Genomic DNA, 52,218 nt, shown 5'->3' on the forward strand with positions numbered 1-52,218 from the left:
TTTCCGTTTTCTTTCGACGCCTCTGATTGGCGACTTTTTTATATTAACACCCATATCAATCAGTGTCAACATATTTTTTAACTTCTTTAAATCATGGTGTTTTTCGCGTCGTTTCTCGACGACAGATAATAATATACCATTAGTAGCTGATCATTACAACCCTTTTCTTTTAAAAAAATATTTCTTTTTAAGGCTCTTTCCTCACTCTATATTGCTCTTCTAGGTGTATCCGTACAGGACGATTAAAACAGCTGGTCGTTCAGGGTGTCGATCATGTCGCTTACAATCCGGCAACCTGATCTTCCGGAAATAAACCCGGAAAATCCATAGGAAGATACAACTGCTTCATGGTGTACTCTTGGAAAGTGACCGTTTGGTTACTCATAGAAAACCGACTTCTTTCATTAATGGGTTGTGGTGACCTCGTTATACCGAAAGAGGCGATTTTTTTGTTGATTGGCATAAAATGTTGGATCGTTTTTCGCTCCGCTACTTTGAATGCGATCAGGTGAGGCGCCTGCGGGACGTCGGCTAAACACGGCCGCGTCCTGTGCATCGAAGCAAGAGCTGAAGCCTCGCCCGCGGCAAGTGAACCTGAAGAGCCATCTATATGAATGAGTATAAATTAATCGTAACGACAAATCTTATAGAATTGAAAAAAGGGCTATCAAAAGGGTCATTTTTTATGACCTTTTGATACAGCCCCTTCCAAAATCTTAATCAGCTGATTGCTTGCGCATTTGTGGGAACAGCAGCACATCTCGAATTGACGCCGCATTCGTTAAAAGCATAACAAGCCGGTCAATCCCAATTCCGAGACCTCCAGTTGGTGGCAATCCATACTCCATAGCCTCCAAATAGTCGGTGTCCATCATGTGCGCTTCATCATCTCCTTGTTCCCGCTCTAGGACCTGAGCCTCAAAGCGTTGGCGCTGATCAACTGGATCGTTTAATTCTGTAAAGGCGTTAGCATGCTCGCGTCCTACGATAAACAATTCAAAGCGATCTGTAAAACGGGAGTCATCGGCATTTTTCTTAGCTAAAGGTGAGATTGCCGTTGGGTGTCCATAAACAAAAGTAGGCTGTATTAATTTATCTTCTACAAAATGCTCAAAAAATTCGTTCATGACATGGCCCGCACTCATCGTTTCGGTGATAGGCACTTTATGTTCTTTTGCAAGTGACCGTGCTTTTTCATCACTCATTTCTTCCCAGAAATCCACGCCTGTCTCTTCCTTGATCACATCTGCCATGTGTACGCGACGCCATGGTGGGGTTAAATCTACCTCATATTCACCATAAGTGATTTTTGTCGTCCCAAGCACTTCTTCTGCAATGTGTGCAATTAAACTTTCCGTAAGATCCATGATGTCTTCATAATCCGCGTAAGCTTCATAAAGCTCAATCATTGTAAATTCAGGATTGTGCCGAGTAGATATTCCTTCATTCCGAAAGACACGTCCAATTTCGTACACCTTCTCCAACCCGCCTACAATTAACCTTTTTAAATGAAGTTCGATGGCAATACGAATGTAAAGCTCCATATCAAGCGCATTATGATGCGTGATAAAAGGCCGTGCTGCTGCCCCGCCGGGAATCGAGTGGAGCATCGGGGTCTCTACCTCCAGAAATCCTTTATCATCTAAGTATCGACGCATGGACTGCATAATTTTACTGCGAGTTACAAAGGTAGAGCGGACTTCCGGGTTGACGATTAAGTCTAAGTAGCGTTGCCGGTAACGTTGTTCGACGTCTTTTAGTCCATGAAATTTATCCGGAAGAGGGCGAAGTGCTTTAGATAATAATTCATAATGATTTACTTTAACAGACAGCTCTCCAACCTTCGTTTTAAATGCTGTCCCGGTAACACCGATAAAATCACCGATATCCGTGTTTTGAAAAAGCTCGTATGCTTCCTCTCCAACTTGGTCTTTTCGAACATACACTTGCACCTGTCCGCTTAAGTCCTGAATATGTGCAAAACCAGCTTTACCTTTTCCGCGCTTCGTCATCACACGACCTGCTATAGAGATCTGCTTTCCTTCTTGCTCTTCCAGTTCTTCTTTGCTGTACGAATCAAACTCGTCTGTCATAGACGAAGCCGTATGGGTTCTCTCAAACTTTTGACCGAACGGATCTACACCTTGCTCGAGAAGCGCCTGCATTTTTTCTCTTCGTACCTGCATTTGATCGTTATACTCTTGTTCCTGACTCAACACCTTCAACTCCCTTTCATCATTTAAAGGGACTGACTCTTCCTTTCTGAAAGATGCCAGTCCCAGGCTTCACAAGAAATTACCACCCTTTTAAACAGCTGATGCTCGTACACTCTTCTCCTGTTCAAGACTATCAATAAAATCGTACAAGGCGCAAGCAACATCATCTCGTTTATGAAGCTGGTTAATTTGACTGCGAACTTTACCATTACCGCGCATTCCTTTTAGATACCAAGCTGCGTGCTTACGCATTTCGCGTACGGCTACGTCCTCTCCCTTTAAATGAATCAGCCTATCCATGTGAATCATGCACACATCAATTTTTTCGCGATTAGATGGCTCACCAGCCAGTTCGCCCGTTTTCAGATAGTGAATGGTCCGGTACAACATCCACGGATTACCTAAGGCAGCACGTCCTATCATCACACCGTCCACACCCGTTTGCTCGAGCATTGCTTTGGCGTCTTGAGGTGTTTTGACATCTCCATTTCCTATTACCGGAATGTTCACCGCTTCTTTTACTTCTTTCAGAATATCCCAATTTGCTGTACCTTCATACATCTGTACACGAGTTCTTCCGTGTACGGAGACCGCTTTTCCTCCAGCTGCTTCAACTGCTTTGGCATTTTCAACCGCTAAAATGTGTTCATCATCCCAGCCCATTCTCATCTTTACCGTAACCGGTTTATTCACCGCTTTTACGGCAACCTCTACCATTTCATATATTTTATCGGGATCAAGGAGCCACTTCGCCCCTGCGTCACATTTCGTAATTTTCGGCACCGGGCATCCCATGTTTATATCAATGATATCGGCGTTTGTTTGCGTGTCGACGACCTTCGCCGCCTCCGCCATCGTTTCCTTATCTCCTCCAAAAATCTGCAGGCTTAAAGGTTTTTCGCGCTCGTCCACATAAAGCATCTTCAGCGATTTTTCGTTTTTATTGAGTATCGCTTTATCGCTTACCATTTCCGCACAGACGAGACCTGTCCCAAACTCCTTCGCGATCAAGCGAAACGCAGGGTTGCAAACACCGGCCATCGGCGCGAGCACCACTTGGTTTTTCATTTCAATATCACCGATCTTCAACACACTATTCACCCTCCTGTCTTGAGAATTCCTTAATCTTTATGTGGAGCCTTTCTGCTGTTTCTCAGATAGGCGTGTTCTTCCTTTTATTCTCTAAGATGATTTCTTCCACAGTACAACTCCTGCTTTTTCCTCCTCTGGTAAGCGCACGAACATCTCTGCAGCAGTCCAGCCGTTTTGAGGACAACGAGCAGCAGGAGCGATTTCACGGAGCGGCACGATAACAAAGGCGCGCTCACACATCCGTGGGTGTGGGACGATTAATTCATCCATTCTAATATTTTCATCATTGAAAAGTAAAATGTCAAGGTCTATTGTCCGCGGACCCCACCGTACCTCTCGTGTCCGCTTCAATTCCCGTTCAACCTGCTGTGTCATTTGCAGTAATTCAAGCGGATTCAAGGAGGTATAAAGCTCCATAACCATGTTTAGAAATTTTGCTTGATCCTGCATTCCGACAGGTTCTGTTTCATAAATAGAAGACAGGCGAGTTACCTTAATTCTTTCTTGTTCGTTCAGTTTTTCTATTGCTTGTCGCAAATAAAGTGCCCGATCCTCTATATTAGAGCCGAGGGCTACAAAGACACGATGTTTCATTCTGCGCGTCTCCTTGTCATCTCAATCGCAACGGATTGATAGTGGCCGGGAATCGGCGGATTTGGCTTCACTACTTTCACCTTCACTTGATCCACAATCGCAAAATGGTTTAATACCTGTAAGCTGATATTCTCGGCGATCGTTTCCACTAGATCATACGTGTTCCCCTCAACGACATCTTTTACAATTGCATAGGCGTCCGCATAGTTCACACTTTTCTCCAGATTATCTTCGAGCGCCGCTTCTTTTAAATCAGCTTCTAAAACTAGATCTACGGTAAAGTGTTGACCTAATTTGTTTTCCTCCTCATAGACACCATGGTAGGCATAAAACTCCATACCATTAAGATAGATCTTATCCAACGGTCTTCACCTCGCCTTTACCGAGCATGGCATCCATCATTTTTACCGTTCTACTCATTTCAAGAACATCATGAACCCTGACAATATGACAGCCTCGTTCGATTCCAAGGCTAATCGTTGCGCCCGTCCCCTCGACACGTTCTTGCGGAGGAAGGCCTAACGTTTTCGCTATCAACGACTTGCGCGACGTTCCAAGCAAAACAGGATAGCCGATTGCCGTAAACTCCTCCAGTCTTCTCATTACTTCTAAGTTTTGGTCATATGTTTTGGCAAAGCCGATGCCTGGATCTAAGATTATACGTTCGTCTTTCACGCCATGCCTGTGACAAATAGCAATGCTTTCTTCCATATCCTCTCGAATATCCGTCATGATATCTTGATAGTTCATGTCAGTTCGGTTATGCATGAGGACAATCGGCACATCATAATAAGCAGCTGTATAAGCCATATCTGGATCTGCCGTAGCTCTCCAGACATCATTGATAATAGATGCCCCTGCTTCAATGGCTTTGCTTGCTGTTTCTGCTTTGTACGTATCAATGGAGATCGGGATATTTACTGCCGACGATACCGCCTTGATCACTGGGATAACTCGTTCCAGTTCTTCTTTAACATCAACTTTTTCAGCGCCCGGCCTTGTGGATTCGCCCCCTATATCGATAATATCGGCACCTTGATTGATCATCTCACGAGCACGCATCTCCGCCCGCTTTTCCGTATCAAATTGCCCACCATCTGAAAATGAATCCGGCGTCACGTTCAATATCCCCATCACCTGTGTTTTAGCCGAAAAGTCTAGTTGCCACGCCCCGGCTTTCATTACGGTTTCCATCAGTTTCTCCCTTCCTTTCTCACAAAAAAAGATCTTGTGCCTTCCAGAGCTTTTCGCGTCCTTTCGCATATTCTTTTTGCAGCAGAGCTGTGATTGAATGACAGTTGTTGCGAAAAGTATGCTCATCTACCGCAGAAAACGGCACAATCTCTTGAATGGAATTCGTTACAAACACTTCATCTGCATGATATAAATGAGCAGCATCGAAATGGCCTTCTCGAATATAAACAGAATGCTTTTCTGCGGCCTGTAACACAAAAGCACGAGTAACTCCTGCTAAAATCCCCGTGTCAAGTGCCGGTGTGTAAAGGGTATCATCCTTCACCCAGAATAGATTAGAAACGACTCCTTCTGCCAACTTCCCGGCCTCATTCAAAAATAGTCCTTCTACTTCAGGATTGTCACCGGCTTCCCGTTTGCCTGCTATATTGTTTAAAAAGTGGTGTGACTTCAAGCGTTTAGATGTCTCCGGGGTGTTTCGCGGGATGGTTAACAGCCGGCCGGTCTTGACGACGGTACGCTCTTCCTCCGCTGGGGGTAGTGGTTTCATATAAATAACGATCGTCGGTGCCGTATATTCATTTGCAGTAAGTCCTAGCATTCCTGTACCGGCTGCGACGTTGTACCGGACGTACGCGTTATCCCATGCATTCGCCTTTCTTAAACTTTCAACCTGTTCAAGCACTTGCTGGCGGTCGTATACCCACGACACGTTCATTTCGCGCAGCCCTTCTTCTAACCGTCTGAAATGGTCATCCAGAAGAAAGGGATGGCCATTATATATCCGAAACGTTTCAAATAAACCGAGTCCATACATAAAACCATGCTCAAAAACAGAAAGACGAGCAGCGCCCGCCTCTTCTATGTCACCATCTATATATACATACATCGCTTTTATACTCCTTGGCCAACCCGGTGGGACTCAATAAAGTTTTGAAGCAACTTTTTTCCGTCCGCTGTCATAATGGATTCAGGGTGAAACTGAACACCCTCCACTGGAAGCTCCTTATGACGTATGCCCATCAGCTCTCCGTCATTCGTCCAAGCCGTTATTTCAAGACAATCCGGGAGACTTTCTCTCTCTACAATTAATGAATGATAGCGTGTTGCCGTAAACGGCTGGGCAAGACCCTTATAAACCAGTTTGCCATCGTGGTGGATCGCTGATGTTTTTCCGTGCATCAGCTGCTCCGCCTGGATAACCTTTCCGCCAAATACTTGGGCAATCGCCTGATGGCCGAGACAAACGCCAAAAATCGGTATTTCCCCCGCAAAACGGCGGATGACCTCCATGCTGATACCTGCTTCATTCGGGGTGCAGGGTCCTGGCGAGATCATTAAGAAATCAGGTGCCATTTCTTCCATTTCTTCTATAGTGATCTTGTTATTCCGTTTCACCACTAACTCTTCGCCCATTTCACCTAGAAACTGAACGAGATTATACGTAAAGGAATCATAGTTGTCGATCATTAAAATCATGTTTGAATCTCCTCCTCTTCTCCACTCATTACACCAAACTCTGCTTCACTCATCTCTTTTGCCCTCCATAGTGCTTGGGCTTTCCTCAATGATTCATTAAACTCCGCTCGAGGATCCGAATCAATAACGACCCCTGCACCGGCTTGAACATAGGCTGCGCCGTCTTTCGCAATCAATGTTCGAATAACAATATTTAACTCAGCGTCTTGGTTAAATCCAATCCAGCCGATGGAACCCGTGTAAATCCCTCGTCTCACCGGCTCAAGTTCTTCAATTATTTCCATCGTGCGAATTTTCGGCGCTCCTGTAATGGTTCCGCCTGGAAAGGCTGCTCTTATCATACCATACACGTCCATATCTTCGGCAAGTGTTCCTTTTACATTGGAAACAATATGCATCACGTGCGAGTACCGTTCTACGACCATCAATTCATCGACCTCAACGGATCCGTACCGGCAAACCTTCCCTATATCATTACGCTCTAAATCAACAAGCATGATATGTTCTGCCTGCTCCTTCGCGCAATTCATCATTTGCGCCTCATAAAAAAGATCTTCCTTCTCTGATTTACCCCGCGGCCTTGTTCCTGCTATCGGGCGGGTAGACACTTCATTCCCGCGTTTTTTTATAAGCAGTTCCGGCGATGCACTAACAAGTTGAAGATCCGGAGTATGAAAATAACCCATATAAGGAGATGGATTTAACTCTCGTAATTTTTTGTATATATGTAGGGGTGGGGTATGTAATGGCTGTTTCTGCCGGACAGATAGATTGACTTGAAAACTGTCGCCAGTGCGAATATACGAGCGAATTTTCTCAGCTGCTGCAGCAAAAGACTCCTCTGTAAAAGAAGTAACAGGTTCATCAACCGCTGGCACAGCCTCACGCCCTTTTTCTGAATAATGCGGAGAAGCATCCCTGCAATCTTCCCACATTTCTCTAAGCTGTAACAACTCTTTTTCAGCCGCTGCCTCGTCAACATCAACGACGATAACCCAAAGCTTTTCCTCCGTATGATCATAGACAAATGCTTGATGAAAAGCTAGAAAACAGAGGTCATTTGTACCGAGATCATCTTCAGCCTGGTTTGGCATGTCTTCCATATAGCGGCTGTAATCATAACTAATATAACCGATCACTCCGCCTTGAAAGTCAGGAAGGAACCGGTTCGTTTCAGTTTTGTATGGGGTGAGCCAATTTTTCATCGCTTCCAGCGGGTCACCATACATGGTGTGGACACCGTCATTCGTTTGTACGCTTGTTACTCCGTTTTTACCGGTTATGACCGCAAAAGGCGTGAATGCAGCCATGCTGAAACGCCCTTTCTGCCCGCTTTCGAGCAACACATGGTACGGGTTGTTTTCACTTAACACCTGATAGCAAGTGAAAAATTTCTCCTCCGGATAACAAAAAGACAGCCCAAACGCTTTATATGTTTTCGTACGGTCTGGCAGCGGAGCTAAATGTTCATTCACCGTTATACCTTCTTCCTCGTTAAAATACTCATCCTTTTCAGAGTATCACATTAGATGTCTGATCAGAAAAAAAGTTAGGGAAAAGTCCCAGGAGATGCAAAAGGAAAATGGTCCCGGTCATCTAAAAACGATGATCGGAACCATTTCCCGTCTTGGCTAGTTATTCTCTTCTTCGAATTGGTACAGAGGAGTACTGAGATAACGTTCGCCATTACTTGGAATAACGGCTACAACTTTTTTCCCTTTTCCGAGTTTCTTGGCCTCTTCCACTGCTGCGTAAATCGCTGCACCGGATGAGATTCCGCCGAGTATTCCTTCCTCCCGGGCTGCACGGCGCGCATATTCAAACGACTGTTCTGTCGTTGCGGTCACGATTTCATCGTAACTGTCTGTATCGAGAGTTTCTGGAATAAAGCCGGCACCAAGTCCTTGTATTTTATGAGGCCCTTTACTGCCGCCACTTAAAATAGGGGAATCGGCTGGTTCGAGGGCGATGACTTTCAGGTTCGGAAAGTGTTCTTTCAAGAGCTTACCTGCGCCAGTAATGGTTCCGCCTGTACCTATACCAGAGATAAAAGCATCCAGTTGGCCATCAACCTGCTCCAACAGTTCCCGACCGGTTGTTTCTCGATGAATAGCCGGGTTAGCCGGGTTTTCAAACTGCTGTGGGACGAAGTAACCTTTTGCTTCTGCAAGTTCATTCGCCTTTTTAATAGCGCCCCCCATGCCGTCCGGTCCTGGTGTTAAAACAAGTTCCGCACCATATGCCTGCAGAAGATTACGACGTTCCATACTCATCGTTTCAGGCATAACGAGTATTGCCCGGTATCCTTTTGCCGCGGCCACCATCGCAAGCCCGATACCGGTATTGCCACTCGTCGGCTCAATAATAGTATCGCCAGGTTTCAGCTTACCATCTCTTTCTCCCGCCTCTATCATCGCGAGTGCGATCCGATCTTTTACACTGCTGCCCGGGTTCATATATTCAAGTTTTAAATAAACATCTGCATCATTTTCACCAGTTAGACGATTCAGCTTCACAAGAGGTGTATTCCCGATTAACTCCGTAATGTTATTCCCGACCTTCATACGGTTTCCTCCTTAAGACCAAGTAAGTTTATTGGTTTTATTACTTTTATAGTAGCAAGTATTATATACAGTGTCAATAAAAAAATAGCTGTTCAACTACCTAATCCGAATGTCTTTCTAGGTTTATTGGCGGTTGTTTTCGATGTTAAGCGCTTTTTGGCGGAGAGTTTCCAGGTCATCTGCTGAAAAATGGTACTTTTCATTACAGAAGTGACACTGTGTTTCCGCACCGTGGTCTTTTTCTATCATATCCAGTAATTCCTCAGCTCCTAAAGAAATAAGCGCATTCGCCACTCGTTCTGAAGAACAATGACACGAAAATGCAACGGGATGCTGCTCGAGTATTTTCACTTCATCTCCGAGTATGACGTGAAGCATCTCTTCCGGTGTCTTTCCTTTTTCAATTAATTTTGAAACAGGGGGCATTGCCGCTATCTGCTGCTCCAATTGGTCCACTACCTCATCTTCGGCACCTGGCAAGAGCTGTAATATAAAACCCCCGGCGGCACGGATCGTATGATCAGGGTTTACAAGTACTCCAAGGCCAACGGATGATGGGATTTGTTCAGAAGTGACAAAGTAATACGTAAAATCTTCTCCGAGCTCCCCCGAAACAAGCGGCACGCTGCCGGTGAAATGTTCTCTCATACCTAAGTCTTTCACAACGGATAACGAACCGTTCGTTCCTACAGCCCGGGCCACATCCAATTTACCATGCTTATTCAAGTCAAAGTGCACCTGCATATTATGAGCATATCCTCGTGTATCGCCTTGAGAATTACTATCGACGATGATCGGTCCCATCGGACCCCGGCCTTCAATTTTTATCGTCAGTTTATCTTCTCCCTTCAGCATTGCTCCCATCATGGAACCTGCTGTCATGGCCCTGCCAAGCGCTGCTGCTGCAGTCGGCCATGCTTGATGCCGGGTTGCTGCCTCATTTACCATTTCCGTCGTGCGAACAGCGTATGCTCGTACTTTCCCTTCATAAGCTACCGATTTCACTATATAGTCACCCATACTATTCTTCCTTTCCAATAACCACTTTGTTTTTCTCATAAATAAACCGAAGTCCTTTTAATGCTAAACACGGATCAACCTTATCAATGTTCACCGCTGACGGACCGATCAATTCCGCATAAGCTCCTGTAGCTATTACAAAGGGCTTACCCTTTATTTCTCTTTTCATCCGATAAATAATGCTGTCTACCTGACCGACGTATCCATAATAAATTCCGGAGCGCATCGCGTCGACCGTGTTCCTGCCGATAATATGGTCTGGTTTTGTAATTTCAATACGCGGCAGCTTAGAGGCTTCCGAAAACAAGGCATGAGTAGATACACCAAGCCCTGGTGCAATCGCTCCACCGCTATATTCCCCATGCTGATCAATATAGCAAAAGGTTGCAGCCGTACCAAGGTTCACGACAATTAGTGGACCGCTATGCTCCCGGAGAGCTGCCACCGCGTTCACGATCCGGTCTGCTCCTACTTCACGCGGATTGTCCGATCGGATATTCAAACCTGTTTTAATACCTGGACCTACAATCATCGGGGCAATACTGAAATACTTTACACACATTTTCTCTAACGTAGTTAAAAGAGGCGGTACCACAGAGGCAATAATAATGCCTGTAATGTTGTCTTTTTCTGCGTGAATACTATCCAGCAGTTCCATTACCTGCAGACCGTATTCATCTTCTGTTTTTCTCTCACTCGTAGATAACCGCCATTGAGCTGACAGCTCTCTTTCCCTGTATAATCCAATTACCGTGTTCGTATTCCCTACAGCCATTGCAAGTATCATGACAAGACCCTCTTTATAAATTGATGTGAAAAAAGAGGTGCCTCCCAATGGCACCCCTTTATAACCAGCTATTTACGTTCATCCTCATCCTCACCGGAAGGAGGTTTGTTCGTTCCCATGTTTTCCAAATCAGTATTCTTTTGATGGGCTTTGTCTTCATTCCCGTTTTCTTTTTGGTCATCCTCGTTGTCCGATTTTGACTGAATCGTCACTTTCATGTTGTCATGATCAACATGTTGACCAGAAGCGCCGACTTCCTCATTACTCTTAGTTGAATGATGATCATCCGGCAGTTTTCCTTCTTGTACGAGGGATTCGATCTGCTTTGCATCCAATGTTTCAAGCTCTAAGAGGTGTTGTGCGACAAGCTCCAGTTTATCCTTGTGTTCTGTCAATATCTGCTTACAACGGGCGTGACAGTCTTTGATAATCTTTTGTATTTCCTGATCGATTTCATAAGCGATTTTATCACTGTAGTTCGGTTCGTTTTGGATGTCACGGCCTAAAAACACCTGCCCGCCAGAACTCGATCCGAACTGGAGAGGCCCCAGTTTCTCACTCATACCGTATTCTGTTACCATTTTACGGGCTATCTCCGTAGCGCGCTGAAAGTCGTTATGCGCACCGGTACTGACTTCTCCAAACATAACCTCTTCCGCGACACGCCCACCAAGCAGTCCGACTATTTTATCCATCAGTTCCGGCTTCGTCATAAAATAGCGGTCTTCTTTTGGAAGCATTACTGCGTAACCACCAGCCTGGCCGCGTGGTACAATGGTCACTTTGTGGACGAGATCGGCATTTTCCAATTTCACACCAACAACGGTATGCCCAGCCTCGTGATGGGCAACAATCCCTCTCTCTTTTTTCGAAATGACCCGGCTTTTCTTCGCGGGGCCGGCTATCACACGGTCAATCGCTTCTTCCACGTGCGACATGCGGATCTTTTGCAAGCCTTCCCTTGCAGCCACAAGAGCAGCTTCATTCAAGAGATTTTCTAAGTCAGCACCTGAAAATCCAGGGGTCCGTTGGGCAATCGCCTTCAAGTCTACGTCTTCTGCTAATGGCTTATTGCGCGAGTGAACATGTAAAATTTCCTCACGCCCATTAACATCAGGACGTCCAACTAAGATTTGACGGTCAAAACGTCCCGGGCGCAGCAAAGCAGGATCGAGAACGTCTGCACGGTTCGTCGCAGCAATGATGATAATCCCTTCATTCGCATCGAAACCATCCATCTCTACTAAGAGCTGATTCAATGTCTGCTCTCTTTCATCGTGTCCGCCGCCAAGGCCTGCACCACGTTGTCTTCCCACTGCGTCAATTTCATCAATGAAGATAATACACGGGGCATTTTTCTTCGCATTTTCGAATAGATCACGGACTCGGGAAGCACCGACCCCGACAAACATCTCTACGAAATCTGAACCACTTATCGAGAAGAACGGGACACCGGCTTCACCGGCTACCGCGCGTCCGATCAACGTTTTACCCGTCCCCGGTGGTCCCACAAGCAAGACCCCTTTTGGAATACGGGCACCGATGCTTGCATATTTACGCGGATCCTTTAGAAAGTCTACTACTTCAACAAGCTCTTGCTTCTCTTCTTCTGCACCTGCAACATCTTTAAATCGTGCTTTCTTCTTATCTTCCTGATAGAGCTTCGCTTTGCTTTTGCCAAAATTCATGACACGGCCGCCACCGCCTTGTGCTTGGCTTAACAAGAAGAAAAACAAAATAAAGATGATCACAAAAGGTATAATAGATGTAAAAAACGTCACCCAGGCGCTTGGTTCTTGAGCGGGTTTCGTTTCTAAAGCCAGCTGATCTCCTCCCGGCCCCTCTGCTGTCATAAGTAGCTGCGTGTTCTGTTCAGAAACAGGCAGGTATGTTTGAAAACTTTCGTCACCTTTTCCTGCTTCTTTTCCGGTGACAAGATAGACCTCGCCTTCTGGCTGGAGCGTGGCAGAGACAATCTCCTGATTTTCTAATTTAGTTAAAAATTCACCTGTCGTCATTACATTTGTCTCCGTCTGGTCCTTGCTGAGGAAACTAATAATCCCTATAATGACGAGGAATAACAATAGATAAAAAACGGTATTTCGAAAAATCCGATTCATTCTTGACCTCCTCCCAAGGCATCGACAACTTAGATAATAGTATCACATTTGTTTTCTTCCCTACAATCAAGATCCCTTGTAAATCTCAGGCTTTAAAATGCCAATGTATGAGAGGTTCCGGTACTTCTCTGCATAGTCCAGTCCAAATCCGACAACGAACTCATCCGGAACGGTGAATCCAACGGCATCCGGAACAAGATCTACCTTTCGCCCATCCGGTTTGTCAAGTAAGGTAACAATGCGTACAGACTTGGCACCTCTGTGTTTGATTAAGTTAACTAAATAATTAAGCGTCAATCCACTGTCAATGATGTCCTCTAGAATAATGACATCACGGCCTTCTACCGTCGTGTCTAAATCTTTAATAATTTTCACTTCACCGGATGATACCATACCCTTGCCGTAACTGGAAACATCCATAAAGTCAATTTCCAAGTGGGTATCGATCCGTCTTGTTACGTCCGCCATAAAAGGAAGCGCACCTTTTAACACACCAATAACGAGTGGAAAATGGCCTTGATATTGTTCCGTAAGTTCCTTTCCTAATTCTTTTATCTTTTGCTGTAGTTCCTCTTCGCTTATTAAAACTTTTTGAATATCCTCATGCATCTTGTATTCTAATACCCTCCTAGGAAAACTAGTTGATTCATAATTCGTTATTAATCTTACCATGACTGCCGGCAAACATTCATCTTGCAGCGATTATTAATTATAATCGTTGCAAGGTCCATTCTCGAGCCTAATCAGGACATAGCTTTCACCTGCTTTAGGGCGCTGTATGTGCCGGGCTGATTTCTTCAGGCGAGGCAGCCACAATATCGTGCCCTCGGCATCGGTAATGACCGGCCATCTTTCACGGTGGTGCCGAGGTACTTTTTCGTCGATAAAAATGCGGTTGACCTTCTTTCTTCCTGTCATGCCTAAGATGGTCATTCTATCACCTTGTTCACTAAAGCGAATAGTGAAAGGAGGCGTAACATCTTCCTTCTTACAAAGCAACACAGTTTCATCATCTGACCAAGTGCTTTCAGGAACAATCATTTGCGCCTGGAAAGAAAAAGAGTAAATACAAACCTGCCCAGGAAGTGGAAGAACAACTGGTGATATATCACCTTGCTTCTCTTCTGTCACTCCTTCGAAAAAAAACAGGAGGGTATCATAGGAACGGGTAACCTTGAGTCCTGCCGGCCAATCCAACGAAAAAGAAGAATTAGGTTGTTGCATTAACGTTAGCAGCTGCTCAATATGTATAAGAGACAATTGTGGTGTTTTTTTTTCACAAAGATAACTTAATATTAGATGAATCCCCCTTCTTTGTAAAGGGAAAGGCAGTTCCTTTAAGCGGCTCACCGGTATTGTCACAAAATCTTCATGGCGCTCCGTGATCCGCTTGTTAATCTCTACTGCCGCTGCCTGCTTTATATATTCTTCTTCAGCTGTTGTCCACTCTATATATTGCTGAACGTGACGGTGAACAAGTGGGTTTTCTGCTTGTAAAAAAGGAAGCACATGGTGGCGAAATCGATTACGCGTATATTTATCAGAGGTATTACTTTCATCAACGCGGTAAGGCACCGCATTTTCTTCACAATAGGAGAGAATAGCCGCTTTTGTTACCGACAGTAAGGGACGGATTAGTCTCCCTTCCACAAATGGACGCGTTGCTGCCATGCCTAATTCTCCCAGTATCCCTCGTCCTGTTACTAGTTTCATCAGCATCGTCTCCACTTGATCATCCGCATGGTGGCCGGTGGCAAGAATAGGGATATTTTCATCTTTCATTATCTTTCTAAGTGCATCATACCGCAGCTGACGCGCCTTATTCTGCACATTGCCCCCATCATCCAAAACCGCCTTTTTTACATCGACAGAACGATGAAACAACGGCACGTGATGTTCGCGGCACCAATCCTTTACAAATTGCTCATCTGCTTCTGCCGTGTCTTCTCGGAGTCGGTGGTTGATGTGAGCCGCGTAAATCGTAATATTCCATGTTGTTGCCGCTTCTAACAAAAAATGCAGCAAAGCCATTGAATCCGGCCCTCCGGATACAGCAATGAGGATCTTTTGGCCTTTTGACAATAAGCCGTGCTCGTTTATCCACCGTTCTACGTCCGTTTTCATCGTCCGCTGCTGCCCCCTTGCAAAAATCTTTTCCAGTTAGTTACATCCATTGTCCTACCAAGTATAAAATAGATGACAAAAAGAGGAAAGAGGCCGTAAGCACAATCTCTACGCGGTAAGATTTACTTTTCTCCCGTATTTTTCTCGGAGGAGGTGCTGTGCGGTTACGGCGTGATTTTTTTATATTGGGAGCAGGAGAGCTAACCGGCTGCCTTTCAAACCCAGAACGATTCTCGATGGCAGCCATCACATCTTTTTTCATTAGCTGGGCGTCCTTATACTTTCCCTTCAACGCCGCCGTCAACACTTTCTTAAACGGTCGTAGGGAAGGCTCGCTATTCATTTGTTTGATAAGAAACTCAAGCGGGTTTTTATTATCACGCGGCTTCTCAAACCGAGATTGATGGATACAATGAATTAGAATCATAGCAGCCGCAAATAAATCGTAGGAAGGCTCCGCTTTTCGGTCACCAAGCCCCCAATACCCTCTGTCATAAAATTCTGTGTATTCCTTTACAGCTCTCCCTATTTTTGTCGTACCCCCAACGTCAAACCAGCGAATTCGGAAAGGCGGTCCTGTAACAATGATATTATCCGGCTTTAAGTCACCAAACACCCAGCCTTCGCGGTGGAGCCGATCCAAATCGCCTAGTAATTGGACAAGTAACACGGGAGCCCACTCTGTTCCCTTTTTTTGAATAAACGACAGCAAAGAATCACCATTTAAATATTCCATACAAAAAAACGGATAACTCTCGCCGGAGATTTCGATATCATCGACATCAAGCAAAGAAGGCCCAAGGACGTTACCCTGGACCTTGGAGAAATGCCTAAGTACATTTATTTCTGACGTTAATGACAATTTGTTTTCACCAATTTTAACCGCTGCTTGTCCAGCACGCGTTGCTACCAAATAAACGGATCCTGTTGCACCTTCGCCTATTTTTTTTATCACCCGGTACGGATTTCTATTCCATTTTCCAAGCCATTTAGTACCCGGACTCAAGTTACATCCCTGATTCTTCAATTGGAAGGTCCCTCGCTTCATAGGCTTTCAGGCTTCTTTTACCAAGGCGTTTTTCAAAATATCGTAAGGCTGTCTTTAATGCCGGGCCGGTAGGGGTCACTCCTCCCGTCGTTAAGCGCTGAAAAGTCCCTGTCAATTCATTAATATTGGCTGTCCAATCAGCCGCTTTATCCGCATCTTTTCTTTTCCCGGGAAATAGAAACAAAGCAAAGTGGTTTTTTCCCGTCCTTGAATGTAAACTAATCGATAAATCAGCTAATGCTTCTTGTACCATCGGAAGTTTCGGCTTCATACTTGCACTCGTGTCCACCAATATTAGGACTTCAAGATTGACTGTCTCGCCGAGATCATCGACTATTTCCATCACTTCTCCACGTTTTTCAGGCGGTAAATCCTCCATTTCCCGTTCTTCCCCAAGGATGTGGCGCAGTTCATTGTGTACGACACCTTGCAGCGTTTGTGTCATCGCCTGTCTTGTCACCATTTGGACCGTCTGCGACAACTGGCTGGCGTAAACGACCTGACTCACACCGCCGCCCGATTTGGAAATTTCATCCACTTCCTTCATACCATGATCTTTCCCTGCTCCTTCGTCTATAATTCCAATCACATTCACCGTAATGCCTTTCTCGTAGGCATACGCAGCAACTGCTGCTGGATCTTCTCCTTGATTGGAACAGCCATCTGTCAGTAAAAGTATTTGCCTAATTTTTCCTCCGCTCATTTGCTTTGTCCCCTCCGTCAACCATAATATTCATAGTTTTGACGAAGAAAACAAAATATATACTAAACCTAAGCCTGCTTCTTTTTTAAGGGGATGGAGTGCCCAACTGGAATGGCTGCCCACTTTGGAGTATTTCGCTTGATTTTTGCTGCCATTACCGTCATATCATCGTGAATTTGTCCGTGCGTTACCTTCATTACTCGTTCTAACAGCAAGTCAGCTGCTTCCTGCGGATCGTCAGTTTCCAGTTGGGCGATCATCCGCTTAATCCACATTTCCATATTCTCAATAGGGCCGGGAACTTCCAGCAATCCATCGCTCATCATAATAATCATATCCCCATCTTGCAGTTTTTCGGTTACTACTTCTAATTCAGCATGCTCCATCATGCCAATGGGCAGATTACCAGCTTCGATTTGTTTTATCTTTTCCCCGCGTTTAATAAAGCTTGGCACAGAGCCTATTTTGATAAATTTCCCACTTGCATTCTGAAGATCAATCATAGCCAGATCCAGCGTCGAAAATGTTTCCTCGGCAGAACGAAGACTCATTATTGAGTTGATAGACCGGATCGCGGTCGCTTCGTCCATACCAGAGGCGAGAATCGTTTGTAAAATTTGCAGGGCAGAGCTGCTTTCCTGATGAGCTTTCTCCCCACTTCCCATTCCATCGCTAATAGCGATCGCAAATTTCCCCGTGCCAACGTCAAGCGCCGCATGGCTGTCGCCTGAAACTAATCTTCCCTCTTTTGCGACAGAGGTGAAGCCGGTCTCGACAGTAAAAGGCCTGGCCGAGATAAATGAAAAGTTTAAGTAATCAGAAATATTGTCGTACGCTTCTTCTTCTTTCACGATTATATGCTCCTCCAAAATGTCTGAAAGCATCGGTGCGATAATTTTGTCTGCCTGCTCGGTACCACCCTCTTTTCCTACACTCATTTCAATTTCTACATTCCCTTCATCCAAGCAATAGATGTCAACGTGGCCGATATCGAGGCCGGCTCCTTGCAATGCTTCATAAATTTGTTCCTCTTGGCCATGATGGGCTTCCTGTTCTTTTTGTATTTCCTTCGCGAAATCGTTCATGACTTCCGAAACGCCGCGTAGCTGATCGGCTACGAGCTGGCGGCTTTCCTTCATTTGTTTTTTTAAGGTTCTACGTGCCTGATCTTGCCTAACCTCCTCCCCCATTACTTCTTCCATACGCTTATGATAGTGGCAATGTTTCTTCCATTGGCCTTTTGTCCGCATCGGAATACTGCCATGGTTCTCTAACTCCGTCAACATATTGGACATCCCGTCATATGTTTTATGAAATTGTTTTACCCAGCAACTCTCTTTCCGGAAGCAGGTTTGGCATGTTTTCTCCGTGACCTTGCTTAATAATTCGTCTTTGTCTTTTTGTTCCCGTTCCTCCGCCTCCTCTCCGACTGTCTGTGTAAGAAAGCTCGTAGACAAGGTTTGAAAGAGGTGAGAAAACTGTTCTACCTTAACTGCCGTCAGATCTCTTAATTTATTTGCGTGCCGCTGCTGTTCCCGTGCATATTCCGGAGTTCCGGGAATATACTTCTCTATAAAAGCAGTGACAACACGTGGGGTTAGATAGAAAAGGACGATGGCTGCTCCCGATTCAAGAAGTGTAAGGTTAACGCCTTTCATGCCATCTCCATACAGAGCAATTAAAGCGGTCCCAAGCAGCAATCCAATGCTAACGCCGACTTTTTTTCCCTCTTTTAAGAGTCCGCCGAGCAAACCTGCGAAAGCAAGCAAGCTCATCTGATATAAATTAGCAACAGATGCCAGGCTGAGAACGAGACCGACAATGACCCCGACAGATGCTCCTAGTGCGGCGCCGCCGGTATATGCAAATAATAAGACAAGATACCTGGCAAGCGTATGCTCAGCGGCTACTCCATAGAAAACCCAGCCGATCGCCCCAGTCATGACAGAAGAGAGCAAGATGATAAAGCAGATAATCTCTTCATGTTTTAGAGCCTTCCGACGCTTTTTCGTCACAAGCAGTGGCATACTTTGCAAGAAAATCATCGTTAATATAAAACTTAATCCTGCTTCCACTCCCGTCATCACCAGCGAATACGAAGAAATGGATCCACTTTCCAGCCATGTAGTACCTGCCCTTGCTCCTGCTGTGGAAAGAAATACAGCGATTGGCAGAACCCAAGTCATGCCTCGAACCCAGCTTGTCAACCACTTGTAAAGTGCCAGAAACAATGCAATCGCTGCCAAAATAAAAGCTCCATGAAATATCGCACCTGAGAAAGTACCAACGACAATACCAGCAGCTGCAATACTGCTCTTATCTTTTCTCCACGCGTATACGGCAGCAAAAAACGGGAGCGCAAAAGGAAAAAGTTCTGCTAACAAGACGGCGCGTCCTAACAGAATTCCTAAGATAAATAAGAGACCGCCCCACTGAATCAGAACCGTATCCGCCGTTTTTAAAGTTCTTTCTTTTGTTCTTCGGGAAAAGTTTTTTATTTTTCCCCATGCTTGCTCCATTACCGGTTCTGTTTGTTCTGCCTGTTTTACAAGATCTCTTTGCATGACAATCCACCACCTGCTACATAGTTTTGTTGATTAGTATATCTGTTATTCTTTTAAATGTTTGTCAAAATAACAGGCCTATCCAACAAAACTCTTCGACGTTTTCTTTAAACGTCGAAGTGCTTGTCATACGGAGGATTGTGGGTATTTTCCGCCAAACAACGGACAAATCTATACAATTTTTAACGTCAAATGAAGCAGAAAGAAAGCACATAGAGAGGAAACACGCACAAAAACCTTTATTTGAAACACAAAAAAAACGGATCTGACCCTTTTGGGTGAAATCCGTTTCGTTCTTTATTAGTTTTGGTAGCGGCGGAGGGAATCGAACCCCCGACCTCACGGGTATGAACCGTACGCTCTAGCCAGCTGAGCTACACCGCCGTTTGTATGCAACATGATTGATTATATAATGTTCTCAAGCGATCGTCAACCATTTTCAGTAAAAAGTATGCGTCAAGTTTTTCCCTAAATGGTTATGAGAACAATACTTTCAACACTTTGTTTTTACACATCTACAACCAACTTCCAATCGCTCTGGGCGTACGCTTTCCGCGGGCAACGCTTCAGCTTCCTCGGGCCTGCAGGATGCAGGTCATGCAACCGTTGCGACAGGACGTCGCGAACTTAGGTTGCTTCCCTTTCAGCGCTCACTGCGGGATCTTCAGCTGTTGCTTTTCCCGCTGGAGTCGCCGCCCGACGCTCTTTTCAGTCCACAAATATCAGTTTTCTTTTGAAGTTATCGAGTAATATTTTACACATACAGTAAAAAGCTGTCTGGGGCATCTTATGTGCTCAGACAGCTTTTAAAAGCATTTATTTTAAAAAATTGGCAGCAACATTATCTTCGTGAGCCGCCTCCGCCTCGTTTAGAATCTGTTTGCTTCCGTAATGATGATAACCGTTCCTCGCTATCTTTCATGAAACGATTCATCTTTTCTTCAAAAGAGAGCGGGCGTTGACTTCTACCTGCGTTACCGCGGCGGTCTCCTCGCGGACGATCACCTTTAGAGCGGTCACTACGTGGACGTTCTTCCTTAGGACGTTCCTGTGCTTTCCGGATGGACAGCCCGATCTTGCCGTCATCTTCTACTTTCATTACCTTTACGGTTACCTCGTCACCTACACTAAGAAACTGATTTATATCTTCTACATACTTATCAGCTACTTCACTTATGTGAACGAGTCCCGTCTTTCCATCCGGCAGCTCTACAAACGCACCAAAATGAGTAATGCCCGTGACTTTCCCTTGTAATTTGCTGCCTACCTCAATTGACATTTAAAACAAGCTCCTCCTTGTTAATCTTTCATTAAAAGGCTGACTTTTTAGAGTCAATCCATTAGTACCATTATACTCGAATGACAAAAATGGTGTCAATCAGAGGTTTCCGGAAGTTTGAATAATGTTTCGCCGGGTTTTGTTAAGTAATAGTCTCGCCGGGCGATCTCTGCTATGTAGTCTAAATCGTTGTAGTTTTTAACTTCCTGCTTGAGCCGCTTTTCTTCAACCTGTAATTCCTCTAATTTGTTCTCGAGTTCCTCTTTTTCTGCCTGCTTTGCCTCTATGGTGGACCACTGCGATACGAGAATAACCGTGAAAACAACGGCAATCATCACCCCTACTGCAGCAAGCGCGGTGAGGCGCCGGACAAGTCCGCGCCGTCGTTTGTCGCGAATCGCTTGCAGCTTTTCTTGCTCTTTGGACTGCTTCATGACGTAGGGCTGATTAATTTCAGTAATCTTCTTTTTTTCAGATATCAACTTACAACCACCCCGCCTTTTATTAGTTTCGTCGTCCTGCCCATTTGCTTACAGCCGTCATAACTCTCCTTACTATACGAAGCAGCGAGGGCGGCAAAATGCGTCTGCATAGTGGAGTCACGAGCCGCACTCCCAATTTCAATGGAAACAGAATGATTCGCCACAACAGGAATAAAATGTTAGTAACTAAAGTTAATCCAATCATACCTAAGGACATCAGGAGTTTCAATATAATTTTGGCTGGAGAGACAATCGTGACACGTGTAATTGCGCTTACTGCCCGTCTTAACCAGCGGAATACCGCAAAGCCATTCTCCATTCCTTTTAGAAAAGTTGCCCGCCCACACGTACGATAAGCAAAAAAGCCGATAAAGAGCGCCAAGAAAATATAGACCCTTAATTCTCCTTCGTTTACATGCAGCAGTACATAAAAGACAAGAAGAGCCTGTACCAGCCAAAACAAAAGATCCCATATTGCCCTTGTCCACAAAGCACGTACCGTTTTTACGGTCAAACGATGGTAAAAGTCAATATTCATCCCTAAGACCATCCCCATCCCGAGCATCGCAAACATGGTCTGAAACTGAACGGTAAGACTCACTTAAATAACTTCCCTATGAACCCTTTTGATTTGCTGCTCGTCTGATCCACGTAAACAAGGTCATCTACTTTCCCTTCAATTGAAACAATCCCATCTTCTACGTCAAGATTTTTCATGTGCAAATTGTGGCCGCGAACAGATAAAAAACCCATTGACGTTTCCAACAAAAATTCTTCATTATCAAAGCTTTCAACTTCCTTTACACCCGTAATTTCCAGTTGCTTCCTGCCTTTTAGGATTACTTCATGGGATACAGAGGATCGTTGGGACAGCGTTTCGTCTCCGAAGGACATGTGGACACTCTCCTTTTCCATCATTGTAGTATCCCATTTATATGCGTGTCCTCATCCCCTTATTAGTAAAAAAGCAAATTAATCATCAGCTGCCGAGGAGACAGATTCTTCTTTCACGATCGTATACATAGAACTCGAGGCCTCTTTTTTCGTCGTGTCTTTAATCTCGTCTACACGGACGACAAGAAGCTTAGAAGCAAAGCGAATGGAAATCTCGTCTCCTGCCCGAACCTCCGTACCTGCCTTTGCTTTATTCCCATTTACCGTGATCCTTCCTTGCGCGGCAACTTCCTTTGCTAACGTTCTTCGCTTAATCAGCCTTGATACCTTTAAAAATTTATCAATTCTCACCGGCATCCTCTCCTTTCTCTACCCGCTTTGCTGCTTCCCAAAGTACGTCCATTTCCGCGAGACTTGCTTGATCAAGGGTCTGTTCTGCCTTTTGTAAACCCTTTTCAATATACTGAAAGCGGCGGCGGAACTTCCGGTTTGTCATAAGAAGTGACTCTTCTGGGTGTAGCTTGTAGTACCTTCCTAGATTGACTAGCACAAATAATAGATCACCGTACTCTTTTTTCATTGATTCGGTCGTGCCATGTTTTATTTCGTACAGCCACTCTGCCATCTCTTCCTGCCACTTCTTCCACATCGGTGCGTCATCATTCCAGTCAAACCCGGCCTTTGCCGCTTTCTTCTGTAGTTCAAATGCTTCCATTAACGCAGGCAGCGACACTGGCACATCTTCTAAAAAGGCGGCAGGGGCGTCAGTCTTCTCTTCCTTTTTAATCGCTTCCCAGTTTTTAGATACTTCGTCTGCGGATTCCACCGCTACATCTTCAAACACGTGCGGATGTCGGCGAATCATCTTTTCTGTCAACGTCCGGATAACGTCATTGATGGTAAAGTAGCCGCTATCTTCACCTATTTGGGCGTGGAGCAGCACCTGAAGCAGAACATCCCCAAGCTCCTCCGCTATGTGCTCGTCATCTTCTTCATCAATCGCATCCAGTAATTCATGGGTTTCTTCTAGTAAATATTTTTTCAAAGACTGATGAGTCTGCTTTTTGTCCCACGGACAGCCATTTGGACCCCGCAGTATCGCAATTACCTCCCGCAGTGTCGAGAAATCCTCGTAAAGCAGCGTATCATCTTCAACTGGAGGTACGTATAGGGCTGTTAAATTGTTAACAGCTGTTACCCGGTCCAATTCGTAAAGTGGCAGTTTCTGCAACTTCTCCTCTTCTGTGCCTGCTGCTGTTAGGAGCGTGACCTCGTAATGATCGGGATACTTCTCCATTAGCGTTAACTTCACTTCCGATGCAATAAATGCATCGTATACTTGGCTGATGATAATATGCTGGGTCATCATTAATTCTTTTCCTCGCAGGCTGGTAGCATCGACAAGTTGGAAGCCATCGTTCGGATCAATTTGCAGGGCCGTAAAAACGGGATCTAAAAAACTTTGTCCGCCTTTAAATTCCAGTTCAACTATACCCTCTTCCTTTTTCTTTTTAAGCATCTGAACGGTTGTTTCTGCTACAAACGGATGGCCTGGTACCGCGTAATGAACATGGCCGTGAGAATCCGCCGCGTTACAAAGCTTTTCAATTATGTTTGCGTATACTTCTTCAAATTGCTCCTCTTTCTCATAGAGATCATCAAAGCTGATAAAGGAAAGCTGTTCTCGTTCTAATTCTGCGACCACCGGATGCGAAGACGTCCGAAGATATAAATGTTCCGCATTCTGCAATACCCGATATACTCCTAATGGTAACTGCTCCCAGTCACCAGACCCGAGCCCGATTACGGTTATAAGCGGTCGTTCTTTTTTATTCGTCACTAGTTCATCACTTCTCCTTTCGCTTCCATAATCCTTCTATTTTTTGTAAGACAGGAAGCATCCTTCTCTCTTCTCGTGTAAATAGACGCAGCAGGACAACCATTCCCAAAAATAGGATGGAACTGACAAAGACCGTCAAGAGCGAGGAAATTGCTGCAGCCGTACGTGTTTCGGAGAGTATTGTTTCGAACATTTCCAGCAAAGCACACGCCGCGAACGCCATCCCGGCAAGAGCTAACACTGCTTTTCCCATCCAAAGCAGTGAAAAGGACTCCAACCACTGTCGTTTATAAAGAAAGATACCATTACATAGCGCAGTTATCAGCATCCCCGCTACCGTTGCGGTTGCCGCAGCCTTGGCTCCAAAAACGGGAATCAGGCTGATGTTTCCTGCCAGTTTTACGCACCATCCAATAAACAAATGAACAACTGGTCTCGCATAACAATCATGACCTTGCATAACAGCCGAAGTAACCATCACAGGACCACTCACCGCCAAGGTTATGGCAAGTATTTGCAGTAATTCGGTTCCATTCGCATCCTCATACAAAAAAACATTCACCGGCTGAGCGATGAGATTCAGTCCCAAGGCGGAGGCAAAGCCAACCAGTACACTGACTCGGACAGCTAAAGCAGCATAAGACTGGGACATTTGAACGTTACCGGCTTGCTTTTCCCTGCTTATAAGCGGTACAACCGTCATCGCAAGAGATGAGGCAACAACCGTACCAAATTGCAGCAACGGCTGACCTCTGTCAAACAGTCCCTTAAGTTCCTTTGCTTGCTGAGCCGTTACTCCGCTTTCTTCGAGCAATTTTGCAAGAGTAAATGCATCGATCAATTGGTAAAGGATAAACACCATCGTTCCTGCACAAATCAAAAAACCAGGGACCAAGAGTGCCGTCTTTTCCGTCTTGATACTGTGGAGGACACGCTGCCAATCCACTGATGACGGTTGTTTTTTTCTATGTTGGGTTATGTACCAGATAAGATAGCTGACACCAGCTACACTCCCAGCAATAGAACCGACAGCTGCCGCTAACCCAGCAGCATAGACATCCTTTCCTGTATAAATGACGAGCCAAGCTAATGTTAAAATGACAGTCACCCGAACCAATTGCTCCAATAAATGAGACAAGGCTGTCGGGTTCATATTTCCCATTCCTTGAAAGTAACCACGGGTCGCTGAATAAACAGGAACAAATAAGAAAACGAGTGAAATAACCCGCAGTGAGGTGGTCAATTGCCTGTCTCCCATTATTTCTGCTGCTATAGGCGCCCCTAGAAATAAAAGGAGAAAGAGCGGTATGTGAATGAGCAAGAGTAGAAAGAAAGCAGACCATGCTTTGTCTTTGGCCGCCTTTTCCCCCGCTACCCTTTCCGTTTCCAACACCATCTTAGAGATGATAACAGGGAAACCATACATGGCTGTTACCATCGCTGCTCCGTAAAACGGATAAATCTGCTGGTACACATAATACCCTATATCACCGGTCATGTTCTGATAGGGTACCCGGTACAACGCACTTAATATTTTACCAAGGAAGGCGGCGGCAGAAACAAAAAGAGCTCCTTTCCACAAACTTTTACTTCGCAATGCAGCATTGGACATAACTATCTCCCTTTCGCTTGCCCCAGTATATCATAAGGAAAAGCGAAAACGCCCTGGTCAGCTGCTGTGGATGTTCATCCAGGGCGGCTGACCAGGGCGCTTGGCACCATCATGGTTATTGCTCCATTTGTCTTGCAAGAAAGCCTGCGGCGGTTTCGAGAAGCTTGGCAGATATCGCCTCGTCGACTTTGTCTTCTTTTGCTATCATCACAACAGCCCCGATCGGGTCACCATTCGCAATAATAGGAGCAACCGCGTATCCTCTCATCGTTTCTTCATGATCACTTACAACGTTGTAGTCGCCTTTCGTTGAAGTAACTTTGGTTTGTCGCTCATTGATCGCCTCTTCTACGACCCGGCCAATGCTTTTATTAGCGTAATCTTTTTTGACACTGCCAGAAACAGCAATGTACGTGTCACGATCCGCTACTAAAACAGGATGATGAAGAGTATCGTACAAAGCCTCTGCATACTCTTTAGCAAAGTCGCCGAGCTCAGAAATAGGAGAATATTTCTTTAAGATGACTTCTCCGTCTCTGTCTACAAAAATTTCCAGGGGATCCCCTTCTCTGATTCGTAATGTGCGGCGAATTTCTTTTGGGATGACCACTCTCCCTAAATCGTCAATACGGCGAACAATGCCGGTTGCTTTCATCATGTAACTGCCTCCCTTTCTGTCGGTGAATTCCTCAGATGATTAAGAGACAGATCGTCTCTTTCATGTATTGCTTTTATTATCCACCACATCAAGAGAACTATTCATCTTATTTAGAAAAAGCTGGTTTCCCTCCCACAAGCAATCATTTGCGGCCGAATTTTAAAATTCGCTTGTGAAATGAATTCCTTTCAACATTCATGACATCCCACGGAGAAATCATTGAAATAAGTTAACCTGTTTTTTCTGCCTCTTTTTTGACTGCCGGGAATTTCGTAACGAGCGTATCCAGGATCTTTAAAAATTGTCTTTCCGATACTTTATCTTGGTGGATCGCAATTTTTATTTTTGAACCGCTCGTCCCAATTCCCACCTCTCTTCCGAACTCATTTACGAGTTCAAGCAGTTTCGTGCCTTCGACATGGGTGCTCGCTTCTTCTGTAAAAAGCAAGGTTGTTTTTTTATTTTCTTGAATGATGGATTCCACACCGTTCTCCGCAGCCATAATTTTAATTTTAGCTATCGTAAATAAATCTGCCGTTTCTTTTGGAAATTCTCCAAAACGGTCAATCATTTCATCTTGAAGATCACGAAGGTCCGTCATCGTCTCCAGGCCTTTAAAACGTTTATACATTTCAATTTTTTGTTTGGAATCTTCAATGTACTCGGTTGGAATATAAGCATCTACTTTCACATCGATTTCGAATTCCATTCGTTTTTCTGTTGGCTGTTCCCCTTTGCGCTGGTCAATCGCTTCCTTCAGCATCTGAGAATAGAGATCAAAACCAACCGATTCAATAAAGCCGTGTTGCTGAGATCCTAAAATGTTTCCGGTTCCACGAATCGATAAATCACGCATTGCAATTTTGAATCCAGAGCCGAGTTCCGTGAACTCCTTAATCGACTGCAGACGCTTCTCCGCTACCTCCGTTAAAACTTTATCACGTTGATAAGTGAAATAAGAGTAAGCTACCCGGTTTGAACGGCCCACTCTCCCGCGAAGCTGATAAAGCTGAGAAAGTCCCATTTTGTCGGCATCATAGATGATAAGTGTGTTGACATTTGGGATATCCACCCCGGTTTCGATTATTGTCGTCGTAACGAGCACATCTTTGCTTCCTTCAAGAAAATCAATCATGACCGCTTCTAGTTCCTGCTCATTCATTTGGCCGTGCGCATAAGTCACTTCCGCTTCCGGCACAAGAGCAGCAATTTGTTCAGCCATTCTGCTAATATCATCCACACGATTGTACAAAAAGTACACTTGACCGCCCCTGGCAATTTCTCTTTCCACCGCTTCTTTCATAAGCGCAGCATTGTACTCGAGTACATAAGTCTGAACCGGAAAGCGGTTTTCCGGCGGTGTTTCGATGATAGAAAGGTCACGGACTCCGAGCATCGACATGTGCAGGGTTCTCGGAATTGGAGTCGCTGTTAATGTCAATACATCGACGTCTGCCTTCATTTGTTTGATTTTTTCCTTATGAGTAACACCGAAACGCTGCTCTTCATCCACAACGAGCAGGCCTAGATCTTTATACTTAATATCTTTCGACAACAGGCGGTGGGTTCCGATTACAATATCGATGCCCCCTGTTTTGAGGCTCCTGATTGTTTCAGTCTGCTGTTTCCTACTCCGGAAGCGGCTCAACAAGCCGATGTTAATTGGATGATCCGCAAAGCGCTCTGAAATTGTATCGTAGTGCTGTTGGGCGAGTATCGTAGTCGGGACTAGCATTGCCACTTGTTTGCCATCCAAAATAGCTTTAAAAATGGCGCGTATCGCCACTTCTGTTTTCCCATAGCCGACGTCCCCGCACAACAGGCGATCCATTGGCCTTTCCCTTTCCATGTCTTCTTTGATCTCCTGAATCGCTTTTAACTGATCCTCTGTTTCTTGATAAGGAAAGGAGGAGGCAAAAGCCTGTTCCTCGGTATCATGACTTCTGAACGCATGACCTTTAGAAGCCTCACGTTCTGCATACAATTTGATTAAGTCATCAGCAATATCTTGTACAGACGATTCAACCCGGCGTTTGACTCTTTTCCACTCGCTGCCGCCTAATTTTGAAATTTTCGGGTCTTTCTCTTCGGACCCCACATATTTCTGGACTTGATCGATCTGTTCCACCGGCACGTACAATTTGTCGTTCCCTGCGTAGGAAATGTTCAAATAGTCCTTGTGTATCCCGTTGACTTCCAGCGTTTCTATGCCTAAGTACTTGCCAATCCCGTGGTTGACGTGTACGACTAAATCTCCAACCTGGAGTTCAGAATAACTTTTAATGCGTTCGGCATTCGATAGCTTTTGCCGTCGCCGCGGTCGGTGTACTTTTTTTGTAAAAACCTCTTCGTCCGTAACGACTGCAATTTTTTCCATTGGCATTTCGAAACCACTGTTTAGTTGTCCAATCACAATGGAGGCACGGTCGTTTCGATAGTTCGCATTTCTTTCTAAAATGTCTGCTTCCACATCGTAATCATTTAATACATTCTGCAGTCGATGGGCCCTGTCTTCACTCGCTGCTGTGAACACTACTGTATATTCGCCTTTCAGCCACCGCTCTATTTCCTTTTGCAATACCGGCATCTGGCCGTGAAACTGCTGCATCGATCTGCACTGAATATTCGCTACATTTTGAGGATGCAAGGAAGGTATATTCCGTAAAAATAACGAGAAATATATCCGGGGATTGTCTCTTACAGCCAACGTTTTATCCAGCGATATTCCCATGGAGAGTCCCTTTGGAATTTCTCCTTGTTCCAACATAGCCAAAGCCCATTCTGCTTCCTCTTTATCAAGCTGTTCCGCCATTTCCTGCACCCTGCTGATCTCATCAAAATAAAGAACAGTATCTTCTGGGAAATAAGATAATAGCGTAGCAGGTGCTTCATAGTAGAACTCCATATATTTGTACAATCCTTGGAAGCGTGTCTGCTGCTCGAGCTGTTCTTTCTCGTAAGAAAGGTGCTCCTGCAACTTTTCTTTCACCGCTTGGTCAGTCACCTTTTTCAAAGTGGTGGCCAACGATTCCTCCAATTTTGCTGCAGCTCTATTGAATTGTTCTTCATAAAGTATCGTTTCCTGGGCCGGCCCTACGATAACTTCTTCAATTTCACCTAGAGAACGTTGATCTTCTGCCTGAAAATAGCGTAACGAATCAATCTCCGTATCAAACAATTCGATCCGCAGCGGATTTTCTTCTGTTAACGCATAAATATCAATGATTCCGCCTCTAATACTGAACTCCCCGGGAGCAGAGACCATTTCAGTACGTTGATAACCTAACGCATTCAGATTGGCGGTAAACGCGGCGAGTTCAATATCTTTCCCCCGGCTTAACGATAGTTGGCTTGATTCCCAAAGTTCAGCCGGCGGAAGGAGACGTCTCATACCGGCAGCAGGTACGATAATGGTCCCTTTGAAATCACTATTTGTCAGCTTATTGAGAACATCAATCCGCTGCGCCCTCATCTCAGGGCTTGCTGTTGCGATTTCCGACGAAATCATTTCATTTACGGGATACAATAACACTTCGTCGTCAAGCAAATCAGACAAATCTTCATAGAGCTTTTGCGCCTGAAATAATGTGTTGGTAATAACAAGCTGAGAGCGGTTCACTTTCGATTTTGCCAAAGATACAAAAAAAGCACGGGCTGATCCGCTTAAACCAGCAACGAGTTGTTCCCTCCATTTATGTTCAATACCTTCTAATACAGCCTGCACGTGCTCGTTGCGGGCTAAGATGCGTTCTAATTCTTTCATGTTTTCCCTTTCCCCCTTGTAACTTCCTTCCTTACTCTCTGTATGAATATTGCATGTTCTACGTAACATCATCCAGCCAGTCGAAGCACTCTTCTAAACGTATGTTCGGTTGTTACCAGCAGAAAACAGGCTGCCTCTATCTATTCTGAGCCAGTCCTGTTTTTCTATCTATTCTACTTTCCTGCCATTTTTCGCAGCCTTGTCTCTTTCATTGTATCCAGCGATCCAACATATAGAAATCAGGATTATTCTCCAACGCTTCCTCACAATGTTCACACGTTACTCGGACATGGACATTTCCATCCGATCCATAATGAATAATTTGTTGTTGTTCTTCATCGGAAAGCTCATTTAAACCGAGTTGTGGAGAAACGAGCAGCTGTTCATCCTCAAAAGTACCTAAGGACGTGCCGCAATGACGGCAGTAATAACGGATAGCCATATTCCCGCTCCTTTTCACTAATGTATCCTTTTGTGCTCTTAGTATGAGCGGGAAAGTGGGAGGCTATACGACGGATTGGTTAATCTTTCCGATTGTACTTGTTCATCACATCAGCAAACGGAGTTCTCATCCATTCTCTCGCCGCTTCGTGGGCTCTATGAATCGTATTTTGAACAGCTTCTCTTTCTGCAGGCGGAAAAGTACCTAAAACGTGAGTGGTTACGGAATCCCCCACGTCCGGCCGGCCAATCCCGATGCGAATCCGCTTAAATTCTTTTGTACCAAGCTGGTCAATAATGGACCGTATTCCATTATGACCGCCATGTCCTCCTTTTAGACGGAGGCGTAAACTCCCCGGGGCTAAATCAAGATCATCATAGATAACAAGCAAGTTTTCCGGTTTAATAGTATAATACGCCAACAAAGGTTGAATCGCATGTCCAGACAAATTCATAAACGTCTGGGGCTTTACTAAAAAAATCTTTTCACCATTCTCAACAGTTTCGATCAATAAACTTTTCTGTGATTTTTTCCAAGACAATCCAAGTTCTTCTGCCAATATATCAAGAGCATCGAAACCGACATTGTGTCTCGTACGTTCGTATTTTGTTCCAGGGTTGCCAAGACCTGCAATGACTTTCACAACAAATCCCTGTCCTTCCTCTGTGCACGTGCAGCATTAAAAAGGCATAACCGTTAATACGGCTATACCTTTTCGGTGACGTTTATTCTTCTTTATTCGGTTCGTCGTCGGTATTCTCGACAAGCTCTGGTTCTGTCACTTCATCCTCTTCTTCTACAGGCTCTTCATCTGGAGGAAGTACAGTAACGACCGTCTCGTCTGGATCATTCACGAATTCAAAGCCTTTACCCGCAGTTAAATCGGCAATTTGGATGGCATCTCCAATATTCAGCCCTGAAATATCAACCTCAATCTCTTCTGGGATCTCAGCAGGGAGTGCACGGACGCTAACATTATAAAGAAGTAATGACACAACGCCTCCGTCCTTCTCGCCAGGTGCTTCCCCAACAAGGTTGACCGCAACTTCGGCTTCCATTTCTGATTTCAGATCTACTTCGAAGAAATCAATATGGACAAGATGATTTTTAATAGGGTCCACTTGCATATCATGGACAATTACTTTGTGTGTTTTGTTTCCTGCAACATCCAAGTCTATAATCCCATTTCGGCCTACTTCTCGAAGCGTCTTCACAAAGGCAATACTAGGAACAGAAACCGCTGTGCTCTCTGTCTCTTTCCCGTAAAGAACTGCCGGTACATACCCATCAAGACGCAATTGTCTCGTTGCAGACCTTTTCAAACTTTCACGTGTATTCGCTTCTAATAGTGCAGACATGTCGACTCACCTCATTAAGATTATGTCAGTATATTACAACTTCGATTCTCATACTTTACCACTTGTCCTGTTAATAATCAAGGAAAGACCCTGCACGGGTGTGCTTGGTCTAGCTTATTCAAATAGTGTGCTGACGGAAGTTTGTTCATGAACGCGGATAATTGCCTCGGCAATCAGTGGCGCAAGGGAGAGCTGTTTAATTTTGTCGATCTTCTTCTCCTCAGGCAGAACAATAGTGTTCGTGACGGCTAATTCTTTGATACTTGAGTTTTGGATACGATCGATAGCTGGTCCCGATAACACAGGGTGGGTACAGCATGCGTATACCTCTTTTGCCCCTTTTTCAAGCAGTGCATCCGCAGCTAATGTCATCGTCCCTGCTGTATCGATAATATCGTCTACAATAATGGCTGTTTTTCCCGTTACATCGCCGATAATATTCATTACTTCTGAAACATTTGGTTTAGGGCGTCGTTTGTCAATGATAGCAATCGGCGTTTTCAGACGATCCGCCATTTTTCGAGCTCGTATGACACCACCATGGTCAGGAGAGACGACCACAATATCTTCAAGCCCTTTATCTTGGAAATGCTTCGACAAGATTGGTTCACCTAAAAGCTGATCTACCGGTATATCAAAAAAACCTTGGATCTGAGACGCATGCAGATCAATGGTGATAACACGAGTAGCACCTGCTGTTTCAAGCAAGTTTGCCACCAATTTGGATGTAATCGGTTCCCGGGAGCGGGCTTTTCGATCTTGTCGTGCATATCCATAATACGGCATCACTACATTGATATTTTTGGCTGACGCTCGTTTAACCGCATCAATCGTGATCAAAAGTTCCATTAAGTGCTCATTTGCCGGTTCAGATGTAGATTGGACTAAGAATACATCACATCCGCGGATGCTTTCCTCAATATTTACTTGAATCTCGCCGTCACTAAACCGTTTTACTGAACTTTTACCGATTTCTACACCAATTTGGTTCGTAACTTCGTGAGCAAGCTCAGGATTTGAATTAAGTGTAAAAACCTTCAAGTATGGATCGTCATAAGTGGGCATGAATGTTACCTCCGTCAATTCAGATTAAAAAAACAGGCGAATCATTTTTACGAGTCATTAATTAGGTGAAAAAACAAACATTTACATAAAATCTTGTTTTTACATTCGTCTAAAATCGCGGATACTACCTGTTGATTGTAACGGAAAGCGTCCGCCTGCAGTGAAAATCAACATTTCAACGCTATTTCTAAACAGTTCGGATTTTAATCACTGAATCCGAATTACTAAATTGATTCAAGAAATTATTTATTACTCATATAGTCTTCTTTGTTAGTCTGCCGTGCTCGTGCAATGGATAAAGATTGGCTCGGTATGTCATCGGTGATTGTCGACCCTGCTGCTACATACGCTCCTTTCCCTACCGTCACGGGTGCGATTAAGTTTGCATTGCAGCCAACAAACGCCCCGTCTTCAATCCTAGTAAGGAATTTATCTTTGCCATCATAATTCACAGTGATTGAGCCACAGCCCATGTTAACCTCTTGCCCGACTTCCGCATCTCCAATATAGCTTAAGTGTGATGCTTTGCTTCCTTTGTCAAATGAGGACTTCTTCACTTCAACAAAATTACCAATTTTTACGTCATCCGCGAGGACAGACTCGGGCCGGATATGGGCAAACGGACCGATTTTTACTTGTTTTCCGACCGTACTAGAGGAGATCACGGATTGACGCACTTGTGATTGATCGTCTATTTTACTGTCTGTGATTTCTGTATAAGGGCCGATTACACACTCACTGCCTATTTCCACAGAACCAGTCAATGTCACACCCGGATGCAAAGTGGTATCTGTCCCAATAACACTGTCCGCGGATATATATGTATGGTCAGGATCTATTATCGTAACGCCCTGTCTCATCCAGTGTTCATTTATTCTATGTCGCAGCGCTATCTCGGCTGCAGAAAGAGCAACACGGTCATTCACCCCGATCGTTTCCGAAAAATCAGGTGTCTGCCAAGCCGTCACTGTCTTCCCTTCCTTTTTTAGTATCCCAATAACGTCCGGCAAATAATACTCCCCTTGCGCGTTTTCATTGCCAACTTTCCGAAGAGCGGAAAATAACTCTTGATTATCAAAACAATACGTACCGGTGTTGATTTCCTTTATTTCCCGTTCATCCATTTTTGCATCTTTATGTTCCACTATGCTTGTTACGTGTCCGTTATCATCGCGGATAATCCGTCCATACCCGGTAGGGTCCTCCGCTTTAGCAGTCAGTATCGAAGCACTCGCTCCGGTACTTTCATGATGAGACATTAAAGCTTGAATGGTTTCGGCGCGAATCAACGGGGTGTCTCCGCATAAAACAACGGTTACTCCCTGTTTACCGCCTAGTATGTTTTCTGCCTGCATCACGGCATGGCCGGTGCCAAGTTGTTCTTCTTGAAAAGCATAAGACACCCGGGTGCCTAAAAGTTCCTTTACAGCGTCTGCTCCATGTCCAATGACAGTAACCGCTTCAGACAGTCCTGCCCGTTCTACTTGATCAGCAACATGTTCAACCATCGGCTTTCCACATACAGGGTGAAGCACTTTATAGAGATTGGATTTCATTCGTTTTCCTTGTCCTGCCGCTAGTATAACCGCGTAACGATCATTCATTATACGTCCCCCATGTCTCCCGTTTTCCCTTACGAATATATCCTAAAAAACTGCTTATTTCAAGGTGAGTCATCAGATTGTTACCATTTGCCTTTTTACCTATCCCTTCATTCGTTTGGAAACTTCTCCAATAACCCCCTACTACAAAAACCAGGCGGCCTGCTTTATGCAAGACCGCCTGATGAATGAGCTTCTCTTCGTATTAAGATGCACCTGCTTCTTCAAACTCTGGTTTTTCTTGTTCGCCTTGACGATGGTATTCACCTAAAACAGCAGATTGGATTTTTTCCCGCGTCTGAGATGAAATGGGGTGAGCGATGTCTCTAAATTCCCCATCAGGCGTACGTTTACTAGGCATAGCTACAAACAAGCCATTATTACCGTCAATTACACGGATATCGTGTACCACAAACTCACTGTCAATTGTAATCGAAGCAATCGCTCGCATGCGCCCATCCGTATTCACCCGACGAAGCCTTACGTCTGTTACTTCCATTTCTTTCACCACCTTTTTTTCCTTTAAAAATCTTTCTGAACTTACATTTCAACACATCTTCCCTATTATCCTTCTTGATTTCTTAAAAAATATTTTAACTTTTGAGTTAATTGTAAAAATACAGATGAAAAAAAGGCCCATACAGGCCCTTTGTTTATCAGCTATTGATTAGTGCAATAACCTCTATTTCTACAAGTACATCTTTTGGAAGCCGCGCTACTTCCACACAAGATCTTGCCGGCTTATGTGCTTGAAAATAGCCTCCATACACTTCATTAATCACTGGAAAATCTTCCATGTTTTTAATAAATACCGTTGCTTTTACTACCGTATCCAGGCTGGCGCCGGCTTCTGCCAGTACTGCTTCCAGGTTTTTGAATACTTGATGAGTTTGCTCAGCTGCTCCGCCTTCCACCAACTGTCCTGCCGGCGTCAAAGGAATCTGGCCGGAGCTGTAAAACATATTATTGACAATGATTCCTTGTGAGTAGGGACCGATTGCTTCTGGCGCCTGTTTCGTAAAGACTGTTTTCATTCTTTTGTCACCTCGTTTAATTTATTAAGAATATTACCAGGAACAGCATGAACCTGCATTTCTTTTTCATTCACCTCAGCAAGGCGGGAAATAGAGACGTAATCATCGACTAATCTTTCTTCCACATCTTCTGCTTCAACGAGAACGCCAATCCCAACAACCTCCGCTTTAAATTCTTGTAAAAGATCCATCATACCCCTCGCTGTTCCACCAGCTTTCATAAAGTCATCGACAATGAGAACGTTCGCACCTTCCTTTAAACTGCGGCGCGCGAGTGACATTGTCTGAATTCGTTTCGTGGAACCGGAAACATAATTAATACTCACCATGGAGCCTTCCGTAACACGGTGATCGCGGCGTACAATACTAACCGGGACATTCAGATGAGAGCCGATCGCATAAGCAAGCGGAATACCTTTCATCGCTACTGTTAAAATGGCATCAATCCGCTGATTGGCAAAAACAGCCGCAAATAACTTCCCGATGTCATTCATGAATTGCGGATTGCCGAGAATGTCCATCATGTATAAGTATCCGCCAGGCAGCAGCCTTTCTTTATTCATAAGCGCCTGACAAAGCTTTGTTGTAAGACGGTCGCCTTCTTCCTGGTCAACGCCCGGTACATATTTCACCCCTCCACTTGCCCCTGGTATCGTCAAAAGCGATCCTATCCCCTGCGTCTCAAATATCTCCTTTACAATTGTTAAATCTTCACTAATGGAGGATTTGGCTGACTGATACCTTTCTGCAAAATAGCTCAGGGAGACAAGCTGGTGTGGTTGGTTAATTAAATAATACGTCATATCCACCAAACGGCCGCTTCTTTTCAATTTTTTCATGTGAACCCTCCACAAAATCCGAATGTTATATATGAAATATAACACTTTCATACGGGTTTTATCAAGTTTTCTCCTTACTTATTAACCGAACGGCGTAAACTTGTTCACAAAAACCACGAAGCGCATTGTATACACGGGGAACTCTTGATTCTTTTTTAACCAATCCAAACACAGTTGGGCCACTCCCGCTCATAAGTGCTGCATCGGCGCCTGAGGCAATCATTCTTTCTTTTATCCGTCTTACCTCTGGGTGCATAGCCATAGTGACGTCTTCAAGGCTGTTATAAAGACGGTCACACATCGCGTGGTAATTTTGTTCAGAAATAGCCCGAGCCATCCTTTCTGTGCGGGAACCATCTGAAGCGCTGCTTGCTGACAACCGTCTGTACACCTCTCTTGTTGAAACTCCAATAGGAGGCTTAGCAAGAATAACCCAGGATGGAGGCGGAGACGCAATTGGTTCAATAATCTCTCCTCTGCCGGAAGCTATCGCGGTCCCACCATGAACACAAAATGCTACATCGGAACCAATTTCCGACCCGAGTGCAGCCAGCTCTTCTGATGACAGACCGAGCCTCCATACCTCATTCAATCCTTTCAGCGTAGCAGCTGCATCACTGCTTCCTCCTGCAAGACCCGCCGCCACTGGGATATTCTTATGAACATAAATAGAAGCCCCTTGGTGCACGTTATAACGTTCCTGAAGCAAAGATGCTGCCTGATATACTAAATTTCGTTGATCTACAGGCAGGAAACCTTCCGACATCTCCACACGTATGAGAGTATCGTTCCGATGCTCCATATCTATGCGATCCGCAAGATCGACTTGGGTCATCACCATCTTCACCTCGTGATAACCATCATTCCTTTTATGTAAAACCTCGAGGGCTAAGTTAATTTTAGCAGGAGCTTTAATCGTTCGTTTCACTGTTATTTCTCCTTATCCTTACGGCAAAAATCGTTGTTACGTGCTCAGCTTTTAATCTCTGTTTATTTTAGTCGAAAAAAGAGTAACTGTACAGAACGAAACGAGAAAAAGCCCCGTTTTTAAAAAGCTCCAGGGATTTCTCCCCAGAGCTCAGTATACTTGCGGTATGGAAATAATGACGGCTTATTGCTGTTTATCAACCAAGCTTCGTTCCGCCATTTCAACAGCCCGCTTCACCATATTACCGGCATCGCGAGCCTTAATTCCTCCCCAGCCTTCCTTTTGAACGGTATCATAAAAACCAAGTTCTTTTGCGATTTCCTCTTTTAACTGATCCGACATGATGCCGCGTTTCCGGCCCATCGCAATCCTCTCCTTTAAAAGAATAATCACAAAGGCAATACCGCAAGTATACAGATTAGGATATACAAAAATGGCATAAATATAGCAATCTGTCTAAACAACAGAATGCCAATTTATGCCTCATTTAGAGATAAATACTATTATGCTTCTAATTCTTCTTCGCACATTGTCAGTTCTACAGTCTTCGTGAGTACATCTGTATAACTGTAAGAAATCCGTTCCACAGGATGCTTGTCTTTATCCAACTTTACTATAAAAACAGAAGGATAGGTTTCTTCCAATAAACCAGAACGCTCAATTGTCTTTTTGCGTCCGCCGTTCGCGATCACTGTGACCTTTTTTCCAACCTTTGCATCGAGAGCTTCTTTGATCTCAATCAATGTTTTTCCCATTTTATCAGATCCACCTCACTCGAGATTTAATTATAGCACAAGGCTTGTCATTTAGTCAAATAAAATTTCTAATTATACCAGTGAATTGATTTTGTTGTCAATAACTCAAGTGAATTTTCTGAAAAATATTTTTAATTCCGTTTACATCTTGGGTTTAGTGTGTGCAATTATTTATGCCTTATTCGGGAAAAATAAAAAATTCCTCATAGACCCACTTGTTGTGGATCGTATGAGGTATTAGGAATGTTCTTTTCTCCATGGGAGTCCCTTACGAAGAACGCCTTTTGTTTCGACTCCCCCGAGTCCTTCCCTGCCGGTGAGAGTATGACGGATCAGCTCTAAAACACCCACTCTTTCCATGAAAGGAGTTAAACTGATTTTCGCTGCAATGTACACGGGATCAAGAGCATGGATATTGACACGTTCCGGGGAGCTAGCAAAGTTGGCTCCTGCTTTTAGAAGCCACTCAAAGTTAGATTGACAGGCACCGGCGAATATAATAAGTTGATCCAGCTGCGGTACCACTTTTCTGGCTTCCCTCACTGTCTCTCCGAACAATTTGGAATTCCGATAGGCCTTGATGTCATTTGTTTCTCCGCTTGCAGAAAGGTAAGCATCGTGCCCTGTAACGACGAGTATATCCGGTCGAACCATTTCAAGGAGGGAGCGCACTTGCGCCGGCATTTCTCTTTCAGAGAGGTGGACTCCGTACACAGGGATTCCCAGCCTTTCATATAAAGCGGTGCACTTCGCCAAATAATTAGGATCACCGTCAATATGCAGCACACGGCCTCTCATCTCAAAATAAGAAGTATTTTCTTTATAATCACCCGAAGCCTCATGGTCATTCCGTTCTTTCATTATGCGGGCTTCTTTGCGAAACAGCCGGTAATAATGCTCTTCGTTTTCTCGCGCTGTTTTCTCGTATTCTTTCCGGTCCACCTTTTCTATCTTTTTCAGGTCTGGCAAAGGGGCGTCCGCAGCAAGACGCAATTCCTCTCCAATAAGTTCTACCATACCGTCATGAATCGCCACTACTCGGAAGATAATATCACAGTCATAAGAATAACGTGCAACAAGATCTCCTATTTTAATATTCACGGGCTTCTCCCCCTTCTCTCGACAGCCTATGCAAAAGCCTAAGAGAGGTGCGAAAAGAACAAATACTTTTTGTTAGAAACTTCCCGCTAACAAGTGGTTACTTAACTTCGCAAATTCCTCCATGGAAAGGGTTTCAGCCCGTCTTTGCGGATCAATATCGGCATTAGCCAAGGCACTCTCCAATATGTTCTTTTTGTCTTTGCCTGTTAAGTTATGCTGTAAGTTGTTCCATAGTGTTTTCCGTCGCTGGGCAAACGATGATTTAATAACCCGGAAAAAGAATTCCTCATCGTCCACTTGGCAAGGGGGTTCCTTACGAAGATTCAGTTGCAGAACCGCAGAATCTACTTTTGGTCTTGGAATAAACACAGTTTTTGGCACAATCGTAACCGTTTTAACTTCTGCATAATATTGAGCAGCAATGGAGAGGGACCCGTAAGCTTTTGTTCCCGGTGAGGCTGATATACGTTCTGCTACTTCCTTTTGGATCATCACTACAATTCGTTTGATAGGCAGACGTTGTTCCAAGAGCTGCATAATGATCGGTGTCGTTACATAATAAGGCAGATTCCCGCATACTGCGACCTCATCTGTGTCCTTCATCTGTTCCTCTATTACTTGTCGAATATCTGCTTGTAAAATATCTTGATGATGCACCGTTACATTCGGGTATGGCGCTAGCGTTTCGTCCAATATCGGAAGCAGGCGGCCATCTAATTCAAAGCTCTCTACCTGCTTCACGGTTTTCGCCAGTTGTTCCGTTAATGCACCGATCCCGGCACCTATTTCAATAACTCCGTCGTTTGGTCCCATTAAGGCGGCCCCGGCAATTTGCTTTAATATGTTCCCATCGATTAAAAAGTTCTGTCCTAGACTTTTTTTGAATGAAAAATCATATTTCTGAAGTATTTCCTTCGTTCTGCTCGGAACGGCTATTTCTTTGGGCACAGTTGTTTTCCTCCTCCAATACGACTTGGAATGCACGGGCAAACTCATTGTATTGGATATTAAATATCTCCAATTTTTTCAAAAACTGTTTCCCGTTTGCATAACCGATGTTCAAAAGCTCTCCCATCCGCTCACGTCGTTGTCGTGCACCGGGCCCGGCCAACATACCGCTGTCCATTAAATCCTGCTGAGTAATCCACTCTTTCTGTACTTTCGGCTTTTCGCCCGATTCTTCACGCACTCGCAATATCGCACGGCGAATCACTGCCGGATCTGCGTTTTCAATACCAAGATTACCACCTTTTTTTGAAAGAGCTTCCTCTTTAGTTAGAAAAGCATGTTTACAGCCCGGTACTTCCCGACTGACAATTTGTCGAATCCGCTCTCCAGGACCATCCGGATCCGTGAAAATGATAACACCGCGTCTCTCCTGTGCGAGCTTTATCTGCCGTAATACAGTATCGCCGACAGCAGAACCATTCGTTTCAATCGTGTCTGCATCGACAGCACGTTTTACTGCCGCAGTGTCATCTTTACCTTCTACAACAATACATTCTTTTATTTTCATGTCGGATTCCTGTCCTCCTGATAAGGAGTGTTTGTTTTTTATTTTCTCCCAACTCCCTGTGTTTAATCTGCTAGCCGGAACACTCTTTTTGCATTAGCTGTTGTCTGTTCTGCTAATTGGGAGTAAGGGATGTCTTTCAGTTCCGCTATTTTTTCAGCAACGAGTTTGACATAAGCAGGTTCATTGCGCTTCCCTCTATACGGATGAGGAGCTAAATACGGGCTGTCTGTTTCGATAAGCAGACGATCCATTGGAATTTCTTTAGCCGTTTCTTTCGGTAATGTTGCATTTTTAAATGTAACCGGCCCGCCGAATGAAATATAGAAATTCATATCCAAGCACTCTTTCGCAATCTCAAGGCTGCCACCGAAACAATGCATAATTCCACCTGTTTCTTCGGCTTGCTCTTCTTTTAATATTTCTACGATATCCTCGTGAGCTTCTCTATCATGAATAATGATAGGCAGATTGACCTTTTTCGCTAAGCGGATCTGCTTGCGGAACACTTCTTTTTGTATTTCTTTCGGTGACTTATCCCAGTGGTAATCAAGTCCCATTTCGCCGAGTGCGACTACTTTCGGGTGAGCTGCCAATTGTTCCAGCCACTCTAAATGTTCCTCTGTCATATCTACTGCATCGACGGGATGCCAGCCAACAGAGGCATAAATAAAATCATACGTATCTGCAAAATCAAGCGCTTTTTCAATCGTAACCGGGTCAAAGCCGACAACATTCATCCATGACACGCCAGCCTGCCGTGCCCTTTCAATTGTTTCGGATGCATCCTCTTCAAACTGTTCAGCATTTACATGCACATGGGTATCAAATAACATAGCACTGTCACCCTTTTTATGAAATTAATTTACGTCTGAACCATTCGGTAAATCCTGGTCAATCGTCGCTAATGTCAGGTCTTTTCCTTTTGAGGCAGCAAGAATCATTCCTTGGGATAATTCCCCACGCAGTTTGACCGGCTTTAGATTCGTTACACAGATCACTTTTTTTCCTGTTAATTCTTCCGGCTTATAATATTCTGCAATACCCGAGACCACTTGGCGTTTCTCATATCCTAAATCAAGCTGTATTTTCAATAGTTTGTCCGCATTCTTGACCGGTTCCGCTTTGATCACTTCCGCGACTTTTAACGTTACTTTTTTAAAATCATCGATCGTAATCTCTGCTTCATCTGTACCTTCCGTCTGACCCACATGCTCATTTTTCTGTTCGGGCTCGGTTTTCACTGTACCGCCCATGTCTTTAATGATATTGGCTACTTCTGTATCTACTTCGAGACGTGGAAAGATCGGCTTACCTTTTTTAATCATCTCGGTTCCTGCAGGCAGCTGTCCAAATGACCTCATTGTTTCCCACTCTTTCAGAGAATCTGGCACACCGAGCTGCTCCCACATTTTATCAGGAGCTTCCGTCATGAAAGGCTGAATCATAATTGAAACAAAGCGCAGGGACTCAGCCAAGTGATACATGACGGTACCAAGCTGTTCTTTTCCCTGTTCATCCTTAGCCAGCATCCACGGCTGCGTCTCATCTATATATTTGTTTGTACGGCTGATCAACTGCCAAATAGCGGTTAAAGCAACCGAGAATTCCATGTCCTCCATAGCCTGTTCAACTTTGTTGACAGTGGCATCTACAAGATCGACAAGTTGGGCATCGTACGGAGTTCCGTCTTTTACATAAGCCGGAAGACGTCCATCAAAATACTTGTTAACCATAGCAACAGTGCGGTTCAAGAGGTTGCCTAAATCGTTAGCTAAATCATAGTTAATGCGATCGATAAATCCTTCTGGCGTAAACACCCCATCCGAGCCAAAAGGTACTTCCCGAAGCAAGTAATAACGGAGTGCGTCAAGGCCGAAGCGGTCAATGAGAGGAATCGGATCGACAACATTCCCTTTCGACTTTGACATCTTTCCGTCCTTCATTAAGAGCCAACCGTGGCCAAAGACTTTTTTAGGAAGCGGCAAATCAAGCGCCATTAACATAATCGGCCAGTAAATTGTATGGAAACGAACAATTTCTTTACCAACAAGATGAACGTCAGCCGGCCAGTATTTTAAGTAGTCCTCGTTATTGTCGGTTCCGTATCCAAGCGCTGTTATATAGTTCGATAATGCATCAATCCATACGTACACGACATGTTCTGGGTCACTTTTCACAGGGACCCCCCAACTGAACGCAGTCCGAGAAACTGCCAAATCCTCAAGACCCGGCTTAATAAAGTTATTAATCATTTCGTTTTTCCGGGATTCAGGTTGTATAAATTCTGGATTATCTTCGTAGTATTGAAGCAGGCGATCCGCATATTTACTCATTCGGAAAAAGTACGATTTTTCACGGACCCATTCAACAGGATGTCCACTGTCGGGGCTCTTCCCCCCTACGATCTGACCATCTTCGTATACTGGATCATCAAGTTGTAATTCTGTATAAAACGTCTCATCCGGGACGGAATACCAGCCTTCATACTCAGAAAGATAGATGTCACCGTTTTCCTTTAGCTTCTCAAAGATTTGCTGTACGACTTTCTTATGCCGCTCCTCTGTCGTTCGAATGAAATCATCGTAAGAAATATCCAGTTTATCCCAAAGTTTTTTAATGTCCGCAACAATGCCATCTACAAATTGTTTCGGGGACACGCCATTTTCTTTAGCTTTTCGTTCAATCTTCTGTCCGTGCTCATCCGTCCCGGTTAAATAACGTACATCATACCCACGCAGCCGTTTATACCGGGCCATCGCATCTCCTGCCACGGTTGTATAAGCATGCCCGATATGAAGTTTTGCGCTGGGATAATAAATCGGTGTCGTAATGTAAAACGTCTTCTTATCAGTAGTCATCGTTTAAAATCCTCCTTTTTCCTTACCATAATAAAAAAACTCCCGTCCTGCTAAGGGACGAGAGTTATACTCACGCGGTACCACCCAAATTCCCTCATTTTTTTGCAAAAATGAGGCTCAGACACCTGCTATTCCTCTTGCAGGCACATTCTTTAACGCAGAAAATACGTCCTTTTCTTACGAATAAGGGCACAGCCAAGCGCCCTCCATTAGCTCGAAAAGAAACTCCTCCCAGGACCATATTCAAAAGTTCAGCAGTACCGGATCTCACCTTCCCCGGCTCTCTGAAAAACAGCCTTCCTTTTTACTCATCCCTTCATCGGATTCTTCTATTCAACTGACATGCGGTGTATTCTCAATAAGACTATAACGAAGCGGGTTCCCTCTGTCAAGATTAGGTAAAAGAGCTGTATCTTCTCCATTTTTTAAAATCTTTTTTGTCTAAATTTCGAAAAGTTGGAATTCCTTGTAGTATTATTTGGAAAATTTATTGACGGGTTTTGGAAACGCTGATATCATTGTTCTATTAAAAAATGTCGAAATATGACGACAACATCCACGAGATTACATACATGGAACACCCTCCACATGGAGTTCCCCGTACCGATTTCACCAAGCACTACTGAAAAGAAACAACAATAGGCTATTTTCATAATGAATGAAGGAGGAAGAGTATGAAAACTACTGGCATTGTACGTAAGGTAGATGAATTAGGGAGAGTAGTGATTCCTATTGAACTGCGGAGAACATTGGAAATTGCCGTAAAAGACCCACTCGAAATCAGTGTAGATGACGAGCGTATCATCCTAACGAAGTATAAACCGAGGAGGGCTTGTCAAATAACAGGCGAATCCTCTGATCAAAATCTATCCCTTGCCGATGGGAAAGTCATCCTTTCGCCAGAAGGCGCAAAGATTCTGATGAGGGAGCTGGAAGATCACTTAGAGTATGAGAAGATCAATTCCTAAATACATTGTTCCACGTTCATCATAATTTTAAAAATCCCCGTATCCGCTTGTGAGTGGCGCGGGGATTTTTCGCCTTTGCCCTCCAAATAAATTACAGATCATGATAAGCTGCGTATACTTCTCTTTTTGACACTCCCCGGTCTTTAGCCGCTTCTTTTATCGCTGCTTTAGCAGGCAGTCCATCCTCGACGTAACGAGTGACGTGAGCTTTCATCCCGAGACCCTGCCACCATGCTTGCTGTTCGCTTGCTGCTTGTCCGCCTTCAACGATCAAACAGCATTCTCCCTTTATCTCTCTATCTTGTAAGTAGTCGCTCACTTCTGCGCCCGAACCACGAATAAGTTCTTCAAATTTTTTTGTTAATTCCCTTGCCAACACAACTTGCCTGTTCTCCCATAGTGCCGCTAAGTGAGCGACCGTTTCTTTCACCCGGTACGGTGATTCATAGAAAATGAAAGATGCTTCTACATGAGCAATTTTTTTTAACTCATCTTCGCGCTCTTTCCGTTTTCGTGGTAAAAAACCATAAAAATAAAAGGGTCCACCACCCAACCCAGAAGCAGTAAGGGCTGTGACAGCCGCGTTGGCACCAGGAAGTGCGATTACGGGAATGCCTTCCTCTATGCAAGACCTGACGATTTCCTTACCAGGATCGGACACGAGAGGCGTGCCGGCATCGCTGACGAGAGCAGCGGTTTGGCCTGCTTTTAATAGAGAAATAATCCTTTCGCCTTTTTGTTCTTTATTGTGTTCATGATAACTATTGAGCGAAGTTGAGATACCGAAATGCGAACAGAGCTTTCGTGTCTGTCTCGTATCTTCTGCAAAGATAACAGCTGCTTCCTTAAGAATCCGCACCGCTCGAAACGTCATGTCTTCTAAATTTCCAATCGGCGTTGGTACAAGATATAATACCCCGTCTTCCTTCTCGGCAAAACTTTTTTGTATGTTGAGCTCCATATCCGTTATCCTTTCCTGTTTTCCAAAACAAAAAACTGTTCCTTCTTGTATCTGGGCATTTTCTTTATCCTATATTCAGCGCGCATCGCTTCTGTCTTCGTAGGGAATTCCTTCGTAAACACTAATTGGAAAGGACCGCGCCCTCGTGTATATTTGGCACCCAGCCCACGTTCATGCTTGTTTATCCTTTGTTCTATGTTTGTCGTATAACCGGTATAGTATGTACCGTCTGCACATCTGAGCGTATAAACATAGTGTTTTTTAGCATTGTCCATAATAGTTTTGAAACTCCTCTGTATACGTGCCGTTGTCTTCATAGACAGTAAGCGGCGCCGTACAAGTCAGCCCTGGCTTTCCTTCTTTAATCCCTTCCAGTAAAACAATATTCGCGTCTTTGTCTCTCTTTGGATAAATGAGCTTCAGGCGTTTCGGCTCAATACGGTAGGTTCGGTAAGCTTCCATTAAGTCAGAGAGCCGCTCCGGCCTTAGTACCATCGAAACCTTGCCTTTCTCTTTAACAAGCCGTGATGCTGCTGCGGTCAATTCTTTTAATGTCCCATTTCTTTCGTGACGTGCATTGGCCAAATACGGATTTACGTTCCACTCCGCTTCTCCCGGAGTTGCAAAGTAAGGGGGATTGCAGGTGATTAAATCTGCTTGGCCGACCATGTTTGCGAGATTTTTGTCACGAACATCTCCCTCGAAAAATTGAATTTGCTCGTCCAATTTATTGTACGTAGCACTTCTTTTTGCCATTTCAACTAACTTTCCTTGTAGTTCAATCCCAGTTATCGGCACCCTGCTTCTTGTTGAAAGTACGAGAGGAATGACACCATTCCCGCTGCATAAATCAATGATCCTCCCTCTTGTTACCGGTACTTTCGTAAACTTGGCAAGCAAAACTGCATCAATCGAAAAGGCGAACGTTTCGCTACTTTGGATAATGTATAAGTCATTCGCAATATAATCAAGCCGTTCTCCTGCTAACAATAAAGACATGTTTTCACGACCCGTCTGTTTATTTTAGCATGTTTCTAATACGACAAAAAATGCTGTCCCGGTGGAGGACAGCACAACTTACTTTTGGTGAAGAAAGGAAAGGCAAAACAAGCAGTCACCATCGGTTCGTAGGCTTCCGTAGTGAAGGTTACATACGTGAAATCCCTCTTGGTACAATCGTGCGAGATTATCATAACCCTCTCCTACATTCGGGGCACTTTCAGATGGCTGCTTTTCAGCGGAGGACTTTGCCGTCGTTTCTTTTTTTTCATCTAAACACTCTCGCAAATGCTGATTTTCTAAGTATAAAGCCTGGTTCTCTTCAATCAACATAGCCAGCTGTTCTTTTAAATCTCTCAATTCATTATGAAGGATACCAATCCGTTCTTCCATATGAATGACTTGAGAGAATAGCTCCCTTTTCTTCACGAACACCCACCTCAATCACCCTTATTGCTTAACCTATAATATAGCCTTCTTCCACTAGCTCTTCGAGGCTGTATTCCAGAGTATTTTGCGGTTCTGGAATATTCACTTGGACAAGACGTTCTAATATATTCAGGCCGACTACTTTCCCTTTTCCTTCTGGAGTCTTAATGATCTCCCCAATGTCAGGCAGTTCTTTTTTTGCCGTCTCATAATGGTCATTCTCATACTTAAGACAGCACATCAAGCGGCCACAAAGACCGGATATTTTCGCCGGGTTCAAAGACAAATTTTGATCTTTTGCCATTTTGATAGAGACCGGCTCAAAATCACCTAAAAAGGAAGAACAGCACAGCACCCGCCCGCATGGACCAATTCCCCCAAGCATTTTGGCTTCATCACGGACACCAATCTGGCGCAACTCAATCCGTGTACGGAATATGGAAGCTAGATCCTTGACGAGATCACGAAAATCGATCCTGCCATCTGCTGTAAAGTAGAACAGTACTTTATTCCGATCAAACGTATACTCCACATCGACCAGCTTCATGTCCAGGTTATGTTCCGCAATTTTTGCTGTACACACTTCATACGCTTTATGTGCCAGTTCTTTATTTTTGGCAATAATGTCCTTGTCCTCCTGGTTAGCAATCCGAATAACCTTTTTTAAAGGAAGAACAACATCATCACCGCTCACTTGTTTATTGGCAAGCACGACTTTGCCAAATTCAACTCCGCGAGCAGTCTCTACTACGACCCACTGCTCTTTTTCTATATGAAGGCCACCGGGCGAAAAGTAATATATCTTCCCAGCTTTCTTAAATCTGACTCCAATTACTTCATACAACGTTATGATCCCTCCTGTAAGCGGAGCAGTAAATGCTCCATTAGAAGCTGGGCATTTACATTGGCACGAAGCCGCCGTTTTGCATGGAGGATCCACTGCACACGTTGGGAAATCACGGTCTCTGACATCTGAAGAGCCCCTTGCTCTAACTTTTTTATTTGGTCGGGATAAGCAAGGTCTTCCTGCCCTTGTTTTACCGCCAGAATATCGCGATACCAGAAAAGCAGCAAATCCAAGCCAATGTCCAGCTCTTCTCTATCTTTAAAATGGGGAAGCCACTTTTCCTGTAAAGTTAAAAGCGTTTGTTGAGGTCGATGATGAACCTCTTCAAGTAATTGTATCACTAGACTTCTTCCATGTACAATCCACTCTTTTTTCTCACTTAGTTCTTCACCGCCCCACTGATCAGGAAGTCTGGCCAACAAGGATGAAGCAGCACTGCTGATACCTTGTTCTTCATACATGGCTGTCCGCTTTTCAAGGGAAGGGGGAGCAAATGTAACTTTTTGGGATCGGGATACAATCGTATCAAGCATGGAGTGAATATTCTCAGTCAGTAAAAGAGCCAGCGTCGGGCTTTCTGGCTCTTCCAAAAACTTCAACAAACTGTTTGCTGCGCTTGCTGTCATTTTATCTGCTTCGTTGACAACGTACACCTTCAAACCTGGTTCCATACCACGATAGGTGAATTCTTTTTGTAGGCTTTCTACCTGCGCTTTTTTGATGGTTGTTCCTTCTCGTTCAACAAGCATAACGTCCGGGTGGTTGCCGTGCTGTATTCGCTTACAGTCCCGACACTTTCCACATGGTCCATTCGTATCTTTGTCCAAGCAAAAAAGGTACTGGATGATCAGGAAAGCTGCCTTTTTTTTCCCGGATCCACGTCTTCCTTCGAACACATAGGCATGAGCAAGTCTGTTTTTATCGATACTCCGTTTCAAGATTGCCATAACGGTCGGTTGTTCTGTTTTTATTTCTTCCCAAGTCATACTCATTCATTATCCCTCGATTTCAAAACTGCTCGAACTGTTCGACCTGCATAATGAAGACTGTAGCTCCCCCGACTTGTACTTCTACTGGATATGGTACATACGAATCGGCATTTCCTCCCATAGGCGATACCGGAGCAACCAGCTGTTCTCGCGCTTTACAGTTCTCTTGAATAATTTCTAACACGTGGTCCACCTGCTCATCTTCCACACCTATTAAAAATGTTGTGTTTCCGGCCTTTAAAAAACCACCTGTGCTTGCCAATTTCGTAGCCCGATAATCTTTATCAACCAAAGCATTGGATAAGCGATTGCTGTCCTTGTCCTGTACAACAGCAATGATTAGTTTCATCACGATCCCCGCTTTCGTCATCATAGTGACTCATGTTTTTTATTATTTTACTAAATATGAAGGTTAAATGAAAATAGTAATCCGAACACACTTTTTACTCACCAGATAATATGGAATTCAGATAACGTTCTGCATCTAATATAACGTTATCTAAAGATTGTTCTCCATTTATTTTATGGATTCTTTCCGGATAGCGTTCTTGTAGATTTTGATATGCTTCATGTACTCTTTGATGAAAATGAATGGTCTCGTTATCGAGCCGATTAATCTCTCTGTCTTTATTTTTGAAGATGCGTGTGAGTCCTGTCTCAGGTAAAATATCTATATATATGGTCCCATCCGGCATATAGGGACCGATCGCAAATTCATTTACTGCAAGTACGTCTTCTATCCCGATGCCACGGGCTGCTCCCTGATAAGCGAGGCTGCTGTCAATAAAGCGGTCGCACAACACGTGACAACCGTCTTCTAATGCAGGAATCACTTTTTCCACAAGATGCTGCCTTCTCGCAGCTGCATATAAAAGTGCCTCCGTTCGGCTGTCCATCTCTTTATGACCGGGGTGGAGAATAATCGTACGGATTTGTTCAGAAATATCGATTCCTCCCGGCTCCCGTGTTTTCATCACTCTGTATCCTTTTTCCACCATTTTTTCATAAAGATGTTCGATTACTGTCGTTTTGCCAGCTCCTTCGCAACCTTCAAAACTGATAAACATTCCTTTTTTGCTCATTCATTTTCATCCTTGTTTATTATATTAAGATACCAATCACCATATTTGTTCATTTCTCCGCCTTGAATGCGTCCCCCTTTAGCCAGCCATTCTACCAGAAAATCATAGCGCTCTCCCATGATTTTTTCTCCTTTTAAAAACAAAGGAATCCCTGGTGGATAAGGGATGATGTCCGTACCAGCTGTAAGGTTTTTCGCGTTCATTAAAGGAACCTGCTGTTGTTTCACGTGAAACATCTCATCTGCCCAGTCTTTTTCTGCTTCGTGAAGAAAAAAAGACGTCGGCATTGTCATTGAATCAAACTCTTTTTTTGGGGTTTCTGTCATCATCCGATTCACAGACTTTCTTATTTTAGTATACGTTCCTTCCTGTTCTGTATCTAGTACCAATGGAAATATAAACAGGACATGTTTGGAGTCCGCTAGCTCCGGATATATATTCTCTTCTTCCAAATAATGCTGTAAAGTCCAGCCACTGTAGCCCGTGGGAGCTTGGACAATACATTTTAACGGGTCCTCGTAAATCCCATCAGGAGGAGAAACAACGGTTAATCCCGTGGCACTTTTCATGTTTGACTTCATCGCTAAGAAATGCCTCGCTAATAACTCCTGATCAAATTGTTGCACTGTATGTACATAGTGGCGGGCAATATCTAAAGAAGCAAGAATAGGGTAGGACGGACTACTTGATTGAACGATTGCAGCTGCATCCTTTAATGCCTGCAGGGAAACGGACCCTGTTTTTCCCAGATGTAAGAACGCACCCATCGTCAAAGCAGGCAATGTTTTATGAGCAGAATGCACCACCACGTCTGCTCCTTGTTCAAGCGCGGATGGTGGAAAGACTGAGCTTGCTGGAAAGTGAGCACCGTGAGCCTCATCGACCAGCACTTTTGCTCCTCGTTTATGTGCGGTATGGATGATTTCTGATAGACTCTGTGTCCATCCGTAATAGGACGGTGACGTGATAATGAGCCCTTTTGCTTGAGGATACTGGACAAAAGCTTGCTCTACCATGCTCTCTGTGACACCTAGAGAAAGTTGTGTCTTGTTGTCGTACTTAGGGAAAATAAAAACAGGCCGCAATCCCGCCAGCCGCAGCCCGTTTATGATTGACTTATGGGAATCACGTTGTACAAGCACGGTATCTCCTTGCCGAAAAGAAGCCAATATCATGGTCAAATTCCCGGCTGTTGAGCCGCCGACCAAAAACAAAGTATCCTTTGCACCGTAAACAGCAGCGGCCAACTTTTGAGCACAAGCAATGACTCCATCTGGTGCGTGTAAATCGTCTAAACCTGTTAGCTCAGTTTGATCAAATGGAAGAACCGACGAAAAAAGTGCTTGTCCATGGGCAGGCATCACCCTCCCATTTTTATGACCTGGAACGTGCATCGATGTCGGGTTCTTCCGATCATGTTTCTGAAGCGCTTCTACTATAGGTAATAATTCTTGATCCATTTTCATCCCTCTACCTGCATTTTTCACTATTCTTCACCACATCATCAACATGAAGAGATTGAACTGTTCATAGATGTCTTGCTAGCATATTTTGAGAAGCCGACTCAGACTGCATTTGCTTAGCTGCAAATAGTGATAAAGATGATTATATTAAGATAGTAAAGTAGAAGCTTTTAGTTTTCTTAATTTAATAATATGCTCCTTGTACGTCGGATCTTCCGGGGGAAGATTTACAAGTTTTTGCTCGCAATCCCTACATAAAAAGTTGTCTATAATATGAATACCCCGCTGCTTTTCCTCTTCACAAAGAACGCACGTCTCTACCCACTTCTTTTCGTTTACACCAAAACCCAACATGCCCACCTCCTATGAAACTAGTTTCGCCTAAAATAAAAATTTTATTCTATTTAGAGGAAGGTTCTATATTTCCAGGTTATGCGTGATCAGTAAAAAGTGTGTAGAGCACTAATTTATGCTTTCATTGCTGTGTTATGCAATCAATTGCTTATGATTAAAACAGGTGCAGACAGCAGAAAATGTTCTATTATCATTCTATGCACACCTATTCATTTATAGCAATGAAATAATTCCAATATGTTTTTAATGTCTTATAGAACGAGTTAATTTCATAATTCGCATTCAGTTATTAAAATCCGAACAACTTGCACATAGTATTAGATAGGTTGATTTCCACTGTGGGCAGGCGCTCTTCCCGGGACAATGCCTTCTTAGCTTGCTTGACCTGTAGCGGGTCTGCGTGGTATTCGAAAATACAGGATCCCCCTAGAATCGAGGAAAGAAAACGGTCACGTAACAGATGCTTACGTGACCAACGAATTCTGAGTCTTTATGAATAAGTATATAAAAAGGAGCCGCCAGAATATTTTCTGACAACTCCTTTTTTGCTTGCCTGGCAACGTCCTACTTTCACAAAGGGCTGCCCCTTCATTATC

Annotated in this window: 53 protein-coding genes, 1 tRNA gene and 1 other annotated feature; of the genes, 1 reads left to right on the forward strand and 53 read right to left on the reverse strand. The window is 44.2% G+C overall.

Translation table 11 applies throughout. The annotated features are described in order from the left end of the window. Nucleotides 1-716: 716 nt before the first annotated feature. From lysS to metG, 43 genes are all read right to left on the reverse strand, one after another. A complete protein-coding gene (lysS, locus tag LOR49_RS15500; RefSeq protein ID WP_420830491.1) occupies nucleotides 717-2,186 on the reverse strand; it encodes a lysine--tRNA ligase in 1,470 nt (489 codons plus the stop codon). 120 nt (nucleotides 2,187-2,306) lie between these two features. Next, complete coding sequence (dusB, locus tag LOR49_RS15505; RefSeq protein ID WP_240377861.1) at nucleotides 2,307-3,308, reverse strand: tRNA dihydrouridine synthase DusB; 1,002 nt, start codon at nucleotides 3,306-3,308, stop codon at nucleotides 2,307-2,309. A 90-nt stretch (nucleotides 3,309-3,398) separates the two neighbouring features. Next, entirely contained in the window at nucleotides 3,399-3,902 is a 504-nt protein-coding gene (gene folK / locus LOR49_RS15510) for a 2-amino-4-hydroxy-6-hydroxymethyldihydropteridine diphosphokinase (protein WP_240377862.1), read from the reverse strand. Continuing rightward, nucleotides 3,899-4,264, reverse strand: coding sequence for a dihydroneopterin aldolase (gene folB, locus LOR49_RS15515; protein ID WP_240377863.1), 366 nt, complete (start codon nucleotides 4,262-4,264; stop codon nucleotides 3,899-3,901). The genes folK and folB overlap by 4 nt, the downstream gene beginning before the upstream one ends. Continuing rightward, nucleotides 4,257-5,096: a dihydropteroate synthase gene (folP, locus tag LOR49_RS15520; RefSeq protein ID WP_240377864.1), complete on the reverse strand. Its 840-nt coding sequence runs from the start codon at nucleotides 5,094-5,096 to the stop codon at nucleotides 4,257-4,259. The genes folB and folP overlap by 8 nt, the downstream gene beginning before the upstream one ends. A 19-nt stretch (nucleotides 5,097-5,115) precedes the next feature. Next, on the reverse strand, nucleotides 5,116-5,985 hold the full coding sequence (gene pabC, locus LOR49_RS15525; protein ID WP_240377865.1) for an aminodeoxychorismate lyase: 870 nt from the start codon (nucleotides 5,983-5,985) through the stop codon (nucleotides 5,116-5,118). Nucleotides 5,986-5,990: 5 nt separating this feature from the next. Continuing rightward, a complete protein-coding gene (pabA, locus tag LOR49_RS15530; RefSeq protein WP_240377866.1) occupies nucleotides 5,991-6,575 on the reverse strand; it encodes an aminodeoxychorismate/anthranilate synthase component II in 585 nt (194 codons plus the stop codon). Next, nucleotides 6,572-8,050, reverse strand: a complete 1,479-nt coding sequence (locus LOR49_RS15535) for an anthranilate synthase component I family protein (protein WP_338021155.1) — start codon at nucleotides 8,048-8,050, stop codon at nucleotides 6,572-6,574. The genes pabA and LOR49_RS15535 overlap by 4 nt, the downstream gene beginning before the upstream one ends. A 156-nt stretch (nucleotides 8,051-8,206) precedes the next feature. Continuing rightward, nucleotides 8,207-9,139 (reverse strand): cysteine synthase A, encoded by a 933-nt coding sequence (cysK, locus tag LOR49_RS15540; RefSeq protein ID WP_240377867.1) that lies wholly within the window; start codon nucleotides 9,137-9,139, stop codon nucleotides 8,207-8,209. Nucleotides 9,140-9,262: 123 nt separating this feature from the next. Next, nucleotides 9,263-10,159 (reverse strand): Hsp33 family molecular chaperone HslO, encoded by an 897-nt coding sequence (gene hslO, locus LOR49_RS15545; protein ID WP_240377868.1) that lies wholly within the window; start codon nucleotides 10,157-10,159, stop codon nucleotides 9,263-9,265. 1 nt (nucleotide 10,160) lies between these two features. Next, a complete protein-coding gene (locus tag LOR49_RS15550; protein WP_240377869.1) occupies nucleotides 10,161-10,946 on the reverse strand; it encodes a type III pantothenate kinase in 786 nt (261 codons plus the stop codon). A 68-nt stretch (nucleotides 10,947-11,014) separates the two neighbouring features. After that, a complete protein-coding gene (ftsH, locus tag LOR49_RS15555) occupies nucleotides 11,015-13,066 on the reverse strand; it encodes an ATP-dependent zinc metalloprotease FtsH (RefSeq protein WP_240377870.1) in 2,052 nt (683 codons plus the stop codon). A 66-nt stretch (nucleotides 13,067-13,132) separates the two neighbouring features. After that, nucleotides 13,133-13,675: a hypoxanthine phosphoribosyltransferase gene (gene hpt, locus LOR49_RS15560; RefSeq protein ID WP_240377871.1), complete on the reverse strand. Its 543-nt coding sequence runs from the start codon at nucleotides 13,673-13,675 to the stop codon at nucleotides 13,133-13,135. A 96-nt stretch (nucleotides 13,676-13,771) separates the two neighbouring features. Next, nucleotides 13,772-15,190, reverse strand: a complete 1,419-nt coding sequence (gene tilS, locus LOR49_RS15565; protein ID WP_240377872.1) for a tRNA lysidine(34) synthetase TilS — start codon at nucleotides 15,188-15,190, stop codon at nucleotides 13,772-13,774. A 40-nt stretch (nucleotides 15,191-15,230) separates the two neighbouring features. Next, entirely contained in the window at nucleotides 15,231-16,196 is a 966-nt protein-coding gene (locus tag LOR49_RS15570; RefSeq protein WP_240377873.1) for a protein kinase domain-containing protein, read from the reverse strand. 1 nt (nucleotide 16,197) lies between these two features. Then, nucleotides 16,198-16,941: a vWA domain-containing protein gene (locus LOR49_RS15575; RefSeq protein WP_240377874.1), complete on the reverse strand. Its 744-nt coding sequence runs from the start codon at nucleotides 16,939-16,941 to the stop codon at nucleotides 16,198-16,200. 68 nt (nucleotides 16,942-17,009) lie between these two features. After that, the gene (gene spoIIE / locus LOR49_RS15580) at nucleotides 17,010-19,505 is read right to left on the reverse strand and encodes a stage II sporulation protein E (protein ID WP_240377875.1); all 2,496 of its coding nucleotides are present in this window, start codon (nucleotides 19,503-19,505) and stop codon (nucleotides 17,010-17,012) included. A gap of 307 nt (nucleotides 19,506-19,812) precedes the next feature. After that, nucleotides 19,813-19,889 (reverse strand) — tRNA-Met (locus tag LOR49_RS15585). Nucleotides 19,890-20,346: 457 nt separating this feature from the next. Beyond that, nucleotides 20,347-20,784 (reverse strand): S1 domain-containing RNA-binding protein, encoded by a 438-nt coding sequence (locus LOR49_RS15590; protein WP_240377876.1) that lies wholly within the window; start codon nucleotides 20,782-20,784, stop codon nucleotides 20,347-20,349. A gap of 95 nt (nucleotides 20,785-20,879) precedes the next feature. Further along, nucleotides 20,880-21,266, reverse strand: coding sequence for an FtsB family cell division protein (locus tag LOR49_RS15595; protein ID WP_240377877.1), 387 nt, complete (start codon nucleotides 21,264-21,266; stop codon nucleotides 20,880-20,882). A gap of 22 nt (nucleotides 21,267-21,288) precedes the next feature. Beyond that, nucleotides 21,289-21,867: a spore cortex biosynthesis protein YabQ gene (gene yabQ / locus LOR49_RS15600; protein ID WP_240377878.1), complete on the reverse strand. Its 579-nt coding sequence runs from the start codon at nucleotides 21,865-21,867 to the stop codon at nucleotides 21,289-21,291. Continuing rightward, entirely contained in the window at nucleotides 21,864-22,160 is a 297-nt protein-coding gene (yabP, locus tag LOR49_RS15605) for a sporulation protein YabP (protein ID WP_240377879.1), read from the reverse strand. The genes yabQ and yabP overlap by 4 nt, the downstream gene beginning before the upstream one ends. A gap of 78 nt (nucleotides 22,161-22,238) precedes the next feature. Beyond that, on the reverse strand, nucleotides 22,239-22,511 hold the full coding sequence (locus tag LOR49_RS15610) for an RNA-binding S4 domain-containing protein (protein ID WP_240377880.1): 273 nt from the start codon (nucleotides 22,509-22,511) through the stop codon (nucleotides 22,239-22,241). Beyond that, nucleotides 22,501-24,000, reverse strand: a complete 1,500-nt coding sequence (gene yabN / locus LOR49_RS15615) for a bifunctional methyltransferase/pyrophosphohydrolase YabN (protein ID WP_240377881.1) — start codon at nucleotides 23,998-24,000, stop codon at nucleotides 22,501-22,503. The genes LOR49_RS15610 and yabN overlap by 11 nt, the downstream gene beginning before the upstream one ends. Before the next feature lie 7 nt (nucleotides 24,001-24,007). Further along, on the reverse strand, nucleotides 24,008-25,612 hold the full coding sequence (locus LOR49_RS15620; protein ID WP_240377882.1) for a putative polysaccharide biosynthesis protein: 1,605 nt from the start codon (nucleotides 25,610-25,612) through the stop codon (nucleotides 24,008-24,010). A gap of 115 nt (nucleotides 25,613-25,727) precedes the next feature. Continuing rightward, complete coding sequence (spoVT, locus tag LOR49_RS15625; RefSeq protein ID WP_275899708.1) at nucleotides 25,728-26,267, reverse strand: stage V sporulation protein T; 540 nt, start codon at nucleotides 26,265-26,267, stop codon at nucleotides 25,728-25,730. 232 nt (nucleotides 26,268-26,499) lie between these two features. After that, a complete protein-coding gene (gene mfd, locus LOR49_RS15630; protein WP_240377884.1) occupies nucleotides 26,500-30,033 on the reverse strand; it encodes a transcription-repair coupling factor in 3,534 nt (1,177 codons plus the stop codon). Between the two features lie 208 nt (nucleotides 30,034-30,241). Further along, nucleotides 30,242-30,475: an anti-sigma-F factor Fin gene (locus tag LOR49_RS15635; protein WP_240377885.1), complete on the reverse strand. Its 234-nt coding sequence runs from the start codon at nucleotides 30,473-30,475 to the stop codon at nucleotides 30,242-30,244. A gap of 79 nt (nucleotides 30,476-30,554) precedes the next feature. After that, the gene (gene pth / locus LOR49_RS15640) at nucleotides 30,555-31,118 is read right to left on the reverse strand and encodes an aminoacyl-tRNA hydrolase (protein WP_240377886.1); all 564 of its coding nucleotides are present in this window, start codon (nucleotides 31,116-31,118) and stop codon (nucleotides 30,555-30,557) included. Between the two features lie 82 nt (nucleotides 31,119-31,200). After that, the gene (locus LOR49_RS15645; RefSeq protein ID WP_240377887.1) at nucleotides 31,201-31,833 is read right to left on the reverse strand and encodes a 50S ribosomal protein L25/general stress protein Ctc; all 633 of its coding nucleotides are present in this window, start codon (nucleotides 31,831-31,833) and stop codon (nucleotides 31,201-31,203) included. Nucleotides 31,834-31,947: 114 nt separating this feature from the next. Next, nucleotides 31,948-32,898: a ribose-phosphate diphosphokinase gene (locus LOR49_RS15650; RefSeq protein WP_240377888.1), complete on the reverse strand. Its 951-nt coding sequence runs from the start codon at nucleotides 32,896-32,898 to the stop codon at nucleotides 31,948-31,950. A 242-nt stretch (nucleotides 32,899-33,140) separates the two neighbouring features. Beyond that, nucleotides 33,141-34,502: a bifunctional UDP-N-acetylglucosamine diphosphorylase/glucosamine-1-phosphate N-acetyltransferase GlmU gene (gene glmU / locus LOR49_RS15655; RefSeq protein WP_240377889.1), complete on the reverse strand. Its 1,362-nt coding sequence runs from the start codon at nucleotides 34,500-34,502 to the stop codon at nucleotides 33,141-33,143. Between the two features lie 202 nt (nucleotides 34,503-34,704). Further along, nucleotides 34,705-34,998: a septation regulator SpoVG gene (gene spoVG / locus LOR49_RS15660; RefSeq protein ID WP_240377890.1), complete on the reverse strand. Its 294-nt coding sequence runs from the start codon at nucleotides 34,996-34,998 to the stop codon at nucleotides 34,705-34,707. Nucleotides 34,999-35,155: 157 nt separating this feature from the next. Beyond that, nucleotides 35,156-35,533 carry a RidA family protein gene (locus LOR49_RS15665; protein WP_240377891.1) on the reverse strand — a complete coding sequence of 126 codons (378 nt, stop codon included), beginning with the start codon at nucleotides 35,531-35,533 and terminating at the stop codon, nucleotides 35,156-35,158. Beyond that, entirely contained in the window at nucleotides 35,530-36,372 is an 843-nt protein-coding gene (gene purR, locus LOR49_RS15670; protein WP_240377892.1) for a pur operon repressor, read from the reverse strand. The genes LOR49_RS15665 and purR overlap by 4 nt, the downstream gene beginning before the upstream one ends. 61 nt (nucleotides 36,373-36,433) lie before the next feature. Next, nucleotides 36,434-37,300 carry a 4-(cytidine 5'-diphospho)-2-C-methyl-D-erythritol kinase gene (gene ispE, locus LOR49_RS15675; RefSeq protein ID WP_240377893.1) on the reverse strand — a complete coding sequence of 289 codons (867 nt, stop codon included), beginning with the start codon at nucleotides 37,298-37,300 and terminating at the stop codon, nucleotides 36,434-36,436. A gap of 183 nt (nucleotides 37,301-37,483) precedes the next feature. Next, entirely contained in the window at nucleotides 37,484-37,663 is a 180-nt protein-coding gene (locus LOR49_RS15680; protein ID WP_240377894.1) for a small, acid-soluble spore protein, alpha/beta type, read from the reverse strand. Between the two features lie 140 nt (nucleotides 37,664-37,803). Then, a complete protein-coding gene (locus LOR49_RS15685; RefSeq protein WP_240377895.1) occupies nucleotides 37,804-38,055 on the reverse strand; it encodes a Veg family protein in 252 nt (83 codons plus the stop codon). A gap of 237 nt (nucleotides 38,056-38,292) precedes the next feature. Continuing rightward, nucleotides 38,293-39,156: a sporulation peptidase YabG gene (yabG, locus tag LOR49_RS15690; protein ID WP_240377896.1), complete on the reverse strand. Its 864-nt coding sequence runs from the start codon at nucleotides 39,154-39,156 to the stop codon at nucleotides 38,293-38,295. Nucleotides 39,157-39,228: 72 nt separating this feature from the next. After that, nucleotides 39,229-40,104, reverse strand: coding sequence for a 16S rRNA (adenine(1518)-N(6)/adenine(1519)-N(6))-dimethyltransferase RsmA (gene rsmA, locus LOR49_RS15695; RefSeq protein ID WP_240377897.1), 876 nt, complete (start codon nucleotides 40,102-40,104; stop codon nucleotides 39,229-39,231). Then, nucleotides 40,049-40,672 (reverse strand): ribonuclease M5, encoded by a 624-nt coding sequence (gene rnmV, locus LOR49_RS15700; RefSeq protein WP_240377898.1) that lies wholly within the window; start codon nucleotides 40,670-40,672, stop codon nucleotides 40,049-40,051. Before rnmV ends, rsmA begins: the two co-directional genes overlap by 56 nt. Before the next feature lie 62 nt (nucleotides 40,673-40,734). Beyond that, nucleotides 40,735-41,505, reverse strand: a complete 771-nt coding sequence (locus tag LOR49_RS15705; RefSeq protein ID WP_240377899.1) for a TatD family hydrolase — start codon at nucleotides 41,503-41,505, stop codon at nucleotides 40,735-40,737. A 24-nt stretch (nucleotides 41,506-41,529) separates the two neighbouring features. Continuing rightward, complete coding sequence (gene metG / locus LOR49_RS15710) at nucleotides 41,530-43,530, reverse strand: methionine--tRNA ligase (protein ID WP_240377900.1); 2,001 nt, start codon at nucleotides 43,528-43,530, stop codon at nucleotides 41,530-41,532. A gap of 50 nt (nucleotides 43,531-43,580) precedes the next feature. Beyond that, nucleotides 43,581-43,859: a binding site (T-box leader), on the reverse strand. A 345-nt stretch (nucleotides 43,860-44,204) separates the two neighbouring features. Here metG and LOR49_RS15715 point away from each other — a divergent pair. Next, complete coding sequence (locus LOR49_RS15715) at nucleotides 44,205-44,498, forward strand: AbrB/MazE/SpoVT family DNA-binding domain-containing protein (RefSeq protein ID WP_240377901.1); 294 nt, start codon at nucleotides 44,205-44,207, stop codon at nucleotides 44,496-44,498. A gap of 91 nt (nucleotides 44,499-44,589) precedes the next feature. Here the strand turns inward: LOR49_RS15715 and rsmI are convergent, their stop codons facing one another. The 10 genes from rsmI to LOR49_RS17775 all read right to left on the reverse strand — a co-directional run bounded on the left by rsmI (nucleotide 44,590) and on the right by LOR49_RS17775 (nucleotide 51,622). Then, on the reverse strand, nucleotides 44,590-45,459 hold the full coding sequence (gene rsmI / locus LOR49_RS15720; protein ID WP_240377902.1) for a 16S rRNA (cytidine(1402)-2'-O)-methyltransferase: 870 nt from the start codon (nucleotides 45,457-45,459) through the stop codon (nucleotides 44,590-44,592). Nucleotides 45,460-45,464: 5 nt separating this feature from the next. Further along, nucleotides 45,465-45,776: a GIY-YIG nuclease family protein gene (locus LOR49_RS15725; RefSeq protein ID WP_338021156.1), complete on the reverse strand. Its 312-nt coding sequence runs from the start codon at nucleotides 45,774-45,776 to the stop codon at nucleotides 45,465-45,467. Further along, entirely contained in the window at nucleotides 45,721-46,458 is a 738-nt protein-coding gene (locus LOR49_RS15730) for a tRNA1(Val) (adenine(37)-N6)-methyltransferase (RefSeq protein ID WP_240377904.1), read from the reverse strand. Before LOR49_RS15730 ends, LOR49_RS15725 begins: the two co-directional genes overlap by 56 nt. Before the next feature lie 78 nt (nucleotides 46,459-46,536). Continuing rightward, nucleotides 46,537-46,887: a DNA replication initiation control protein YabA gene (gene yabA, locus LOR49_RS15735; RefSeq protein ID WP_240377905.1), complete on the reverse strand. Its 351-nt coding sequence runs from the start codon at nucleotides 46,885-46,887 to the stop codon at nucleotides 46,537-46,539. A 28-nt stretch (nucleotides 46,888-46,915) separates the two neighbouring features. After that, nucleotides 46,916-47,731: a PSP1 domain-containing protein gene (locus LOR49_RS15740; protein ID WP_240377906.1), complete on the reverse strand. Its 816-nt coding sequence runs from the start codon at nucleotides 47,729-47,731 to the stop codon at nucleotides 46,916-46,918. Nucleotides 47,732-47,733: 2 nt separating this feature from the next. Further along, nucleotides 47,734-48,726: a DNA polymerase III subunit delta' gene (holB, locus tag LOR49_RS15745; RefSeq protein WP_240377907.1), complete on the reverse strand. Its 993-nt coding sequence runs from the start codon at nucleotides 48,724-48,726 to the stop codon at nucleotides 47,734-47,736. A 16-nt stretch (nucleotides 48,727-48,742) separates the two neighbouring features. Continuing rightward, nucleotides 48,743-49,072, reverse strand: coding sequence for a cyclic-di-AMP receptor (locus tag LOR49_RS15750; protein WP_240377908.1), 330 nt, complete (start codon nucleotides 49,070-49,072; stop codon nucleotides 48,743-48,745). A 94-nt stretch (nucleotides 49,073-49,166) separates the two neighbouring features. Further along, nucleotides 49,167-49,805, reverse strand: a complete 639-nt coding sequence (gene tmk, locus LOR49_RS15755; protein ID WP_240377909.1) for a dTMP kinase — start codon at nucleotides 49,803-49,805, stop codon at nucleotides 49,167-49,169. Next, complete coding sequence (locus tag LOR49_RS15760) at nucleotides 49,802-51,265, reverse strand: aminotransferase class I/II-fold pyridoxal phosphate-dependent enzyme (protein ID WP_240377910.1); 1,464 nt, start codon at nucleotides 51,263-51,265, stop codon at nucleotides 49,802-49,804. Before LOR49_RS15760 ends, tmk begins: the two co-directional genes overlap by 4 nt. Nucleotides 51,266-51,415: 150 nt before the next feature. Further along, on the reverse strand, nucleotides 51,416-51,622 hold the full coding sequence (locus tag LOR49_RS17775; protein WP_420830490.1) for a sigma factor G inhibitor Gin: 207 nt from the start codon (nucleotides 51,620-51,622) through the stop codon (nucleotides 51,416-51,418). Between the last annotated feature and the right edge of the window lie 596 nt (nucleotides 51,623-52,218).

This window comes from Bacillus piscicola (assembly GCF_022458745.1).
GTDB lineage: Bacteria > Bacillota > Bacilli > Bacillales > Marinococcaceae > Alteribacillus_A > Alteribacillus_A piscicola.

Excerpts from the sequence above, each read along its gene's own strand:
- lysS (WP_420830491.1), bottom strand. The coding sequence starts at position 2,186 with ATGCAGGTACGAAGAGAAAAAATGCAGGCGCTTCTCGAGCAAGGTGTA.
- folK (WP_240377862.1), bottom strand. The coding sequence starts at position 3,902 with ATGAAACATCGTGTCTTTGTAGCCCTCGGCTCTAATATAGAGGATCGG.
- folP (WP_240377864.1), bottom strand. The coding sequence starts at position 5,096 with ATGGAAACCGTAATGAAAGCCGGGGCGTGGCAACTAGACTTTTCGGCT.
- pabC (WP_240377865.1), bottom strand. The coding sequence starts at position 5,985 with ATGTATGTATATATAGATGGTGACATAGAAGAGGCGGGCGCTGCTCGT.
- pabA (WP_240377866.1), bottom strand. The coding sequence starts at position 6,575 with ATGATTTTAATGATCGACAACTATGATTCCTTTACGTATAATCTCGTT.
- cysK (WP_240377867.1), bottom strand. The coding sequence starts at position 9,139 with ATGAAGGTCGGGAATAACATTACGGAGTTAATCGGGAATACACCTCTT.
- hslO (WP_240377868.1), bottom strand. The coding sequence starts at position 10,159 with ATGGGTGACTATATAGTGAAATCGGTAGCTTATGAAGGGAAAGTACGA.
- LOR49_RS15550 (WP_240377869.1), bottom strand. The coding sequence starts at position 10,946 with ATGATACTTGCAATGGCTGTAGGGAATACGAACACGGTAATTGGATTA.
- ftsH (WP_240377870.1), bottom strand. The coding sequence starts at position 13,066 with ATGAATCGGATTTTTCGAAATACCGTTTTTTATCTATTGTTATTCCTC.
- hpt (WP_240377871.1), bottom strand. The coding sequence starts at position 13,675 with ATGCATGAGGATATTCAAAAAGTTTTAATAAGCGAAGAGGAACTACAG.
- tilS (WP_240377872.1), bottom strand. The coding sequence starts at position 15,190 with ATGAAAACGGACGTAGAACGGTGGATAAACGAGCACGGCTTATTGTCA.
- LOR49_RS15575 (WP_240377874.1), bottom strand. The coding sequence starts at position 16,941 with ATGAGCGGAGGAAAAATTAGGCAAATACTTTTACTGACAGATGGCTGT.
- spoIIE (WP_240377875.1), bottom strand. The coding sequence starts at position 19,505 with ATGCAAAGAGATCTTGTAAAACAGGCAGAACAAACAGAACCGGTAATG.
- LOR49_RS15590 (WP_240377876.1), bottom strand. The coding sequence starts at position 20,784 with ATGTCAATTGAGGTAGGCAGCAAATTACAAGGGAAAGTCACGGGCATT.
- yabP (WP_240377879.1), bottom strand. The coding sequence starts at position 22,160 with ATGTCCTTCGGAGACGAAACGCTGTCCCAACGATCCTCTGTATCCCAT.
- LOR49_RS15620 (WP_240377882.1), bottom strand. The coding sequence starts at position 25,612 with ATGTCCAATGCTGCATTGCGAAGTAAAAGTTTGTGGAAAGGAGCTCTT.
- spoVT (WP_275899708.1), bottom strand. The coding sequence starts at position 26,267 with ATGAAAGCAACCGGCATTGTTCGCCGTATTGACGATTTAGGGAGAGTG.
- mfd (WP_240377884.1), bottom strand. The coding sequence starts at position 30,033 with ATGAAAGAATTAGAACGCATCTTAGCCCGCAACGAGCACGTGCAGGCT.
- LOR49_RS15635 (WP_240377885.1), bottom strand. The coding sequence starts at position 30,475 with ATGGCTATCCGTTATTACTGCCGTCATTGCGGCACGTCCTTAGGTACT.
- LOR49_RS15645 (WP_240377887.1), bottom strand. The coding sequence starts at position 31,833 with ATGTCTGCACTATTAGAAGCGAATACACGTGAAAGTTTGAAAAGGTCT.
- LOR49_RS15650 (WP_240377888.1), bottom strand. The coding sequence starts at position 32,898 with ATGCCCACTTATGACGATCCATACTTGAAGGTTTTTACACTTAATTCA.
- glmU (WP_240377889.1), bottom strand. The coding sequence starts at position 34,502 with ATGAATGATCGTTACGCGGTTATACTAGCGGCAGGACAAGGAAAACGA.
- spoVG (WP_240377890.1), bottom strand. The coding sequence starts at position 34,998 with ATGGAAGTAACAGACGTAAGGCTTCGTCGGGTGAATACGGATGGGCGC.
- LOR49_RS15665 (WP_240377891.1), bottom strand. The coding sequence starts at position 35,533 with ATGAAAACAGTCTTTACGAAACAGGCGCCAGAAGCAATCGGTCCCTAC.
- purR (WP_240377892.1), bottom strand. The coding sequence starts at position 36,372 with ATGAAAAAATTGAAAAGAAGCGGCCGTTTGGTGGATATGACGTATTAT.
- LOR49_RS15680 (WP_240377894.1), bottom strand. The coding sequence starts at position 37,663 with ATGGGCCGGAAACGCGGCATCATGTCGGATCAGTTAAAAGAGGAAATC.
- LOR49_RS15685 (WP_240377895.1), bottom strand. The coding sequence starts at position 38,055 with ATGGGAAAAACATTGATTGAGATCAAAGAAGCTCTCGATGCAAAGGTT.
- rnmV (WP_240377898.1), bottom strand. The coding sequence starts at position 40,672 with ATGAAAATAAAAGAATGTATTGTTGTAGAAGGTAAAGATGACACTGCG.
- LOR49_RS15705 (WP_240377899.1), bottom strand. The coding sequence starts at position 41,505 with ATGTTATTTGATACCCATGTGCATGTAAATGCTGAACAGTTTGAAGAG.
- metG (WP_240377900.1), bottom strand. The coding sequence starts at position 43,530 with ATGACTACTGATAAGAAGACGTTTTACATTACGACACCGATTTATTAT.
- LOR49_RS15715 (WP_240377901.1), top strand. The coding sequence starts at position 44,205 with ATGAAAACTACTGGCATTGTACGTAAGGTAGATGAATTAGGGAGAGTA.
- rsmI (WP_240377902.1), bottom strand. The coding sequence starts at position 45,459 with ATGGAGCTCAACATACAAAAAAGTTTTGCCGAGAAGGAAGACGGGGTA.
- LOR49_RS15725 (WP_338021156.1), bottom strand. The coding sequence starts at position 45,776 with ATGAAGACAACGGCACGTATACAGAGGAGTTTCAAAACTATTATGGAC.
- LOR49_RS15730 (WP_240377904.1), bottom strand. The coding sequence starts at position 46,458 with ATGTCTTTATTGTTAGCAGGAGAACGGCTTGATTATATTGCGAATGAC.
- holB (WP_240377907.1), bottom strand. The coding sequence starts at position 48,726 with ATGAGTATGACTTGGGAAGAAATAAAAACAGAACAACCGACCGTTATG.
- LOR49_RS15750 (WP_240377908.1), bottom strand. The coding sequence starts at position 49,072 with ATGAAACTAATCATTGCTGTTGTACAGGACAAGGACAGCAATCGCTTA.
- tmk (WP_240377909.1), bottom strand. The coding sequence starts at position 49,805 with ATGAGCAAAAAAGGAATGTTTATCAGTTTTGAAGGTTGCGAAGGAGCT.
- LOR49_RS15760 (WP_240377910.1), bottom strand. The coding sequence starts at position 51,265 with ATGGATCAAGAATTATTACCTATAGTAGAAGCGCTTCAGAAACATGAT.
- LOR49_RS17775 (WP_420830490.1), bottom strand. The coding sequence starts at position 51,622 with ATGTTGGGTTTTGGTGTAAACGAAAAGAAGTGGGTAGAGACGTGCGTT.